Source organism: Pseudomonas sp. 8O, from assembly GCF_902506495.1.
Taxonomy (GTDB): Bacteria; Pseudomonadota; Gammaproteobacteria; order Pseudomonadales; family Pseudomonadaceae; genus Aquipseudomonas; species Aquipseudomonas chaetocerotis.
This window is the reverse complement of sequence record NZ_LR733264.1, coordinates 1,318,488-1,376,158: the sequence shown is the minus strand read 5'-3', so window position 1 is coordinate 1,376,158 and position 57,671 is coordinate 1,318,488. Positions and strand designations below refer to the sequence as shown.

At 62.0% G+C, this 57,671-nt stretch carries 47 protein-coding genes (2 of these 47 cut by a window edge); 17 read left to right on the top strand and 30 right to left on the bottom strand.

Annotated elements, in window-relative coordinates:
- Window positions 1-2,292, bottom strand: the 5' portion of a protein-coding gene (gene ppsA, locus GV002_RS09065; protein ID WP_160017987.1) for a phosphoenolpyruvate synthase. 81 nt of this gene lie to the left of the window's left edge; 2,292 of the gene's 2,373 nt are visible here — the first part of the coding sequence; the start codon lies at window positions 2,290-2,292; the stop codon falls past the left edge of the window.
- Between ppsA and GV002_RS24290 the strand changes: the two genes are divergently transcribed.
- Together GV002_RS24290 and GV002_RS09060 are read left to right on the top strand one after the other, a co-directional pair.
- The gene (locus GV002_RS24290; protein WP_226945369.1) at window positions 2,239-2,436 is read left to right on the top strand and encodes a hypothetical protein; all 198 of its coding nucleotides are present in this window, start codon (window positions 2,239-2,241) and stop codon (window positions 2,434-2,436) included. The two genes, ppsA and GV002_RS24290, sit on opposite strands and share 54 nt — an antisense overlap.
- A gap of 36 nt (window positions 2,437-2,472) precedes the next feature.
- Window positions 2,473-3,291 carry a pyruvate, water dikinase regulatory protein gene (locus tag GV002_RS09060; RefSeq protein ID WP_017676811.1) on the top strand — a complete coding sequence of 273 codons (819 nt, stop codon included), beginning with the start codon at window positions 2,473-2,475 and terminating at the stop codon, window positions 3,289-3,291.
- A 66-nt stretch (window positions 3,292-3,357) separates the two neighbouring features.
- Here the strand turns inward: GV002_RS09060 and prpF are convergent, their stop codons facing one another.
- The 5 genes from prpF to GV002_RS09035 form a co-directional block, all read right to left on the bottom strand.
- The gene (gene prpF, locus GV002_RS09055) at window positions 3,358-4,557 is read right to left on the bottom strand and encodes a 2-methylaconitate cis-trans isomerase PrpF (protein ID WP_160017986.1); all 1,200 of its coding nucleotides are present in this window, start codon (window positions 4,555-4,557) and stop codon (window positions 3,358-3,360) included.
- Window positions 4,558-4,767: 210 nt separating this feature from the next.
- A complete protein-coding gene (gene acnD / locus GV002_RS09050) occupies window positions 4,768-7,377 on the bottom strand; it encodes a Fe/S-dependent 2-methylisocitrate dehydratase AcnD (RefSeq protein WP_178094676.1) in 2,610 nt (869 codons plus the stop codon).
- A gap of 14 nt (window positions 7,378-7,391) precedes the next feature.
- Window positions 7,392-8,552: a bifunctional 2-methylcitrate synthase/citrate synthase gene (gene prpC / locus GV002_RS09045; protein ID WP_160017984.1), complete on the bottom strand. Its 1,161-nt coding sequence runs from the start codon at window positions 8,550-8,552 to the stop codon at window positions 7,392-7,394.
- Between the two features lie 104 nt (window positions 8,553-8,656).
- Window positions 8,657-9,544, bottom strand: coding sequence for a methylisocitrate lyase (gene prpB / locus GV002_RS09040; protein ID WP_160017983.1), 888 nt, complete (start codon window positions 9,542-9,544; stop codon window positions 8,657-8,659).
- Window positions 9,541-10,278: a GntR family transcriptional regulator gene (locus tag GV002_RS09035; protein ID WP_160017982.1), complete on the bottom strand. Its 738-nt coding sequence runs from the start codon at window positions 10,276-10,278 to the stop codon at window positions 9,541-9,543. The genes prpB and GV002_RS09035 overlap by 4 nt, the downstream gene beginning before the upstream one ends.
- 305 nt (window positions 10,279-10,583) lie before the next feature.
- Here GV002_RS09035 and GV002_RS09030 point away from each other — a divergent pair, with 305 nt between their 5' ends.
- Genes GV002_RS09030 through GV002_RS09020 form a run of 3 tightly spaced genes read left to right on the top strand, consistent with a single transcriptional unit; the run spans window position 10,584 to window position 13,643 of the window.
- On the top strand, window positions 10,584-11,120 hold the full coding sequence (locus GV002_RS09030) for an ATP-dependent zinc protease (protein WP_160018911.1): 537 nt from the start codon (window positions 10,584-10,586) through the stop codon (window positions 11,118-11,120).
- A gap of 5 nt (window positions 11,121-11,125) precedes the next feature.
- Window positions 11,126-12,652 carry an inactive transglutaminase family protein gene (locus GV002_RS09025; RefSeq protein WP_160017981.1) on the top strand — a complete coding sequence of 509 codons (1,527 nt, stop codon included), beginning with the start codon at window positions 11,126-11,128 and terminating at the stop codon, window positions 12,650-12,652.
- A gap of 4 nt (window positions 12,653-12,656) precedes the next feature.
- Entirely contained in the window at window positions 12,657-13,643 is a 987-nt protein-coding gene (locus GV002_RS09020; RefSeq protein ID WP_160017980.1) for an alpha-L-glutamate ligase-like protein, read from the top strand.
- 90 nt (window positions 13,644-13,733) lie between these two features.
- Here GV002_RS09020 and GV002_RS09015 read toward each other — a convergent pair whose 3' ends face one another.
- Window positions 13,734-16,457 carry a helix-turn-helix transcriptional regulator gene (locus tag GV002_RS09015; protein ID WP_160017979.1) on the bottom strand — a complete coding sequence of 908 codons (2,724 nt, stop codon included), beginning with the start codon at window positions 16,455-16,457 and terminating at the stop codon, window positions 13,734-13,736.
- Window positions 16,454-19,168, bottom strand: a complete 2,715-nt coding sequence (locus GV002_RS09010) for a LuxR C-terminal-related transcriptional regulator (RefSeq protein ID WP_256667052.1) — start codon at window positions 19,166-19,168, stop codon at window positions 16,454-16,456. The genes GV002_RS09015 and GV002_RS09010 overlap by 4 nt, the downstream gene beginning before the upstream one ends.
- A 164-nt stretch (window positions 19,169-19,332) precedes the next feature.
- Here GV002_RS09010 and pabB point away from each other — a divergent pair, with 164 nt between their 5' ends.
- Window positions 19,333-20,691: an aminodeoxychorismate synthase component I gene (pabB, locus tag GV002_RS09005; protein WP_160017978.1), complete on the top strand. Its 1,359-nt coding sequence runs from the start codon at window positions 19,333-19,335 to the stop codon at window positions 20,689-20,691.
- Between the two features lie 52 nt (window positions 20,692-20,743).
- Here pabB and thrH read toward each other — a convergent pair whose 3' ends face one another.
- Window positions 20,744-21,361 (bottom strand): bifunctional phosphoserine phosphatase/homoserine phosphotransferase ThrH, encoded by a 618-nt coding sequence (gene thrH, locus GV002_RS09000; protein WP_160017977.1) that lies wholly within the window; start codon window positions 21,359-21,361, stop codon window positions 20,744-20,746.
- A gap of 175 nt (window positions 21,362-21,536) precedes the next feature.
- On the opposite strand from thrH, the gene GV002_RS08995 reads away from it, so the two are divergent.
- Complete coding sequence (locus GV002_RS08995; protein ID WP_160017976.1) at window positions 21,537-22,157, top strand: phosphoadenosine phosphosulfate reductase family protein; 621 nt, start codon at window positions 21,537-21,539, stop codon at window positions 22,155-22,157.
- 62 nt (window positions 22,158-22,219) lie between these two features.
- Here GV002_RS08995 and cysB read toward each other — a convergent pair whose 3' ends face one another.
- The 5 genes from cysB to GV002_RS08970 form a co-directional block, all read right to left on the bottom strand.
- Window positions 22,220-23,194 carry an HTH-type transcriptional regulator CysB gene (gene cysB, locus GV002_RS08990; RefSeq protein WP_017676798.1) on the bottom strand — a complete coding sequence of 325 codons (975 nt, stop codon included), beginning with the start codon at window positions 23,192-23,194 and terminating at the stop codon, window positions 22,220-22,222.
- Between the two features lie 102 nt (window positions 23,195-23,296).
- Entirely contained in the window at window positions 23,297-23,797 is a 501-nt protein-coding gene (locus GV002_RS08985; RefSeq protein WP_160017975.1) for a universal stress protein, read from the bottom strand.
- A 129-nt stretch (window positions 23,798-23,926) separates the two neighbouring features.
- Window positions 23,927-24,832 (bottom strand): 5'-nucleotidase, encoded by a 906-nt coding sequence (locus tag GV002_RS08980; protein ID WP_099524315.1) that lies wholly within the window; start codon window positions 24,830-24,832, stop codon window positions 23,927-23,929.
- Window positions 24,833-24,834: 2 nt separating this feature from the next.
- The gene (locus tag GV002_RS08975) at window positions 24,835-25,791 is read right to left on the bottom strand and encodes a putative 2-dehydropantoate 2-reductase (protein ID WP_160017974.1); all 957 of its coding nucleotides are present in this window, start codon (window positions 25,789-25,791) and stop codon (window positions 24,835-24,837) included.
- Window positions 25,791-26,177: a thioredoxin gene (locus GV002_RS08970; RefSeq protein WP_160017973.1), complete on the bottom strand. Its 387-nt coding sequence runs from the start codon at window positions 26,175-26,177 to the stop codon at window positions 25,791-25,793. The genes GV002_RS08975 and GV002_RS08970 overlap by 1 nt, the downstream gene beginning before the upstream one ends.
- Between GV002_RS08970 and GV002_RS08965 the strand changes: the two genes are divergently transcribed.
- Window positions 26,176-26,589, top strand: coding sequence for a PilZ domain-containing protein (locus tag GV002_RS08965; RefSeq protein WP_160017972.1), 414 nt, complete (start codon window positions 26,176-26,178; stop codon window positions 26,587-26,589). The genes GV002_RS08970 and GV002_RS08965 overlap by 2 nt on opposite strands.
- Window positions 26,590-26,793: 204 nt before the next feature.
- Window positions 26,794-27,870 carry a 3-deoxy-7-phosphoheptulonate synthase gene (locus GV002_RS08960; RefSeq protein ID WP_072423888.1) on the top strand — a complete coding sequence of 359 codons (1,077 nt, stop codon included), beginning with the start codon at window positions 26,794-26,796 and terminating at the stop codon, window positions 27,868-27,870.
- Between the two features lie 97 nt (window positions 27,871-27,967).
- On the opposite strand, the gene GV002_RS08955 is transcribed toward GV002_RS08960, so the two are convergent.
- Together GV002_RS08955 and GV002_RS08950 are read right to left on the bottom strand one after the other, a co-directional pair.
- A complete protein-coding gene (locus GV002_RS08955; protein ID WP_100547829.1) occupies window positions 27,968-28,240 on the bottom strand; it encodes a GNAT family N-acetyltransferase in 273 nt (90 codons plus the stop codon).
- A 145-nt stretch (window positions 28,241-28,385) separates the two neighbouring features.
- The gene (locus tag GV002_RS08950; protein WP_160017971.1) at window positions 28,386-29,759 is read right to left on the bottom strand and encodes a GntP family permease; all 1,374 of its coding nucleotides are present in this window, start codon (window positions 29,757-29,759) and stop codon (window positions 28,386-28,388) included.
- A gap of 269 nt (window positions 29,760-30,028) precedes the next feature.
- Here GV002_RS08950 and oprI point away from each other — a divergent pair, with 269 nt between their 5' ends.
- The gene (gene oprI, locus GV002_RS08945) at window positions 30,029-30,280 is read left to right on the top strand and encodes an outer membrane lipoprotei OprI (RefSeq protein ID WP_037003984.1); all 252 of its coding nucleotides are present in this window, start codon (window positions 30,029-30,031) and stop codon (window positions 30,278-30,280) included.
- 151 nt (window positions 30,281-30,431) lie between these two features.
- Here oprI and GV002_RS08940 read toward each other — a convergent pair whose 3' ends face one another.
- The 3 genes from GV002_RS08940 to GV002_RS08930 all read right to left on the bottom strand — a co-directional run bounded on the left by GV002_RS08940 (window position 30,432) and on the right by GV002_RS08930 (window position 32,436).
- Complete coding sequence (locus GV002_RS08940; protein ID WP_160017970.1) at window positions 30,432-31,388, bottom strand: L,D-transpeptidase family protein; 957 nt, start codon at window positions 31,386-31,388, stop codon at window positions 30,432-30,434.
- A 71-nt stretch (window positions 31,389-31,459) separates the two neighbouring features.
- On the bottom strand, window positions 31,460-31,741 hold the full coding sequence (locus GV002_RS08935; RefSeq protein WP_160017969.1) for a hypothetical protein: 282 nt from the start codon (window positions 31,739-31,741) through the stop codon (window positions 31,460-31,462).
- An 89-nt stretch (window positions 31,742-31,830) separates the two neighbouring features.
- The gene (locus tag GV002_RS08930) at window positions 31,831-32,436 is read right to left on the bottom strand and encodes an arylesterase (RefSeq protein WP_160017968.1); all 606 of its coding nucleotides are present in this window, start codon (window positions 32,434-32,436) and stop codon (window positions 31,831-31,833) included.
- Window positions 32,437-32,447: 11 nt separating this feature from the next.
- Between GV002_RS08930 and GV002_RS08925 the strand changes: the two genes are divergently transcribed.
- Genes GV002_RS08925 through greB form a run of 3 tightly spaced genes read left to right on the top strand, consistent with a single transcriptional unit; the run spans window position 32,448 to window position 36,187 of the window.
- Window positions 32,448-33,131 carry an ABC transporter ATP-binding protein gene (locus GV002_RS08925; protein WP_017676786.1) on the top strand — a complete coding sequence of 228 codons (684 nt, stop codon included), beginning with the start codon at window positions 32,448-32,450 and terminating at the stop codon, window positions 33,129-33,131.
- Window positions 33,131-35,635: an ABC transporter permease gene (locus GV002_RS08920; protein ID WP_160017967.1), complete on the top strand. Its 2,505-nt coding sequence runs from the start codon at window positions 33,131-33,133 to the stop codon at window positions 35,633-35,635. Before GV002_RS08925 ends, GV002_RS08920 begins: the two co-directional genes overlap by 1 nt.
- Window positions 35,636-35,689: 54 nt before the next feature.
- Window positions 35,690-36,187 carry a transcription elongation factor GreB gene (gene greB / locus GV002_RS08915; protein WP_160017966.1) on the top strand — a complete coding sequence of 166 codons (498 nt, stop codon included), beginning with the start codon at window positions 35,690-35,692 and terminating at the stop codon, window positions 36,185-36,187.
- A 110-nt stretch (window positions 36,188-36,297) separates the two neighbouring features.
- Here the strand turns inward: greB and GV002_RS08910 are convergent, their stop codons facing one another.
- Complete coding sequence (locus GV002_RS08910; protein WP_021488972.1) at window positions 36,298-36,606, bottom strand: hypothetical protein; 309 nt, start codon at window positions 36,604-36,606, stop codon at window positions 36,298-36,300.
- Window positions 36,607-37,118: 512 nt separating this feature from the next.
- On the opposite strand from GV002_RS08910, the gene GV002_RS08905 reads away from it, so the two are divergent.
- Window positions 37,119-38,072 carry a triacylglycerol lipase gene (locus GV002_RS08905; protein WP_160017965.1) on the top strand — a complete coding sequence of 318 codons (954 nt, stop codon included), beginning with the start codon at window positions 37,119-37,121 and terminating at the stop codon, window positions 38,070-38,072.
- 147 nt (window positions 38,073-38,219) lie between these two features.
- Window positions 38,220-39,245, top strand: coding sequence for a lipase secretion chaperone (locus tag GV002_RS08900; protein ID WP_160017964.1), 1,026 nt, complete (start codon window positions 38,220-38,222; stop codon window positions 39,243-39,245).
- Window positions 39,246-39,247: 2 nt separating this feature from the next.
- On the opposite strand, the gene GV002_RS08895 is transcribed toward GV002_RS08900, so the two are convergent.
- The 4 genes from GV002_RS08895 to GV002_RS08880 all read right to left on the bottom strand — a co-directional run bounded on the left by GV002_RS08895 (window position 39,248) and on the right by GV002_RS08880 (window position 43,964).
- Window positions 39,248-40,267: a LacI family DNA-binding transcriptional regulator gene (locus GV002_RS08895; RefSeq protein ID WP_160017963.1), complete on the bottom strand. Its 1,020-nt coding sequence runs from the start codon at window positions 40,265-40,267 to the stop codon at window positions 39,248-39,250.
- Window positions 40,268-40,444: 177 nt separating this feature from the next.
- Window positions 40,445-41,458 (bottom strand): TRAP transporter substrate-binding protein, encoded by a 1,014-nt coding sequence (locus tag GV002_RS08890; protein ID WP_160017962.1) that lies wholly within the window; start codon window positions 41,456-41,458, stop codon window positions 40,445-40,447.
- A 57-nt stretch (window positions 41,459-41,515) separates the two neighbouring features.
- A complete protein-coding gene (locus GV002_RS08885; protein WP_160017961.1) occupies window positions 41,516-42,793 on the bottom strand; it encodes a TRAP transporter large permease in 1,278 nt (425 codons plus the stop codon).
- A gap of 49 nt (window positions 42,794-42,842) precedes the next feature.
- Window positions 42,843-43,964: a gluconokinase, GntK/IdnK-type gene (locus GV002_RS08880; protein WP_160017960.1), complete on the bottom strand. Its 1,122-nt coding sequence runs from the start codon at window positions 43,962-43,964 to the stop codon at window positions 42,843-42,845.
- 334 nt (window positions 43,965-44,298) lie between these two features.
- Between GV002_RS08880 and GV002_RS08875 the strand changes: the two genes are divergently transcribed.
- Window positions 44,299-46,230 carry a sigma-54-dependent Fis family transcriptional regulator gene (locus tag GV002_RS08875; protein ID WP_160017959.1) on the top strand — a complete coding sequence of 644 codons (1,932 nt, stop codon included), beginning with the start codon at window positions 44,299-44,301 and terminating at the stop codon, window positions 46,228-46,230.
- 216 nt (window positions 46,231-46,446) lie between these two features.
- Here GV002_RS08875 and aldA read toward each other — a convergent pair whose 3' ends face one another.
- Together aldA and GV002_RS08865 are read right to left on the bottom strand one after the other, a co-directional pair.
- Window positions 46,447-47,880 carry an aldehyde dehydrogenase gene (aldA, locus tag GV002_RS08870; protein WP_160017958.1) on the bottom strand — a complete coding sequence of 478 codons (1,434 nt, stop codon included), beginning with the start codon at window positions 47,878-47,880 and terminating at the stop codon, window positions 46,447-46,449.
- Between the two features lie 64 nt (window positions 47,881-47,944).
- Window positions 47,945-50,122, bottom strand: a complete 2,178-nt coding sequence (locus GV002_RS08865) for a PQQ-dependent dehydrogenase, methanol/ethanol family (protein ID WP_160017957.1) — start codon at window positions 50,120-50,122, stop codon at window positions 47,945-47,947.
- A 610-nt stretch (window positions 50,123-50,732) separates the two neighbouring features.
- Here GV002_RS08865 and GV002_RS08860 point away from each other — a divergent pair.
- The gene (locus GV002_RS08860; protein ID WP_160017956.1) at window positions 50,733-52,805 is read left to right on the top strand and encodes a TonB-dependent receptor family protein; all 2,073 of its coding nucleotides are present in this window, start codon (window positions 50,733-50,735) and stop codon (window positions 52,803-52,805) included.
- Window positions 52,806-52,964: 159 nt separating this feature from the next.
- On the opposite strand, the gene sucD is transcribed toward GV002_RS08860, so the two are convergent.
- From sucD to odhB, 4 genes are all read right to left on the bottom strand, one after another.
- Window positions 52,965-53,852, bottom strand: coding sequence for a succinate--CoA ligase subunit alpha (gene sucD, locus GV002_RS08855; protein ID WP_059392427.1), 888 nt, complete (start codon window positions 53,850-53,852; stop codon window positions 52,965-52,967).
- Complete coding sequence (gene sucC / locus GV002_RS08850; RefSeq protein ID WP_037051889.1) at window positions 53,852-55,018, bottom strand: ADP-forming succinate--CoA ligase subunit beta; 1,167 nt, start codon at window positions 55,016-55,018, stop codon at window positions 53,852-53,854. Before sucC ends, sucD begins: the two co-directional genes overlap by 1 nt.
- Window positions 55,019-55,260: 242 nt before the next feature.
- Window positions 55,261-56,697 (bottom strand): dihydrolipoyl dehydrogenase, encoded by a 1,437-nt coding sequence (gene lpdA, locus GV002_RS08845; RefSeq protein WP_160017955.1) that lies wholly within the window; start codon window positions 56,695-56,697, stop codon window positions 55,261-55,263.
- 66 nt (window positions 56,698-56,763) lie between these two features.
- Window positions 56,764-57,671: the 3' portion of a 2-oxoglutarate dehydrogenase complex dihydrolipoyllysine-residue succinyltransferase gene (gene odhB / locus GV002_RS08840; protein WP_160017954.1), read on the bottom strand. 313 nt of this gene lie beyond the right edge of the window; the window shows 908 of its 1,221 coding nt (coding positions 314-1,221); the start codon falls outside the window, past its right edge; it ends in the stop codon at window positions 56,764-56,766.

The window sequence follows — 57,671 nt, the reverse complement described above, 5'->3', positions numbered from 1 at the left end:
CTCCATCAGCCACTTGGCCAGATCCGGGTGGTCCGACGGACCCTGGCCGCAGATACCGATGTACTTGCCAGCCTTGTTGCAGGCGGAGATGGCATTGGCCAGCAGCTTCTTCACCGCAGGGTTACGCTCGTCGAACAGGTGAGCGACGATACCGGAGTCACGATCCAGGCCCAGGGTCAACTGGGTCAGGTCGTTGGAGCCGATGGAGAAGCCATCGAAGAACTCGAGGAACTCCTCAGCCAGGATGGCGTTGGACGGCAGCTCGCACATCATGATGACTTTAAGGCCATCCTGACCGCGGGCCAGACCATTGCTGGCCAGCAACTCGACCACTTGCGATGCCTCGCCCAGGGTGCGCACGAACGGCACCATGATCTCGACGTTGGTCAGCCCCATCTCGTTGCGCACCTTCTTCAGTGCGCGGCATTCCAGTTCGAAGCAGTCGCGGAAGGATTCGCTGATATAGCGCGACGCACCACGGAAGCCCAGCATCGGGTTCTCTTCTTCCGGCTCGTATAGCTTGCCGCCGATCAGGTTGGCGTATTCGTTGGACTTGAAGTCCGACAGGCGCACGATGACTTTCTTCGGCCAGAAGGCTGCGGCCAGGGTGCTGATGCCCTCGACCAGCTTCTCGACGTAGAAATCGACCGGATCACCGTAACCGGCGATGCGCTTCTCAACGCTGTCCTTGATCTCCGGCGGCAGGCTGGAGAAGTTCAGCAACGCTTTCGGGTGCACGCCGATCATGCGGTTGATGATGAATTCCAGGCGGGCCAGGCCTACGCCTTCGTTCGGCAGTTGAGCGAAATCGAAAGCGCGATCCGGGTTGCCGACGTTCATCATGATCTTGAACGGCAGATCCGGCATGGCGTCGACCGAGTTCTTGCGAATGTCGAAGCCCAGTTCGCCCTCGAAGATGAAACCGGTATCGCCTTCGGCGCAGGATACGGTAACGCCCTGGCCATCCTTCAGCACCTGGGTGGCGTTGCCGCAACCGACCACGGCCGGAATGCCCAGCTCACGAGCGATGATCGCCGCGTGACAGGTGCGGCCGCCGCGGTTGGTGACGATGGCGCTGGCGCGCTTCATCACCGGCTCCCAGTCCGGGTCGGTCATGTCGGAGACCAGCACATCGCCCGGCTGCACCTTGTCCATTTCGGATACGTCATGAATCACGCGTACCTTGCCGGCGCCGATGCGCTGACCGATGGCGCGGCCTTCGACCAGCACGGTGCCTTTCTCTTTCAGCAGGTAGCGCTCCATCACGGTGGCGCTGGCGCGGCTTTTGACGGTTTCCGGGCGAGCCTGCACGATGTACAGCTTGCCGTCGTCACCGTCCTTGGCCCATTCGATGTCCATCGGACGACCGTAATGTTTCTCGATGATCAGCGCCTGCTTGGCCAACTCGCTGACCTCGGCGTCGGTGATGCAGAAACGCGCACGCTCGGCGCGGTCGACTTCTACGGTTTTCACCGAGCGACCCGCCTTGGCTTCGTCGCCGTAGATCATCTTGATCGCCTTGCTGCCCAGGTTGCGGCGCAGGATCGCCGGACGGCCGGCTTCCAGAGTTGGCTTGTGCACGTAGAACTCGTCAGGGTTCACCGCGCCCTGAACGACGGTCTCACCGAGACCGTAAGCGCCGGTGATGAACACGACGTCACGGAAGCCGGACTCGGTGTCCAGGGTGAACATCACACCGGCGGTACCGGTTTCCGAACGCACCATGCGCTGCACGCCGGCAGACAGGGCGACCAGCTTGTGGTCGAAGCCCTGATGCACGCGGTAAGCGATGGCACGGTCGTTGAACAGGGAAGCGAAGACTTCCTTGGCAGCGCGAATCACGTTGTCCACGCCGCGGATATTGAGGAAGGTTTCCTGCTGGCCGGCAAAGGAAGCGTCCGGCAGGTCTTCGGCGGTGGCGGAGGAACGCACCGCCACGGCCATGTTGTCGTTGCCGCCGCTCATGATGGCGAAGGCTTCGCGGATCTGCTTGTCCAGCTCGGCCGGGAACTCGGCGTCCATTACCCACTGGCGAATCTGCGCGCCGGTCTTGGCCAGGGCGTTGACGTCATCGACATCGAGCGCGTCAAGCGCTGCGTGGATCTGCGCATTCAGGCCGCTTTGCTCGAGAAAATCGCGGTAGGCCTGAGCCGTAGTGGCGAAACCACCGGGAACCGAGACACCGGCGCCGGCCAGGTTACTGATCATCTCGCCGAGGGATGCGTTCTTGCCCCCCACATGCTCAACATCATGATTGCCGAGCTTATCGAGGGAAACTACGTACTCTACCAAGGTGATCTCTCCACTAACTGTATTGGAAAAGCTCAGTGGGCTGCGCAATGTCGAACGACCGAGGTCGCGCGATTGTGGCCTTGCCCTTGTATAAGTAACAATGCCGAACCCGGTGGGCCCGGCGCAAAACGCGGCCTATCATAGCCAAGAATCGAACTCAGCTTAAGGCCTTTGGCGCAAATGAAACGAACCGCTTTCTTCATCTCCGACGGCACCGGCATCACGGCCGAAACCTTGGGCCAGAGCCTGCTCGCACAGTTCGAGAACATTCAGTTCACCAAACTGACCCGCCCTTATATCGACAGCATCGAAAAAGCGCGCGCCATGGTACAACAAATCGATGCAGCCGCTGAAAGGGACGGCGCCCGTCCGATCATCTTCGACACCATCGTCAACCGCGATATTCGTGCGATCCTCGATACCGCCAATGGTTTCATGATCGACATTTTCTCGACCTTCCTGTCGCCACTGGAGCAGGAGCTGAGCTCGCACTCCTCCTACTCGGTCGGCAAGTCGCACTCCATCGGCCAGCACTCCAACTACATGGAGCGTATCGAGGCGGTCAACTTCGCCCTCGACAACGATGATGGCGCTCGCACCCATTATTACGACAAGGCCGACCTGATACTGGTCGGCGTATCGCGCTGCGGCAAGACGCCTACTTGCCTGTACATGGCCATGCAATACGGCATCCGCGCCGCCAACTACCCGCTGACCGAGGACGATATGGAGCGCCTGCAGCTCCCCGACTCGCTGAAAAAGTACCGCGACAAGCTGTTCGGCCTGACCATCGACCCGGATCGTCTTACCGCCATCCGCCACGAGCGCAAGCCCAACAGCCGCTACGCCAGCTTCGCCCAGTGCGAGTTCGAAGTCCGCGAGGTGGAAGGCCTGTTCCGCCGCGAAAACATTGCCTTCATCAATTCCACGCATTTCTCGGTCGAGGAAATTTCGGCCAAGATCCTGGTGGAAAAAGGTGTTGAACGCCGCCTTAAGTAAATCTCTCAACCATCTGTTTTAAAAGAGAAAAGACTCGAAACTTCGAGCCTTTTCTAGCTTAGGGATTCAGAAACTTTCACCCGGGATCCGCACCCAGCCTTCCATCAGGATGCGCGCGCTGCGGCTCATCACGGCCTTGGTCACTGTCCATTGGCCGTCGGCCCGTTTGGCCTGAGCACCCACGCGCAAGGTGCCGGATGGATGGCCGAAACGCACTGCCTCACGCTCGCCGCCACCAGCGGCCAGGTTGACCAGCGTGCCCGGAATCGCCGCCGCCGTGCCGATGGCCACGGCGCAGGTGCCCATCATCGCGTGGTGGAGCTTGCCCATCGACAGCGCGCGTACCAGCAGGTCGACTTCGCTGGCCTTCACCTCCTTGCCGCTGGAGGTGCGGTAATCCCTGGGCGGGCTGACGAAGGCGATCTTCGGGGTGTGTTGACGTGTTGCAGCCTCCTCGGCTGTTTTGATCAGCCCCATGCGCAGCGCACCGGCAACGCGGATATGCTCGAAACGCGCCAGTTGCGCCGGGTCGCCATTGATGGCCTCGCGCAGTTCGGTGCCCTGATAGCCGATGTCTTCGGCATTGACGAAGATCGTCGGGATGCCGGCGGTGATCATCGTCGCCTTCAAAGTGCCCCCCTCTACAACATCAGCCGGCACTTCGAGGTCATCGACCAGGTTGCCGGTGGGGAACATCGAACCTCCCTCCTCGCCATCGTCGGACGGATCGAGGAACTCCAGCACGATCTCCGCAGCTGGAAAGGTCACGCCATCGAGTTCGAAGTCGCCGGTTTCCTGCACCTGCCCGTTGCTGATCGGCACATGGGCGATGATGGTTTTCCGGATATTGGCCTGCCAGATGCGCACGATGCAGATGCCGTTGTCGGGAATCCGCGCAGGATCGACCAGGCCGGCATGGATGGCGAAAGCACCGGCGGCGGTAGACAGGTTGCCGCAGTTGCCACTCCAGTCGACAAAGGCCTTGTCGATGGATACCTGGCCATAGAGGTAGTCGACGTCATGTTCGGGCTGACTGCTCTCGGACAGGATCACGCATTTGGAGGTGCTCGACGTGGCACCGCCCATGCCGTCGATCTGCGCCGAGTACGGATCGGGGCTGCCGATCACGCGCATGAACAGCTTGTCGCGCGCCGCGCCCGGCACCTGACAGCGCTCAGGCAGATCCTGCAGGCGGAAGAACACGCCCTTGCTGGTGCCACCACGCATGTAGGTGGCAGGGATTTTTACTTGCGGCAGATAAGCCATAGCTACAGTCCTGAAAAAGTAGCCCGGATGCAATCCGGGATCGAATCATTTAACCTTGCCCCGGATTACATCCGGGCTACGCGCTTGTCTCCCCTCTCCCGCTTGCGGGAGAGGGGCCGGGGGAGAGGGTCTATCAGACAATACCGAGCCGCCTGCACCACCCTCTCCCCAGCCCTCTCCCATGAATGGGAGAGGGAGTAGACCACGCCATCAAGCCACCGCGCCTTCGAGGAAGTCCTTGGCGAAGCGCTGCAGCACACCGCCGGCCTTGTACACGCTGACGTCGGCCGCAGTGTCCAGGCGGCAGGTCACCGGTACGCGCAGCACCTCGCCATTGCGGCGATTGACCACCAGGGTCAGGTTGCAGCGCGGCGAAATCTCGCCCTCGACGTCATAGGTTTCGGTGCCATCCAGGCCTAGGGTCAGGCGCGTGGTGCCTGGCTTGAACTCCACCGGCAACACGCCCATGCCCACGAGATTGGTGCGGTGGATGCGCTCGAAGCCTTCGGCGACGATCACTTCCACGCCTGCCAGGCGCACGCCCTTGGCTGCCCAGTCGCGCGACGAACCCTGGCCGTAGTCGGCGCCGGCGACGATTATCAAGTTCTGCTTGCGGTTCATGTAGGTCTCGATGGCCTCCCACATGCGCATCACCTGGCCCTCGGGCTCGACACGGGCCAGCGAACCCTTCTTCACTTGCCCGTCGACCACGGCCATTTCGTTGACCAGTTGCGGGTTGGCGAAGGTGGCGCGCTGTGCGGTCAAATGGTCGCCCCGGTGAGTCGCGTAAGAGTTGAAGTCCTCTTCCGGCAGGCCCATTTTCGCCAGGTACTCACCGGCGGCCGAGTCCGCGAGGATGGCGTTGGACGGCGACAGGTGATCGGTGGTGATGTTGTCCGGCAGGATCGCCAGCGGGTGCATGCCCTTGAGCGTACGCTCGCCGGCCAGCGCGCCTTCCCAGTACGGCGGACGGCGGATGTAGGTGGACATCGGCCGCCAGTCGTACAGAGGGCTTTCCGCTTCCTGCACACTGCCCAGATCGAACATGGGGATATAGATCTGTTTGAACTGCTCGGGCTTGACCGACGCAGCGACTATGGCGTCGATCTCCTCGTCGCTCGGCCACAGATCCTTGAGCGTGACCGGATTGCCGGCAGTGTCGGTGCCCAACACATCCTGCTCGATATCGAAGCGCACGGTGCCGGCAATTGCATAGGCCACCACCAGCGGCGGCGAAGCCAGGAAGGCCTGCTTGGCGTAAGGATGGATGCGCCCGTCGAAGTTGCGGTTGCCTGAGAGCACAGCGGTGGCGTACAGGTCGCGGTCGATGATTTCCTTCTGGATCACAGGATCGAGCGCGCCGGACATGCCGTTACAGGTGGTGCAGGCGTAGGCGACGATGCCGAAGCCGAGCTGCTCCAGCTCCTGCAACAGGCCAGCCTCTTCCAGGTACAGCTTGGCGACCTTCGAACCAGGAGCGAAGGAGGTCTTGACCCAAGGCTTGCGCACCAGGCCCAGCGCGTTGGCCTTCTTGGCCACCAGGCCGGCGGCAATGACGTTGCGCGGGTTGGAGGTGTTGGTGCAACTGGTGATGGCGGCGATGATCACCGCGCCATCGGGCATCAGGCCCTGGGCTTCCTCGCCTTTACCGGCCTGCAACTTGGCCTCGTCGGCGATGCCGCGCTCGGCCAGCGCCGAAGTGGGCAGGCGACGGTGCGGGTTGGACGGGCCGGCCATGTTGCGCACGACGCTGCCCAGGTCGAAGCGCAGCACACGCTCGTACTCGGCGGTTTTCAGCGCGTCGCTCCACAGCCCCAGAGTCTTGGCGTAGCTTTCAACCAGCGCCACCTGCTCCGGCTCGCGACCGGTGAGCTTGAGGTAGTCGATGGTCTGGCCGTCGATGTAGAACATCGAGGCGGTAGCACCGTATTCCGGGCACATGTTGGAGATGGTCGCGCGATCGCCGATGGACAGGCTGTCCGCCCCTTCGCCGAAGAACTCGACCCAGGCGCCCACGACCCTTTCCTTGCGCAGGAACTCGGTGATCGCCAGGACGATGTCGGTGGCGGTGATGCCGGGTTGGCGCTTGCCGGTCAGCTCGACGCCGACGATATCGGGCAGGCGCATCATCGACGGATGGCCGAGCATCACGGTCTCGGCTTCCAGGCCGCCGACACCGATGGCGATCACGCCAAGCGCGTCCACGTGCGGCGTGTGCGAGTCGGTGCCAACACAAGTGTCGGGGAACGCCACGCCACCGCGTGCCTGGATCACCGGGCTCATTTTCTCCAGGTTGATCTGGTGCATGATGCCGTTGCCAGCCGGGATCACATCGACGTTCTTGAACGCGGTCTTGGTCCAGTCTATGAAGTGGAAGCGGTCCTCGTTGCGACGATCCTCGATGGCGCGGTTCTTCTCGAAGGCGTCCGGGTCGAAGCCCGGCGCCTCGACGGCCAGGGAGTGGTCGACGATCAACTGAGTCGGCACCACCGGATTGACCTTGGCCGGGTCACCGCCCTGCTCGGCGATGGCATCACGCAAGCCGGCCAGGTCGACCAGCGCGGTCTGACCAAGGATGTCATGGCAAACCACGCGCGCCGGGTACCAGGGGAAGTCCAGGTCGCGCTTGCGGTAGACCAATTGCTCCAGCGCGGCGCTCAGGTCCTGCGGCTCGCAGCGACGCACCAGCTGCTCTGCCAGTACGCGTGAGGTGTAGGGAAGCTTGTCCCATGCGCCGGCCTGGATCGCCTCGACCGCCTCACGGGCATCGAAGTAATCCAGAGCGGTACCAGGCAGACGCTTGCGGTATTGGCTATTCAGGGTGTCATTCATGATTATTCACGGTCCTTGAGCGGCACGAACTTCAGGTCTTCGGGGCCTGTGTAGTTGGCGCTCGGGCGGATGATCTTGCCGTCGATGCGTTGCTCGATGACGTGAGCGGACCAGCCAGCAGTGCGGGCGATGACGAACAGCGGAGTGAACATGGCGGTGGGCACGCCCATCATGTGGTAGCTCACGGCGCTGAACCAATCGAGGTTGGGGAACATCTTCTTGATGTCCCACATCACGCTCTCCAGGCGCTCGGCGATGTCATACATCTTGGTGTTGCCCTGCTCTTCGGACAGCTCGCGGGCTACTTCCTTGATCACCTTGTTGCGCGGGTCGCTGACGGTGTAGACCGGGTGACCGAAGCCGATCACCACCTCCTTGCGCCCTACCCGCTCGCGAATGTCGGCCTCGGCCTCGTCCGGGCTGTCGTAGCGCTTCTGCACTTCGAAGGCCACCTCGTTGGCGCCACCGTGTTTCGGCCCGCGCAACGCACCGATGGCACCGGCGATGCAGGAAAACAGGTCGGAGCCGGTGCCGGCGATCACCCGCGAGGTGAAAGTGGAGGCATTGAATTCGTGCTCGGCATACAGGTTCAGCGAGGTGTGCATGGCGCGTACCCAGGACTCACGCGGCTTCTCGCCATGCAGCAGGTGCAGGAAGTGACCACCGATGGAGTCGTCGTCGGTTTCGACGTCGATGCGCTTGCCGTTGTGGCTGTAGTGGTACCAGTACAGCAAGGCAGAGCCCAGGGAGGCCATGAGTTTGTCGGCGATATCGCGGGCACCCGGATGGTTATGATCGTCCTTCTCCGGCGCCAGGCAGCCAAGTACGGATACGGCAGTGCGCATTACGTCCATCGGGTGCGCCGAAGGCGGCAGAGTCTCCAGAGCGGCTTTCACCCCGGCCGGCAGGCCGCGCAGGGCCTTGAGTTTTGCCTTGTAGCCGGCCAGTTCGGCGACGTTGGGCAGCTTGCCATGCACCAGCAGGTGAGCGATTTCCTCGAACTCGCAGCGGCTGGCGAAGTCGAGCACGTCATAGCCACGGTAGTGCAGGTCATTGCCGGTGCGGCCAACAGTGCACAGGGCGGTGTTGCCGGCGGCGGTACCGCTCAGGGCGACGGATTTCTTCGGCTTGAAGCCGGGGGTGGTGGTTTCGGTGGTGCTCATCGCTATCTCCTCGACTCTTTTTGTTCTGCTGTGCTCTGGGTAGGGTGGCCCGGAGGCAGTCAGGCAACCTGCCAACCGCCCCGGATTGCATCCTGGCTACGGCCTTACTTCTTGCTGGCGGCGAACAGCGCATCGAGCTTCTGCTCGAAGGCGTGATAGCCGATGCGGTCGTAGAGTTCGGCACGAGTCTGCATCAGCTCGATCACATCCTTCTGGTGGCCGTTCTGGCGGATCGAGGTGTAGACACTTTCCGCCGCCTTGTTCGCCGCGCGAAAGGCCGACAGCGGGTAGAGCTGGATGGCCACGCCGACCGAGGCCAGCTCATCACGGGTGAACAGCGGCGTGGCACCGAATTCGGTGATGTTGGCCAGCACCGGCACGTTCAGCTCCTTGACGAAACGCGCGTAGGTCGGCAGGTCGTAGGCAGCCTCGGCGAAGATGCCATCGGCTCCAGCTTCGACATAGCGCTTGCAGCGTTCAATGGCGGCATCGACGCCCTCGGCCTGGATGGCGTCGGTGCGGGCGATGAGGAAGAAGTCCGGGTCGGTCTTGGCATCGGCGGCGGCCTTCACGCGGTCGACCATCTCCTCGCAGGAGACGATCTCCTTGCCCGGACGATGGCCGCAGCGCTTGGCGCCGACCTGATCTTCGATGTGCGCGGCAGCGGCGCCGGCCTTGATCAGGTTCTTGATGGTGCGCTCGATATTGAAGGCGCTGGGGCCGAAGCCGGTGTCGATGTCCACCAGCAGCGGCAGGTCACAGACATCGGTGATGCGGCGCACGTCGGTGAGCACATCATCCAGGGTGTTGATGCCCAGGTCCGGCAGGCCGAGCGAGCCAGCCGCCACGCCGCCACCGGAGAGATAGATGGCGCGGAAACCGGCGCGCTTGGCCAGCAGGGCATGATTGGCATTGATCGCACCGATCACCTGCAGAGGACTTTCTTCGGCGAGGGCCTGGCGGAAACGCTGGCCGGCGGAAAGCTGGGTCATGAATCACCTCGGGTCTTGGATGAAGTGGCGAGCGCTTCCTGTCCGCTTTGGGAACCGTAGTGGCGCTCGATATTGCGCTTGGAGGCGCCGATGTGGCGGCGCATCAGCAATTCGGCCAGTTCGCCGTCACGGCCTTCGATGGCATCGAGAATGCGGTGATGCTCGGCGAAGGCCTGGTGCGGCCGATTGGGCGTAGTGGAGAACTGCAGGCGGTACATGCGCACCAGCTGGTACAGCTCGTCGCACAGCAGCTTGGCCAGGGTACGGTTACCGCTGCCCTGGATGATTCGGTAGTGGAAGTCGAAGTCGCCTTCCTGCTGGTAATAGCCGACACCGGCCTTGAAGGCGGCGTCCTGCTCGTGCAGCTCCAGCACCCGGCGCAGTTCATCGATCTCATGCTGGGTCATGCGCTCGGCGGCCAGGCGGCAAGCCATGCCTTCGAGCGACTCGCGAATCTCGTACAGCTCGACCAACTCGGCATGACTGAGCGACACCACGCGCGCGCCCACATGCGGCACTCGCACCAGCAGCTTCTGCCCTTCCAGACGGTGAATGGCTTCGCGTAGCGGGCCACGACTGATGCCATAGGTGCGCGCCAGCTCGGGCTCGGAGATCTTGCTGCCCGGAGCGATCTCACCCTTGACGATGGCCGCCTGGATAAGGCGAAAGACATGTTCGGAAAGCGTTTCCGAATCCACCTGCGACACTGTGGATACATCCGATTCGAGCAGCACGATTGTCGACACCAATGGCTTTTACTGAGGCTAAAACTACGCTCTAAAGCTGAATACGTCAAAGCAGACCAAAGTATTGTCGACAATGTATCGGGATTACCCAGCCAAGCAAGCCGCAACTCTACTTTCAGAAAGCTACATAAGCGTCTGTCAGCACGGAAAATCCCCATGTTAGAATCCGCTCGTTCACGCCCAGCCATCGCCTTTTGCCATGCCTGCTAGACTTCACGGCAAATAGTTGTATGGCAGGATGCCGCCAAATGCGGCCCTTCATCCCGCCCTTGGCAATACCTTCTCAAGGACACATGAGACTGAAATCCTTCTCTTTGCTGATCTGCCTGCTGACCTTGTCCTGCCCGACTCTGGCCATGGGCAAGTCAATCTATGGTCTGAACGAATATATCCACTTAGAAGAACTGGACCTGCAGGTAGCCGCCAAACTCGATACCGGTGCCAAAACTGCGTCCTTGAGCGCCCGCGATATCAAACGTTTCAAGCGTGACGGAGAAACCTGGGTGCGTTTCGTGCTGGCCATAGACGATGCCCACGAGCGCACCATAGAGCGTCCGCTGGCGCGTATCAGCAAGATCAAACGCCGTGCTGGCGACTTCGACCCCGATGAAGGCAAGACCTACACGGCACGCCCGGTAATCGACCTTGAACTGTGCATGGGCAAGACCCTGCGCACGATCGAAGTGAACTTGACCGACCGAAGCGCATTCCAATACCCGCTTCTGATCGGCTCCGAAGCGCTCAAGCACTTTGAAGCCATGGTCGATCCAAGCCTTAAATATGCAGCCGGCAAACCCGACTGCACCAATGACGCAACCCCTGGCGAGTAATTCCCATGCGCTCTCTGAACCTGCATCTGAAAGTCCTGATCACCCTCCTGGTGGCCCTGGGCGTTCTGATTACGGCATACCAAATCTTCATTCTCGGCATTCCGGTGACCGAGGACGAGACCGACGACCTGTGGAACATCGATGCCAAGGTCGAATTCCAGGCGACGCCGCGTGAGCCGGTGAAGCTGCAGATGTTCGTGCCGCCACTGAACCAGGATTACGTAAGCCTCAACGAGAGCTTCATCTCCAACAATTACGGCGTCAGTGTCAACCGTGTCGACGGCAACCGCCGTGTCACCTGGTCGGCACGCCGTGCCAATGGCAAACAGACCCTCTACTATCGCCTGGTACTGACCAAGCGTTACAGCGGCGAGCAGGCACCTGCAAAAGGCCCGATCTTCCGTGACAGCATCCCGGTCGAAGGCCCTGAGAAGATCGCAGCTGAAGCCCTGCTGGCACCGATTCGCCAGCACTCGGCGGATGTCGAGACCTTCATCAGCGAAACCATCAAGCGCGCCAACAACGTCAACGACGACAACGTGAAGCTGCTGCTCGGTGGTGATGCCTCCACCGCCAACAAGGCCAAGGTCGTCGATCTACTGTTGTCCATTGCCCACGTGCCGATGGAGCGCGTACACACCATTCGCCTGCAGGCCGAGGTTGCTCAGTCACCGGAGTTGTGGCTGCGTAGTTTCAATGGCCAGAAATGGCTGTACTTCAACCCGGAATCCGGTGAACAAGGCCTGCCGGAAGACCGCCTGGTCTGGTGGATCGGCGATAGCGATCTGGTCAGCCTCGAAGGCGGCCGACAGGCGCAAGTCAGCTTCAGCCTGAACAACAGCGAGATGAACGCCATCCGCCTGGCCAAACTGACCGACGAGAACACCGACGCCAGCTTCCTTGAGTACTCGCTGTACGGCCTGCCGCTGCAGACCCAGCAGACGTTCATGATCATGGTGATGATCCCGATCGGCGTGCTGGTCATCCTGATCCTGCGCAACCTCGGCGGCCTGCAGACCCTGGGTACCTTTACCCCGGTGCTGATCGCCCTCGCCTTCCGCGAAACCCAACTGGGCTTCGGTATCTTCCTGTTCACCGTGATCACCGCGCTCGGGCTGTCGCTACGCTCCTATCTGGAACATCTGAAGCTGCAGATGCTGCCGCGCCTGTCGGTCGTGCTGACCTTCGTCGTGGTACTGATCGCCACCATCAGCCTGTTCAGCCACAAGTTGGGCCTGGAGCGCGGCCTGTCGGTAGCACTGTTCCCGATGGTGATTCTGACCATGACCATCGAGCGTCTGTCGATCACCTGGGAAGAGCGTGGCGGCAGTCATGCGTTCAAGGTCGCCATCGGCACCCTGTTCGCCGCCACCATCGCGCACCTGCTGATGAGTGTGCCGGAGCTGGTGTACTTCGTGTTCACCTTCCCGGCGATCCTGCTGATCCTGGTGGGTTTCATGCTGGCGATGGGTCGTTACCGCGGCTACCGCCTGACCGAACTGTTCCGTTTCAAAGCCTTCCTCAAGGACTAAGACCATGTTCGGCCTGATCAAGACGTGGAAGGCCCTTGAAGCCAAAGGCATCATGGGCATCAACCGACGCAATGCGGACTACGTGCTGAAGTACAACAAACGGCACCTGTACCCCATCGTCGACGACAAGATCATCACCAAGGAGCGGGCCATCGAGGCCGGCATCGATGTGCCCGAGATGTACGGCATCATCGAAACCGAGAAGGGAATCGACAAGCTCGACGAGATCATCGCCGGGCGCACCGATTTCGTCATCAAGCCGGCGCAGGGCGCCGGTGGCGACGGCATCCTGGTGATCGCCGACCGCTTCGAGGATCGCTTCAAGACGGTATCCGGCAAGATCGTCAGCCACGAGGAGCTGGAGCAGCAGATTTCCAGCATCCTCTCCGGCCTGTACTCGCTCGGCGGTCACCGTGACCGCGCGCTGATCGAGTACCGCGTCACCCCGGACACCATCTTCAAGAGCATCAGCTACGAAGGCGTGCCGGACATCCGCATCATCGTGCTGATGGGCTACCCGGTGATGGCCATGCTGCGCCTGCCGACGCGTCAGTCCAACGGCAAGGCCAACCTGCACCAGGGCGCCATCGGCGTGGGTGTAGACCTGGCCACCGGCGTTACCCTGCGCGGCACCTGGCTGAACAACAAGATCAGCAAGCACCCGGACACCACCAACGCGGTGGACGGCGTGCAACTGCCGAACTGGGACGGCTTCATGAAGCTCGCTGCCGGTTGCTACGAGTTGTGTGGCCTGGGTTACATCGGCGTGGACATGGTGCTGGACCAGGACAAGGGGCCGCTGATTCTCGAGCTCAATGCCCGCCCCGGCCTGAACATCCAGATTGCCAACGATTGTGGCCTGACCCACCGAGCACATGCCGTGGAAGCCCGCCTGGAAGAACTGAAAGCCAAGGGCATTCAGGAAAGCGCCGAAGAGCGTGTGCGCTTCTCCCAGGAGCTGTTTGGTCACATCGTCAGCAAGGAAGTCTGACCCGCGAACGTCGTAAGGTGCCGCGGCACCTTACGACTCGCTCAATGCAGCGTCGCCAGTTCGCCTTCCCTCCCTCACCTGCACGTCTTCTCATGCCTCGCTCAGCAGTCCCAGGCTCTTGCCTTTGAGCACTGCTTGCGTACGGCTGCGTACACCCAACCTGGAAAACAGGTTATGCAGATGCCATTTGATAGTGGCCTCGGACAAGTGCACCGCCTCGGCGATATCGCGATTCGACAGACCCGCTGCCACGAGCCGTAATATCTCCCGCTCGCGATGGCTGACTCCCTGATTTTCCTCGAGGCTTTCAGGATCGATAGCCAACCTGCGGCACTGCTCGCGAAGCATTTCGGCAACGCCCTGCCAGACAGACGCGCGCTTGGGCTCGGCGCGGCTCCAGGCATTCCAGAGCGGCAGCAGCCACAGTGCGTCATCCTGAAACAAGCGGCGATAGCCGCATTGCCAGGCCTCTTCGAGTGTCGCCTGCAAAAGCGCGAAGGCTTTCTCGCTGTTACCTTTGCTCCAGTAAGCCACCGACAGTAGCAAGCTCAGGTGCAGGCGCCGATCACGCTGGTGGTCCGCTCCCTGCTTGGTCAGGCACGTCTCCAGGCTGGCCTGGGCTCTTTCCACCCATTGCTCGCTCAGCGCCAGGCGCGCCTGGCTCAGCGCTAGCGCCGTATGTGCATCGCCATAGCGTTCGATGGGCAGTACAGCGAGATGGCGTTCCAACTGCAGATAGATACGCTGCGCCTCGTTCGGCCTGCGCAGCCACAGCAGGAACTGCACCTTGCAACCCATGGCGATGGCAAATACCCGCTCGTAGCCCGGGCCCTGCAAACCACTCAACCACTCGTCGAGCTCTTCCAGCCCCCGCTCACCGGCACCGGCAAAGAAGCGCGCACGCGCCATGACCAGCTTGCCGCGGCTGATCAACTCCACTGGCGTGGCAACATCACGCCAGGTGGTGGCCAGCGGCAGCTCGGCGAGAATCGCAGCGTGCCGATCCTGTTCGTAAAGCAGATCGGCATAGGCCAGCCCGAGCGGACCGCCAACCCGGCTGCGCCGCCCAAACACATGCTCGACCCTTGCCCGTGCGGCCTCGGCCATGGCGCGACCACGCTCCAGCTCGCCGTACTCCTTGCAGATCAGCGCCTCGATCAAGCTGGCCATCACGTGCAAGTACTCACTTTCGCACTGACGCAGGTTCTCCCGCGCCACGGTAATCGCCTTGGCCGCCTCACCGAACTCACCGAGCAAGGCGAACGCCGCTGCCTGCACGCAAGCCAGGCTGGCGCGAAATACCGGCTGATTCTTGGGCACCAGCGCCAGCCAATGACTGGCGACCTTGAGGCAGGCGTCGAGTTTGTCCTGATAAAGCAACACCAGCGCCTTGAGCACCTGAGCGGCAGCCAGCAGCTCGATCAGGCCGAAGTGGATGCCCTTGCCACGCCCTTGCGTCAGGCGTGCGCTGACCTCCTCGATCAACGCCTCGGACTCGGCAAATTTCTGTTCGAAGGCCAGCTGCCAGGCATAGAAAATCTGGAACACCGGCTGCTCGTTGATCACCAGCGGTGGAATGTCCTTGAGAATGGCGAGGATGCCGTAGACCCGGTTACCGGCGATCAGACGCGCGCCCTGGCGCTCCAACAGCTCGGCGGCGAAAGCGTAATCGCGAGCGCGCAGGGCGTATTTGATCGACTTGTCGGCCAGATCATGGTTCTCGCACCAGCGCGCAGCGGCGTGCAACAGATGAACCGGGTCGCCGCGCCTGGCCAGGCGTCCCTGAAGGAAGTCGGCAAACAGGTGGTGATAACGGAACCATTCGCCCTGCTCGTCCAGCGCGATCACGAACAATTGCTCGGCCTGCAGCCGGCGTAGCATGTCGCGACCGTCCTGGCGCCCAGTCAGCGCGTTGCACAACTCGGCGTTGAATTCGTCGAGGACCGAGGTCTGGTCGAGAAACAGCTGCACGGTTTCCGGCAGGCTGGCCACCACATCCTCGGCCAGATAATCGGCGATGTTGCGTTCGGTCCCTGACAGGCCAGCGAGAAAGGCCGCGCGATTATGCTGGCGCGGCAAGGCCAGCGCCGCCAGGTGCAACGCGGTGATCCAGCCTTCCGTGCGCGTATACAGCTGGTTGAGTTCGCTTTCCTCAAGCGCAAGACCTTTGATGGTGCGCAGATACGCAGCCGTTTCCGCGCGCGTCAGACGCAGATCCTCGGCCTTGAGCCAGAACGCCCAGGCGCCGAGCAATGGCGGCTCTTCGAGAAAACGCGGTTGATAACGCGTGCTGACCACCAGGCGCACTTGCTTGGGCATGCGTTCGATCAGATAGCGCGCGCCCTGACCAAGGGATGGATGGCGGATGCGGTGAAAGTCGTCGAGCATCAGATAGAGCGTTTCCGACAGGCCTTTCAGATCATCGAGCAGCGCATCTATCACCGCCTCCAACGGCCAACTGATCTCGCCCTGCAGCAGCGCCGCAGCGTTACCGCCGAAACCGGGACAGACTGCGGCAACCGCCGCAACCAGGTACTGCAGAAACCTCGCCGGTTCGCTGTCGCTTTCATCGCACGACAGCCAGGCGACCCGCGTCCCCTGCCCCTGCAAACGACTGCGCAGCTGGCTGAGGACGGTGCTCTTGCCGAAGCCGGCGGGTGCGCTGAGGACGATCAGGCGCTGCTCGCTGGCGTCCAGCAAACGCTCGAGCAAGGCCACCCGCTCCAGCTGCGGCGCGCCCTCGGCATGGGCGGGATACAGCTTGGTAAGCAGCAGCGGCGCAGCGGCTTGGCAGGACAAGTTCTGGCTGTTCATGATTCGAGCAGGCTCAGTTCGCGGGCACGGCGGATGGCTTGAGTACGATTACGCACCTTGAGCTTTTCGTAGATGTTGTGCAGGTGCCATTTGACGGTACCCAGGGCCAGCGCCAACTGCTGGCCGATTTCATCATTGGACATGCCCTTGGCGGCCAGACAGACCACCTCGCGCTCGCGCTCGGTCAGCCCCTCCTCCAGAACAACCATGGTGTGAGGCGACTCCTGACCGGGCCAGGCGCTCAACAGACTACGGATGAAAGCCTGCAGCGCCGGCTGGCGTTCGACGGACTCCAACTGCTGCAGCAACTGGCGTATGGCCTCACCTTCCTCGATGAACAGGCTGCGCGCCTCTTCTCGCTCGGCGCTGATCAGGCACTGCACCAGCAGACTCTGCGCGCGCTCCCGATAGCCCAGGCGCTGGTAGCTCAGCGCAGCGAGCAGATCCAGACGCAGCTGATGCAGCCCATGCCGGCCATCCTGCAACTGGCCGCGCAACTGGGTGATCTCATGCAGCGCTTCGCTGAAATAGCCACGCGCCTGCTGCAGACGAACACGGGTCAGGCCGAGCACCCACGGCACCGGATTGAAACTGCACTGCGTGTAGTACCCAGCCAGCTTGCTCCAATCCACCGATTTAAGACGCTGTTCTGCGCGCTTGCTACGGTCGGCCACCGGCTCCTGCAGAATCAGCGCAATCTCCTCGCCCACGGCCTGCACATAGAAGCGCCAGGAACGGTTGCGCGCCGCCAGGTTCTGCATCAGCACCAGGGTCGCGATCGCTTCTTTAGGCGCGTCCTGCTGACGCTGAACCCGCGCCAGGCAAAGCATGGCCTGGGCATACAGGTCGATCGGGTTGATCACATCGACCGTGGCCAAGGCCCAGCGCAGTCGATCCTGCAGACCGTCCAGACGGCCCTGGTGATAGGCGATCAGTGACTCACTGATGGTTGGTAGAACCAGGGCCCGGGACTTCTCACCGAACCAGGGCATCATTCGCGCACGCAACTGCTCGAACAGCAACTGCGCCTGCTTTACCCGCCCCTGCTCCAGACACAGGAGAACGTCCACATTGGCCAACTGCATGTCCAGATAACGGCCTTCGAGGAAATGGTTGCGCTGCTGCGCCAGCGCCAGCAACTTGCGCGCATGCTCGGCCTTGCCAAGCATGACGCTGGCCAAGGCGCCAACGGTGAGGATCGCCACTTCGAGAAACGCAGTGTGCTGTCCCAGCTGCGCCTCGATGCGTTGCGCCAGATCGACGCAGGTAGCCAGGTCATCCTTCTGCAAGGCGATCACCGCCTTGATCGCCAGAGTTGCCAGCACCTTGTCACTCAACGGCCCGCTCGTGCGCGACTCGGACCAGCGCTCCAGTAGCTCATCGAGCATGCCATTGGCCTCGTTCAGGCCCAGCTCGGCCGCGCGGGTCCAGACATCGGCAAGCACTAACACCGGAAAGCGCGCGGCAATTTCGTCCGGCACATGCTGTCGCCATTTGTAGATCAGGTTGAGCTGTCCGCGATTGATCAGCTCCAGACCGCAGCCGTCGAGCAGCGCGGCCAGCATCTCGGCGTCCTCGGCAAGGCAGGCGTGCTCGATGGCCAGGTTCTGCATGTGGTGGGTGGTGAACCACAGGCTGGCATTGAAATGCAGCTGCTTGAAACGCTCTGGGTCGCGGTCCTTGAGACGGCTACGGAGAAACTCGGCGAACAGATTATGGAAGCGATACCACTGGCGCTCGCGATCCATGGGCAGGAGAAACAGTTGCATGGCCTCCAGCTCTTCCAGCAATTGCTGGCCATCCTGGCGCGCGGTCAAAGCATTGACCAGCTCGCCACTGAGCTGCTGCGCCACCCCCAGCGCCAACAGCTGTTCCTGGCGCTCGCCAGGCAACTGCTCGAACACCGAGCGCAGCAAGTAATCGCCTACCACATTCTTGTCTGCGCCCAACTCGGCCAGGTGCTCAGCTGGTTGCGGGTGGTTGCGCAGCCACAGGCTGGCCAGATGCACCCCAACCACCCAGCCCTCGGTATGACGGTAAAGCGCGCCGAACGTCTCTGGATCGAGCCGCAGGCCGCTGCGCTCCAGATAACCGCGCGTCTCTTCAGGATTGAGTCTGAGCTCATCACTGCCCAGTTCCAGCAACAATCCCTTTGCCCGTAACGTGGCAAGACTCAGGGCGGGCTGCGAACGGCTGCCGATGGCCAGGGTGAAACTCGGTGGCGCCATCTTGACCAGGCGATTGAGTGCGGCGAGCAATTCGCCATCCTGAATCAGATGCAGGTCGTCGAGCACCAGCAGCAGCGGTTCCGAGCGCTGCGACAGATCCACCAGCAGGCTTTCCATCACGGCCTCGACTGGTACGCGCATGGTATTGCGCAGGTAGCCCAGGGCGTAATCACCCAGGCCGGGCAGTGCGCGACCCGATGCTTCGATCAGTTGCTGGAAGAAACGGACCGGCTCATCATCAGCAGAGCCCAACGATAGCCATGCAACGGCGCTGCCGGCCTGACGACGCTGTTCGACCAGCCTCGCCAACGCGGTGGTCTTGCCAAAGCCAGCAGGAGCACAAAACAGCACGAGGCGGGCATGTGGGTGGGCCGAAAGCGCGGCTTCCACCTGGGGTCTTGCCAGATAGTCCGCAGATGCCTGGGGCGGCGACAGCTTTGAACGCAACAGGCTTCCAGCGGCAGGGCCGATCACTACATCCATGGCCTGGATTCCTTCATTCATTATTGTTTTGGTACGGCAGTTCAACATCCTGGCACGACTCCATACTAATCAGCCGAGCGTACCGGAGCAAACCTGGCCGAAGCTCTAGGATGAATATCAGCGGCGGACTACAATCGCTCCTTCACCCCATTCGACTGCCACGCATGCCCAGCTGCTCTCTGCACCCTCTTCCCTACCGCACCGACCCCAGCGACTACTTCCAGCGCATTCGCCAGGCCCCCGGTGCCGTACTGCTGGATGCTGGACGACCGAGTGCCAAGCGTGGACGCTATGATCTTATGAGCGCCTGGCCATTGGCAGAACTGGCGCCCATGCCCGACGAATCGGCCAACGACTTTCTGCAACGCCTGCGAGGTGCATTACAGAGCCTTGGGCCCGCCGAGGCACCAGCGCAGCAGGAGCTGCCATTCGTCGGTGGTTTGATCGGCTACCTGTCTTATGACTTCGGCCGCCGCCTGGAAGTGCTGCCCGAGCAGAGCGTCGATGATCTCGATCTCGAGGATGCCCGTTTCGGTCTCTACGCCTGGGCGCTGATCAGCGATCACCAACTCGGTACCAGCGGCCTGCTGTTTCACCCGGCGCTGCCGGAGGCAGAGCGTCAGCGCCTGCAGACGCTGTTCGAAGCACCGCATAGCGAGGAACTCACGCCCTTCCGACTGACCCAGCCGTTCCAGGCCGCTATCGATCAGCACCGCTATCGCCAGGCGATCGAGCGCATCCAGGGCTACATCCTCGCTGGCGATTGCTATCAGGTGAACTTCGCCCAGCGCTTTCAGGCGCCCTGCGCGGGCGATCCCTGGGCCGCCTACCTGGCACTGCGCCAGGCCTGCCCCACACCTTTCTCAGGATTCCAGAGCCTGGGCGATGGCGACGCCATTCTCAGCCTGTCGCCCGAGCGCTTTCTCAAGGTCAGCAACGGTCAGGTGGAAACTCGTCCGATCAAGGGCACTCGGCGCCGCGGCCATGACGCCGATGACGACCAGCTACAGGCGCAGGAGCTGTTGGCGAGCCGCAAGGATCGCGCCGAGAACCTGATGATCGTCGACCTGCTGCGCAACGATCTTGGCCGCAGCTGCCGCATCGGTTCAGTGAAAGTACCGGAGTTGTTCGCCCTGGAGAGCTATCCCAACGTGCATCATCTGGTCAGTTGCGTCACCGCCGAGCTGGCGCCCGGCAAGGATGCACTGGACCTGATCGCCTGCAGTTTCCCTGGTGGCTCCATCACCGGCGCACCGAAGATCCGCGCCATGCAGATCATCGATGAGCTGGAGCCGACACGGCGCGGGCTCTATTGCGGCTCCTTGCTGTATCTCGATGTACGCGGCGAAATGGACAGTTCCATCGCCATTCGCAGCCTGCTGGTCAAGGACGGCAAGGTCAGTTGCTGGGGTGGCGGCGGTATAGTCGCCGACTCCAACTGGCAAGCCGAGTATCAGGAGTCCATCACCAAGGTGAAGGTGCTGCTGGAAACGCTGGAGCGCCTGCCAGCCAGGGCAGAATAAGCACCGCAAACGAAAAACGCCGCGAAATCGCGGCGTTTTTCATGCATCGGTGTTACAGACTCAGCTTGCGATTCGACGCCTTGAGGAACTCTTGCTTGAGGGCTTCGAAGGTGTGCACGGCCGGGAATTGCGGAAACTCGCGAATCACGTTTTCCGGCGCATGGAACAGGATGCCGGCATGGGCCTCGCTGAGCATGGTGGTGTCGTTGTACGAGTCGCCAGCGGCGATAACGCGGTAGTACAGGCTCTTGAAGGCGATGACCGACTGACGCTTGGGATCTTTCTGACGCAGTTGGTAGCTGACCACGCGACCGTTCTCGTCAGTGATCAGGCGGTGGCATAGCAAAGTCGGGAAACCGAGCTGACGCATCAGCGGCTGGGAGAACTCGTAGAAGGTGTCGGAGAGAATCACCACCTGGAAACGTTCACGCAGCCAGTCAACGAACTCCACGGCGCCATCGAGCGGCTTCAGGGTAGCGATCACGTCCTGGATGTCCTTCAGCTTGAGGCCGTGCTCATCGAGAATGCGCAGGCGTTGCTGCATCAGCACGTCGTAATCAGGGATGTCGCGGGTGGTCGCCTTGAGCGACTCGATGCCGGTTTTTTCCGCAAAGGCGATCCAGATTTCCGGAACCAGAACACCTTCCAGGTCGAGACACGCGATTTCCACAGGCCACTCCTCGGTTGAGCCAAAAAGGAGCCGGCACTCTAGCCGCTGGGCCTGAGCTGCGCAATGCGCCCTTCTTATAACCATAAGAAAGGGTAATAACAGTCTTAGTTATTTAGCCGCATAACCAGCCTTTGCTACCATCGCGCCTTCACGCACATGACCTGGAGTCCTCAGCATGGAACTCGACCTGGACGCGCTCAACGCCGAATTCGGCAACCAGCCTGAAAAACTGGTGCAGTGGGCCATCGGACTGGGCAAACCCGCCATCTGCACCACCAACTTCCGCCCGTTCGAAGCGGTGATCCTGCACATGGTCAGCCAGGTCAAACCGGATATCCCGGTGGTCTGGATGGACAGCGGCTACAACACCGAAGCCACCTATCGCTTCGCCGATGAAGTGGCGCGCAAGCTCAATCTCAACCTGATCACCTACCTGCCCAAGCGCTCGCGCGCGCACCGCGAGGCCATCGACGGCCCGGTTCCAGGCCTGGATGATCCGCGCCACGCCGCGTTCACCGAGGAAGTGAAGCTCGAGCCCTTCGCCCGTGCCCTGCGCGAGACCGCTCCGAGCGTCTGGTTCACTGCCCTGCGTGCCACCGACACCGCCGTGCGCGCGCAAATGGACCCGATCAGCATCAACCCGGACGGCCTGATCAAGGTCGCCCCGCTGCTGCACTGGTCCTCGAAGGACCTGTATCAGTACCTGGTCGCCCACGACCTGCCGAACGAGTTTGATTACTTCGACCCGACCAAGGGTGAAGACAATCGCGAGTGCGGCCTGCACCTGAGCCACTGATCGCTCCCGTGCAGAAACGAAAATGGCGCCCCTTGGGCGCCATTTTTCGTTCCAGTTTTGCTTCAGTGCATCGGTAACTCGACGCCCGCGAACAGCTCTTCGAGTTCGGATTTGTTGTGGCACTGCACCGCCTTGGCGAGCATCTCGCGGGTCAGGTGAGGGGCGAAACGCTCGATGAAATCGCACATGAAGCCACGCAGGAAGGTGCCACGACGAAAACCGATCTTGGTCACGCTGGGCTCGAACAGGTCATCGGCGTCGAGCACCACCAGATCCGGATCGAGCTTGGCGTCGACCGCCATCTTGGCCACGATGCCGACACCCAGGTTCAGGCGCACGTAGGTCTTGATCACGTCGGCGTCGGCGGCGGTGAACACCACCTTGGGCGTCAGACCGCGATGACTGAAGGCTTCGTCCAGTTTCGAACGCCCGGTGAAACCGAATACGTAAGTGACGATGGGATGCTCGGCCAGGGCTTCGAGGGTCAGCTTCGGCAGCTTGGTCAAGGGATGCCCTTGCGGCACCACCACGCAGCGATTCCAGCGGTAGCAGGGCATCATGATCAGGTCGTTGAACAGCTCAAGACCTTCGGTGGCGATGGCGAAGTCGACACTGCCATCGGCAGCCATCTCGGCGATCTGCGTCGGCGTGCCCTGGTGCATGTGCAAGGCGACATCCGGGTACTGCTTGATGAAGGCGCTGATCACCGGCGGCAGAGCGTATCGAGCCTGAGTGTGGGTGGTGGCGATGGACAGCGTGCCCTTCTTCTCGTTGGAAAACTCCTGGGCAATCTGCTTGATGCTTTCGACCTTGCGCAGAATTTCGCCGGCCGTGGTGATGATGCGCTCCCCCGCTGGGGTCACGCGGGTCAGGTGCTTGCCGCTGCGGGCGAAGACTTCCACGCCCAGCTCATCCTCGAGCAAGCGAATCTGCTTGCTGATCCCTGGCTGCGAGGTATACAGGCTCTGAGCGGTAGCCGATACGTTGAGGTCGTGGTGCGCAACTTCCCAGATGTAGCGCAATTGCTGAAGCTTCATAAATTTCCCTCAGAGCAGTAAGGCAGGCCAACAACTGCCAATGCCGTATATAACCATATTATTGGTTTAATCGAACATCCTAGAACGTTTTATTAGCCCTCTTTACAGATCCCCGTGTCCACGGTGTTGCAGCATGGGCACCAGATACACCGGCACCTCCGACAACTGCACGATGCGTGCTGCAGTGCGTCCAAGCGGCACGGCCAATTCCGCGCCGTGGCTATGACTGCCTACGACCAACAGATCCACCCCAAGTTTCTGCGCTTCCTCAAGAATCACCGCAGGCGGATCCCCCTGAAGCACACGCACCGCACGAATCAACTGGAGATCCTGCTGACCATCACCCAGCTCGTCGCGAAACCCTTCCAGCACGCGCTGCTCGATACTGGCCATGACGGTATTGAGTCCATTACGACGCAGCTCCCCAAGGGTGTCCTCGTCCAGGTAGGTCTGCAGCACGGATTCAGCGAACAACCCCATGGGTTCTACCGCGTGCACCACATACAAATCGGCCTTGAAACTGCGACTCATGGCGAGAGCGTGCTGCAGCACGTAGGAGGCATAAAGCCCCAGATCGGTGGCATAGAGTATCGAGCGGATCACGCGGCCTCCTCGACTGCTGGCGCAGGCCCTTGATTGAGCTTAGCAGCGCATCAGACAAAGCAAGATCGGAAGCGTTATTTAGGACGAATGGCTATATGCAGACGTTTGGACGCCTGCACAGGCTCAGGCTCAGGGCAGCAACTCGTTGCTGACGCCATGGGGCACGTGACCGGTCGCCACCACCTGACGGGCTTTTTCGCAGTGCCCGGTCTGGTCATCGAAGAACACATCGGCAGCGAAGGCTTCGAGCACCGCCGACTTGTCCAGCCCGCCGAGGAAGAAGGATTCATCCAGGCGGATATTCCATTCGCGCAGGGTACGAATCACACGCTCATGCGCTGGCGCCGAACGTGCAGTGACCAACGCAGTACGGATCGGGCAGTCTGCTTCGGGGAACTCCTGCTGCAGGCTATGCAATGCGGCCAGAAAAGGCTTGAAAGGCCCGCCAGGCAAGGCTTGCCGAGCAGCTTCGCGCTCATGATCCTGGAAAGCATTGAGGCCGCCACTTTGGTAGACGCGCTCGGAATCGTCGGAGAACAGTACGGCATCACCATCGAAGGCGATACGTAGTTCGTTGCTGTTCGCTCGCCGCGCGCCACCGGAAAGCAGCGTGGCTGCACCAAAACCGGCCTTCAGTGCGTTGCGCACATCGTCGGCGTGAGTAGACAGAAACAGATGACAGCCAAAGGCCGCCAGATAAGGGTCGGGACTACGACCGCCGACGAAGGCAGCGCGGGATATGCCGAGCCCGTAGTGCTGGATCGAGTTGAACGCGCGCAGCCCGGTATCGGCGCTGTTGCGCGACACCAGGATGACTTCCACGCGTTGCTCGCTGAGCCGCGTGTTCAGTCCAAGCAACTTCTCTACCAGCGGAAAGGCATCGCCCGGCATCAGCACTTCATCTTCATGCTCGATCTGATAGCGGCGATAGGCTTCCACCCCTTCGCTTTCATAGATCTGGTGGCTTTCGCTCAGATCGAACAGCGCTCGCGAAGAGATCGCCAGCACAAGTTTGTCACCTAGCCCCTTACCCATGCTTAAGCCTCCTGGCGAGCCTGAATGAAACGAAGCGCCTGATACAGGGCGCGCACCTTGGGCATTGCGAAACCCACTGCGTCCGCAGCCGCCAGCGGAGCCTCGTAAATGGCATGTAGTTCGGCCGGTCGCCCTTGGGCAAAGTCGTGGTACATGCTCGGCAAGTAATCCGGCATGCGCTGCGTGGCGGCCAGCAATTTGTCCGCATAGCTGTCCGGCATGGCGTAACCCAGCGCCTGAGCGGCCTGCACCACCTCCTGCATCATGTCAGCGATCAGCGCGCGGCTGTCGGGATTACCCATCAGGCTCCGCGTATCGGCATCAAGCAGCACCGACAGGCCGTTATAAGGAATGTTCCACACCAGCTTCTGCCAGCGCGTCTGTGCCAGATCGCGCATTGCCGCCGAATCCAGGCCGGTGCTGCGCAGCAGGCTCGCGCCCTCCTCGGCCAGCGCCAGCCGTGCCTCATCGTCGACCAAAGGCCCGGAGTGATAGGCCAGGTTGATCGCCCCCAGTGCCTGATGCTCGATCACGCCCGGCGCACTGCGGTGAACGCAGATGTAGCAGAGCCCGCCCAACAGATGTAGATCGGCGCTCAACAGCGGACGCAATTCGTCCTCCACCGCCAGGCCATTCTGCAACAGCACCACCTTGGTGCCTGGCGCTGCTGCCTTGGCAATCAGCGGCGCCAGCTCGGCATTGGCCGTGGTCTTGGCACCGACCAGCAGCCAGTCGCACGGCGGCATCTCGTCGACATGCTGGTAGGCCTGTACCGGCGCCAGGCTCAGTGCACCATGTACCGCGCTGTTCAACTGCAGACCTCGTTCGACCACCGCGCTGTACTCGCTGCGCAGCAAAAAGTGCACGTCGTGACCAGCGCGAGCCAGCAGCATTCCGTAGAAACCGCCAATGGCACCGGTGCCGATGATGCCGATACGCGGCGCAGGGTATTGAGACATCAGGGAAGCTCCTCAGCCGGGCGAAGCAGGGCCTCGCCCATGGCGGTAACCAGATCGGAATGGGTAATAGGTGCGTGCAATGCGCCAAAGAAATGACCGTCCTTGACCAGAAACAGCGCGGGCAAGTGGAATACCTCGTAGCGCGCCACCAACCCCGCGTTATACCCGGCATCGACCCAGCACAGGCGCTTGATGGGTAGCTGGATCCGCGGCAAGGCCTGACGTGCCCAACGGCAGCTGGCACAGCCCGTGCTTGTGAACACCAGCAGTGAGGCACCGGGAAGATCGAGCAGGCGGCGGTCGGCATCCAGATCGGTCAATTCCAATTGCGTCGCTATACTGAATTTACTGATATCAGTTTGCCTGCATTCAAGGTCGGTGTTCATGCGTAAGTTTCTGCGTCATCCAAGCGATATGCCGGTGGAACTGGTACTGCGAAAACAGGCCTGCATTCCCCGGCAGCGGCTGAACAATATCAGCCTGGGTGGGGTCGCATGCAACTCGTCACGCGGCTTTCGCCGTGGCACCTCGGTTGAACTGCGCATCCCGCTACTGGGCGAACAGGCGCGCTACCCCGGCGTAGTGGCCTGGTGCCGGCGCCAGGATACCGATTACCTGGTAGGCATCGCCTTTCTCGATGAAGACACCCTGTTCCGCGCGCGCATGGTCGAGCAGGTCTGCCAGATCCAGCATTACCGACAACAGCTGGAACAGGCGTCAGGCCACCCCATGGCCATCGAACAATGCGCTCAGGACTGGATCGCCAAGCATGCCGCCGAGTTTCCCTATCTCGCCTGAATACGGCGCAGCCCCCGGCAACGAGAGCAATAACCCACCTCATACTGCAACTCTATGAGGCTTATTGAACTTAACGCCCATTGTCGCGCCGCCCCGTACGCGCTAAGGTTCGGCTCCCCCTGCACCAACTAGCTGTGCACCGCCATAGGGGATCGCTGGCGGCCGGCACCCGTGACCTGACGACCTGACCCGATGAATAGCACGATGGCTGATTTACCGATCGACGACCTCAACGTCGCCTCCAATGAAACCCTGATCACCCCCGATCAGCTCAAACGCGAAATCCCCCTGACAGATGCAGCACTGAAGACCGTGGCCCATGGCCGTCAGGTGGTACGCGACATTCTCGACGGCAAGGATCATCGCCTGTTCGTGGTCGTCGGCCCCTGCTCCATCCACGATATCAAGGCCGCTCACGAGTATGCCGAGCGCCTCAAGGTGCTGGCTGCCGAGCTGTCCGACAGCCTGTTCCTGGTCATGCGCGTGTACTTCGAGAAGCCGCGTACCACGGTCGGCTGGAAAGGTCTGATCAACGACCCGTACCTGGACGATTCGTTCAAGATCCAGGACGGTCTGCACATCGGCCGCAAGCTGCTGCGCGACCTCGCGGAAATGGGCCTGCCCACCGCTACCGAGGCGCTCGACCCGATCTCCCCGCAGTACCTGCAGGACCTGATCAGCTGGTCGGCCATCGGCGCACGTACCACCGAATCCCAGACCCACCGGGAAATGGCCTCGGGCTTGTCCTCGGCAGTTGGCTTCAAGAACGGTACCGATGGCGGTCTGACCGTGGCCATCAACGCCCTGCAGTCGGTTTCCAGCCCGCACCGCTTCCTCGGCATCAACCAGGAAGGCGGCGTGTCCATCGTCACCACCAAGGGCAACGCCTACGGCCACGTGGTACTGCGCGGCGGCAATGGCAAACCCAACTACGATTCGGTCAGCGTTGCCATTTGTGAGCAGGAACTGACGAAAGCCGGCATTCGCCCGAACATCATGGTCGACTGCAGCCACGCCAACTCCAACAAGGACCCGGCACTGCAGCCGCTGGTTCTGGAGAACGTGGCCAACCAGATTCTCGAAGGCAACAACTCCATCGTTGGCCTGATGGTCGAGAGTCACCTGGGCTGGGGCAGCCAGTCGATTCCGAAGAATCTGTGCGACCTCAAATACGGTGTATCCATCACCGATGCCTGCATCGACTGGGATACCACCGAGAAGAGCCTGCGCAGCATGCACGCCAAGCTCAAGGACGTACTGCCCAAGCGCCCTCGCGGCTGAGGACGCAACAGCAATGAAAACGCCGGGCATCGCCCGGCGTTTTTGTATCCGCATTCACACGTAGGGTGGGCTTCAGCCCACCACGCCGAACCGATTTCTACTGATGGCGCGAGCGTCGCTCCATATAGCGCTCGACATACGAGCAGGACGGAATCACCGTGTAGCCCTTGCCTTCGGCATACTGCAGGGCATGCTCGGTCAACGCCGCGGCGATGCCACGACCACGCAGGCCGTTGGGTACAAAGGTGCGATAGATGTCCAGCGTCTGCTTGCCCAGATCCATATAGGCCAGATAGGCACGATCACCATCGACGGTCGTCACGAACTGGTGACTCGCCTGGTCATGGTGAATGGACAACCCCTCGCTCATTTTCACTCCTCTAGCCGCAAACCGTTAGCGGCGCGTCAATTTTTACTTCATACCGGTGCTTTGGCAAAAGCGCAAATTCCGGCGCCACTTCCGACCACGCAATTAGCCAAGCTTATCAGCCGCCGGGCTGCCCAGCCACGAGCAATCAGAAGCTCAAGACTGCGATGCAGAGCAAGGCCGCAATCACGGGGACCAGTACCGTGATGACGAAGATGTCCTTGTACGCCTGCTTGTGAGTCAGCCCCATGATCATCAGCATCGCGATCACCGCCCCGCAGTGTGGCAGCGAATCCAGCCCACCAGCGGTGATGTTGGCGATACGGTGCAGCACCTCAGGGTCCACCCCCATCTCCAGATAACGCGGTGCCAGGGTCTGCATGAAAATCTGCAGGCCACCAGACGAAGAACCGACGATCCCGGAGACCACGCTGACCGATGCGAACACCGACAACAACGGCGGCAGATCCACCCCCAGTATCCATTGGGCGAACTGAGCGAAACCTGCGGTCTGAGTAACCACACCACCAAAACCGATCACCGCAGCAGTGTTCAGCAGCGGCATGATCGCATCGTCAGCCCCCTGCCCCAGTAAGCCGACGGTATTACGGCGCAACGCCGAAAACATCAGCACAGCCACCCCGGTAGCGATCACCAAGGCCAGACTGGGCCAGAGAATCGGCTGCGACTGACTGAAAGCCAACAGCCCACCCAGTGCCCCTTCGCCCGGCACAGCTGCTCCAGATAGAGCGAGCAGGCGCGGCAGAAGAATGATCCCCAACACCACGATGATCGGCACCAACGCGATACCCCAGTGTGGCCCGCTTCCGGGCGCACCGGCCAACTGCTGCATGCGCTCGTCCTGCGCGTTAGGCTCGAACCCCTCGCCTCGTTCGCGCGCCAGGCGCCATTCGCGCTGCAGATAAGCCATGCCCAGACCAATCATTACCAGCGAGGCGAACAGGCCAATCCAGGCACCTGCGAACAGGTCGGTGCCCAGTGCACTGGCTGCGATCACGTTGTGAATCGAAGGTGAGCCAGGCAAGGCCGTCATGGTGAAGGTTCCCGCCCCCAGTGCAGTGGCGGCGCAGAACAATCGCTTGGGCAGATTGGCCTCGCGCATCAGGGTAATGCCCAGCGGATACATGGTGAAGATCACCACGAATACCACCACCCCTCCATAGGTGAGAACCGCACACACCAGCATCGCCACCCAGAGCGTTCGTTGCGTACCCAGACCGCGGGTAATGGCCTGAGCAATACTACTGGCCGCCTGGCTGGCAGCCATGACCTTGCCGAAGATCGCACCACAGAGAAACAGCACGAAGAACTTGCCAGCAAAGGTGAATGCACCCAATGGGCCGAATGGAAAGTGCTCGAGCAGTGCACCTGATACGGCTACGCCATTGGTGAGGGCCACCAGAATCGAACACAGCAATGCAGCGATGAATATGTTCACCCCGCGCAACGCCATGAAGATAAGTAGCGCCAAGCCCAGCAAAAGCCCCAAATTCCCAAGCATCTGCATCCCCTCTTTTATTGTTTTAGTTTCAAAGCCGGGATAGTTATAACAGCTCGTACAACCGCTACACTGTATCGAATGCGTAACTGACTATTTTTTAGCCAGCCCACGCAAATTCTATCCTTCAGCGCCCTGCCCAAAGAAAAAAAATGCAACTCTTGCCCTGGCTCCGTTTACTTACTAAAAGTAATAGGTAGTATGTACGCCGGCTAATTTCCCGCAGTTGGGGAATTGCTCTTTATGGAAAACTCCACCTCAAGGGGAACACGATGAACAACGTTCTGAAATTCTCTGCTCTGGCTCTGGCCGCAGTTCTGGCTACCGGTTGCAGCAGCATGTCCAAAGAAACCGAAGCTCGTCTGACTGCTACCGAAGACGCAGCTGCTCGTGCTCAAGCCCGTGCTGACGAAGCCTACCGCAAGGCCGATGAAGCTATGGCTGCTGCTCAGAAAGCTCAGCAGACTGCTGACGAAGCTAACGAGCGCGCTCTGCGTATGCTGGAAAAAGCCAGCCGCAAGTAATTGCGACTCGTTTTTTCGAAAGCCGCCCCAGGCAACTGGTGCGGCTTTTTTATTGCCTGCTCGCGCCCTGGCACTCTCGGAACGTCTCGATTGCCAGGCAATAAAAAACCCGCGTACACGAATGCAGGCGGGTTTTTGCAACGTCGCTGGATCAGAACGGGTTATCGCTGCTCGCGACTACGTGCTCGGTCTGCGCAGCGATCGGCACCGGCATACCGTCCTCGGCAGCAACCACCTCACGGACCATCTCCCAGTCGAGGCGCAGGCCGCTGAGTTCGTCACGTTTGAGCAACGCATTGATCACCGCCGTGTGCTTGTCGACAACAGAGGGATCACCCTCGTCATCCAGTGGCGCATGCGCTTCCAGATAAACCTTGCCGCTGCTCACACCAAACTTGTAAGGCTCGTTGATGATGCGTACCGGCGTGCCGACCGGCACCATACCCGCCAAGTCCAGCACGTTGTGATTGAGCATGCGGAAGCAACCGTGGCTGACGCGCATGCCGATACCGAACTTCTTGTTCGAGCCATGGATCAGGTAGCCAGGGAACGACAGCGTCATCTTGTAAGGGCCCAACGGATTATCCGGGCCAGGCGGTACTACGGTGGGCAGGATATCGCCTTCGGCCGCATGCTCCTCACGAATAGACTGAGGCGGATACCAGGCCGGGTTCGGCGTTTTCACGGTGACGCGGCCAGTGCCCAGCGGCGACCCCCAGCCCTCACGACCGATGCCCAGCGGGAAGGTGTGCACCACATTCTGACCTTTCGGGAAGTAATACAGACGATATTCGGCCAGGTTGATGACGATGCCCTCACGCGGCCCAGGTGGCAGCACGTAACGGGTCGGCAGGATGACCTCGCTGCCCTCGCCCGGCAACCAGGGGTCGACACCCGGGTTGGCGGCGACCATTTCCAGATAGCCAAGATCATTTGCCGCTCCCAGATCGGCGAAGGTGTCCTCGTACTTGGCCTTGATCACCTGTACCTGGCCCACCACATCCTCGCCTGGCGGCGGCAGTGGAAGTTCGAGTGCCTGTACCGCAGCACTGGAGCACAGTGCGACCAGAGTCAGGCAGCGGTTGACCGCAGAGAAGCGCGACAACATCCGGGATGTCCCTTGAAGAGTTGAGTGATATTGCGGCGATTGTACACCGCCATTCGCAAGCCGGGCAGACGTCAGCCATCCGCCCAATTCGAGCACAAACCCTGGCGCTGCGCCTCGAATGCCACCAGGCAAGCGGGACACAGGCGGCGGTCACGCAGCCAGACCTTTTCCAGCGTCCGCCAGCGCGGCTGCGCCGGCAACAAGCCACCGCAAAGCGTGCGATCAGCATGCCCACCCAGGCGCAGCTGGCGAGCCACCAGGTGCACGCGCACCTCGCGACAGGCGAACAGATCCAGCTGCTCATCCGGCTCGATCAGTTGGTAGGCATAAAGGGACCACGCGGGACGCGGCATCTGGGGCTCCGTGACAGGTCGGCCACATTAGCCGAAAGGCTTGAGGCGTAAAAGCCTGTGCCTACTCTGTTTTCTCTCGAAACAGACACTTACAGCAGAGGCTTGAGCGTCGGCCAGACATTATCCAGCAACAGCGCCTGCGCGGACTCGGTCGGGTGAATGCCATCGGCCTGCATCATCCCCGGCACGCCACCGACCCCCTCGAGAAAGAACGGCACCAGCGGCACCTTCTTCTGCTCCGCCAAATCGGCGAAAACCTGGGCGAAAGACGTGGTGTAACGCGTGCCATAGTTGGGCGGCAAACGCATACCGAGAAGCAGTACATTGGCACCGGCGGACTGCGATTTATCGATCATCGACGCAAGATTCTGTTGCAATTGCGCAGGGGGCTGGCCACGCAGACCATCGTTGCCTCCCAACTCGATGATGACCAGCTCCGGTTTGTGCTCTGCAAGTAGCGCAGAAAGCCGCGCGGCGCCCCCTGCACTGGTATCGCCGCTAATCGAAGCATTGACCACCGCGTGCTCGAAACCCTCTTCATCAAGGCGTTTTTCCAGCAAAGCGACCCATCCCTGGCGGCTATCCAGGCCAAAAGCCGCGCTGATACTATCGCCGACCACAAGCAGGGTGCCTGCAACCGCTCCCTGAGCCCAGAGCGTCAGGGCCAAGGCACCACTCAACCACCATGCACGCATTTGGAATCTCCATGACTTCGAGCATTCTCGCTGCGCGGAACCTTAGCAAAGTGGTCAGCAGCGCGGAAGGCGAGCTGACCATCCTCCATGATCTCGATCTCGAACTGAGCAAAGGCGACAGCCTGGCCATCGTCGGTGCGTCAGGTTCTGGCAAATCCACCCTGCTCGGATTGCTCGCCGGTCTGGACCTGCCCAGTGGCGGTGCCGTATTGCTGGCCGGCAAGAACCTCAGTGAGCTCGATGAAGACCAGCGCGCGCGCCTGCGCGCCGAGCATGTGGGTTTCGTCTTCCAGTCGTTCCAGTTGCTCGACAGCCTCAACGCGCTGGAGAACGTGATGTTGCCGCTGGAGCTGGAAGGTCATGCCGATGCCCGCCAGCGTGCTCGTACGCTGCTCGAACGCGTCGGCCTGGGTCAACGTCTGACGCACTACCCGCGCCAGCTCTCCGGTGGTGAGCAACAGCGTGTGGCCATTGCCCGCGCCTTTGCTGCAGAACCGGACGTGCTGTTCGCCGATGAGCCTACCGGCAACCTCGACAGCCACACCGGAGAGCGCATCAGCGACCTGCTCTTTCAGCTCAACCAGGAACGCGGTACCACCTTGGTGCTGGTCACCCACGACGAGCGCCTGGCGCACCGCTGCCAGCGCCTGATCCGCCTGGAAGCCGGACACCTGATCGACCGCGTGGAGCCCTGATGAAACGTGTGCCCTTCACTCGTCTGTTTTCGCTCGCTGCCCGCCAACTGCTGCGCGATGCCCGCGCCGGCGAGCTACGGGTGCTGTTCTTCGCCTTGCTGGTCGCGGTGGCCGCCAGCAGCGCCATCGGCTATTTCAGCGCGCGTCTGAATGACGCAATGCTGCTGCGTGCCAGCGAGTTTCTCGCCGCTGACCTGCGCCTGAGCGGCAGCTCGCCAGCCAGCCAGCAACAGATAGACGCGGGGCTCAAGCTGGGCCTCGATCACGCACAAGCGGTAGAGTTCTCCAGCGTGGTCGCTGCCCAGGAAGGCATTCAGCTGGCCAGCGTCAAGGCAGCCAATAGCCTTTATCCGCTGCGCGGCGAACTGAGAAGCGCTGCTGAACCCTACGCACCAGAGGAAGTGGGTTCCGGCCCGCGCCCCGGAGAAGTCTGGGCAGAAGCGCGCCTGATGGTCGCGCTGAATCTGAAGATTGGCGATGAACTGGAAATAGGCGCCAAAACCCTGCGCCTGAGCCGTGTGCTGACCTATGACCCCGACACCGCTGGCGATTTCTACAGCCTGACGCCGCGCGTGCTGATGCATCTGGACGATCTTGCCGCGACTGAAGTGGTACAACCCGGCAGCCGTGTGCGCTTTCGGGAACTCTGGCGCGGCGATGCCAATGCCCTGGCGGCCTACCGTCAGGCAGTCGAAGCCGGCCTGGAACCCAATCAGCGCCTGGACGACGCGCGCGATGGCAATCGCCAGGTCGGCGGCGCCCTCGGCCGTGCCGAACGTTATCTGAACCTGGCCAGCCTGGCAGCCGTGTTGCTCGCTGGTGTCGCGGTAGCACTCTCGGCGGCTCGCTTCGCGGCGAGGCGCTTCGATGCCAGCGCGCTGCTGCGCTGCCTCGGGCTGTCACGGCGTGAAACGTTGGCATTGTTCGGCCTGCAGCTGGCGTTGCTCGGGCTGATCGCGTGCCTGATCGGCGCACTGCTCGGCTGGGCCGGCCAGCACGTTCTCTTCCATTTGCTGCGCGGGCTGATCCCGGATGATCTGCCGCCGGCCGATCTGTGGCCCGCATTGGCCGGCATGGCCACCGGCCTGGTGGCGCTGGCCGGTTTCGCCCTGCCGCCGCTGGCCGCGCTCGGCCGCGTTCCACCGCTGCGCGTGCTACGCCGCGATATGCTGCCGGTGCCAGCCAGCTCTTGGCTGGTCTACGGCGCAGCGCTGATCGCGCTGGGTTTGATCATGTGGCGCCTGAGCCTGGATCTGCGTCTGACGCTGGCGCTGCTGGGTGGCGGACTACTCGCCGCATTGCTGCTCGGCGGTCTGTTGCTGCTCGGTTTGCAGAGCCTGCGCCGCCTGTTGCAGCGCGCCGCCCTGCCCTGGCGTCTGGGCCTGGGCCAGCTGCTGCGCCACCCGTTGGCTGCAGCCGGGCAAGCGCTGGCGTTCGGTCTGATCCTGCTGGCCATGGCGCTGATCGCCCTGCTGCGTGGCGAATTGCTCGATACCTGGCAGGACCAGTTGCCGGAGGACGCGCCCAATCACTTCGCCCTCAATGTGCTGCCTGCCGAACGCGATGCATTCGCCGCACGCCTGGCCGAGCTGTCGCCGCATCCAGCCCCGCTGTACCCCGTGGTGCCGGGCCGACTGATCATGATCAACGGTGAGCCGGTGCGCCAACTGGTGACCAAGGAAAGCCGCGGCGAGCGCGCCATCCAGCGCGACCTGAGCCTGACCTGGGCCGAGGCTCTGCCATCTGACAACCTGCTTACCGCAGGCAATTGGTGGGGCGCTGCGCACGCCAGCGAACTGCCTGGCGTTTCCGTCGAATCCGAACTGGCTGAAAGCCTGCAACTGAAGCTCGGCGACCGGCTGCGCTTCAATGTCGGCGGCATCGAACGCGAAGCTCAGGTCACCAGCCTGCGCCAGGTGGACTGGGACAGTTTCCAGCCCAACTTCTACATGATCTTCGAGCCGCAGACCCTGCAGGACCTGCCTGCCACCTATCTGACCAGCTTCTATCTACCGCCCGGCCAGGACGCGGAGCTGGTAGCCCTTAGCCGCGCCTTCCCCAGCGTGACGCTGCTGCAGGTCGACGCCCTGCTGGCGCAACTGCGCAGCATCCTCGCCCAGGTCACCCTGGCCATCGAGTACGTACTGCTGTTCGTGCTTGCTGCCGGCATCACCGTGCTGCTCGCTGGGCTGCAGGCGACACTGGACGAGCGCATCCGCCAGGGAGCGCTACTGCGCGCCTTGGGCGCCGAACGCAAGCTGCTGATCAGCGCTCGCCGCGCCGAGTTCGGCCTGCTCGGCGCTGCCGCTGGCCTGCTGGCCGCGCTGGGCTGCGAGCTGGTGAGCTTTCTGCTCTATCGCTACGCATTCGACATGAGCTGGCAACCTCACCCATGGTTGCTCCTGCTGCCGCTGACCGGCGCGCTGCTGATCGGCCTGGCCGGCGTGCTCGGCACTCGCCGTGCGCTGAATGCCAGCCCGTTGAGCGTATTGCGCGAAGGCTGAGAAGCTAGAGAGGGGTTTGCTAGACTGGCGCCCCTTCCATCTTGTAGAGACACCATGAGCCGCTATCGTCCCCCTCGCCCTGCCGGCACGCCACTGATCACACCCGAAGGCGAAGCGCGCCTGCGCGCCGAGCTTCACGAGCTGTGGCATGTGCGCAGGCCACAGGTGACGCAATCGGTCAGCGAAGCCGCGGCCCAGGGTGATCGCTCGGAGAATGCCGAATACACCTACGGCAAGAAGATGCTGCGTGAGATCGACAGCCGCGTGCGCTTTCTCACCAAGCGCCTGGAGAAGCTCAAGGTCGTCAGCGACAAACCATCCGATCCGAACAAGGTGTACTTCGGCGCCTGGGTCACCATCGAAGACGAGGACGGCGAGCAGTCGCGCTACCGCATCGTCGGCCCCGACGAGCTGGACCTGAAGCAGGGCCTGATCAGCATCGACTCGCCACTGGCCCGCGCCCTGGTCGGCAAGGCGCTGGACGCCGAAGTGCGGGTGCACAGCCCCAGTGGTGAGAAGACCTGCTATATCGTCGAGATCGAGTATCCCTGAGACCTGGCGCGTAGGGTGCGCCGTGCGCACCGCTGGTAAGCGGGCATTCGCTGCACACCAGCGACCACGGGTGTTGTTGGTGCGCCCGGCCTAGGCGGCCCCGCGACACCCTAGCGCCGGGTGATCAGCCCCTGACGCGCCACTCGCACCAGCTCACCGACGGTTTGTGCCACGTCCTCGGCGCTGGGTGCCTGGATCACCGCCAGATCGAAACTGTCCCGCGCGAAGCGACTCAGCGACTCGCCGTTCTGCACGAACTGGATGCGAAAGGCACGCGACCCGGCCCAGCGCTTGGGCCAGCCTTCGAGATAGCGCAACAAGGTGGGTTGATGGCTACCGCCCAGCAGTACGCGCGGATTGCGCAGCAGCAGACCCGATGTGATGGGCGCCAGGCGAATAAGGGGTTGGGGACAGATCATGGTCGAGTCTCCGCCTCGAGAATCCCGCTGGGCAGCGGTGAGAGGCGACACCGAACCAGCGCTTTAGCGGAATTTCAGGCGTTGATGACAACCCCCTGTGGCGCCCCGCAAGTAGCTGTTTAAATCGGCGCAGGGCGCATCCTAGAGAAGCCCACGGCAAACTGTCAAGGCGCACCCAACTTCAACCCCAACCTTCGATTGGGCGACACTCGATCCGCGTATTTCCATCCGCTCAAAAAACCCGTTCCCGGCCCTGGACGCCCTGCCTGGCCAGATCGATTGCGGCCCTCGGCGCGACCTGACGTTTCGGCACGTAACAGAAAGTACGCAGCGATATCGAGGCCAAGTCGCCCGAAAATCCTGGAAAGAGCCTGTATAGAGGGTTCGCTGGAAACTGCAGGACGATGGCATGTTTCCTGCCATCGTTCTTGCGCCGTACGCGCCACGGAATGGACGTGATCTGTGTTGCAGGAAGCAGCTGACTGCCTCAACAAACCCCATCGAGAGCGCCCATGAAGAACAAGAAAACCCTGCTCGCCCTCTGCCTCGGTACCGGCCTGCTCGCCAGCGGTCAGACCCAGGCATTCTGGTTCGGTTCATCCGGCTACACCCAGACCAAGTACCCCATCGTCCTCGGCCACGGCATGCTCGGCTTCGACAGTATCCTTGGTGTCGACTACTGGTATGGCATCCCGGCGGCACTGCGCCGTGACGGCGCCAGCGTCTACGTCACCGAAGTCAGCCAGCTGGACACCTCCGAAGCGCGCGGCGAACAATTGCTGCAGCAGGTCGAGGACATCGTCGCCATCAGCGGCAAGGGTAAGGTCAACCTGATCGGCCACAGTCATGGCGGCCCGACCACCCGCTATGTCGCCGCCGTACGCCCGGATCTGGTGGCCTCAGTCACCAGCGTCGGCGCACCACACAAGGGTTCGGCCACCGCCGACTTCCTCAAAGGCATCAGCGACGGCCCGGCCGGCCCGGTCGCCACCCCGCTGCTGGTGGGCATCGTCAACGGCCTGGGGACGCTGATCAACTTCCTCTCCGGCAGTTCCAGCACCACCCCGCAGAATGCGCTGGGCTCGCTGGAGTCGCTCAACAGCGAGGGCGCAGCACGCTTTAATGCCAAGTTCCCACAAGGCATACCCACCAGCGCCTGCGGTGAAGGCGCCTACAGCGTAGGCGGCGTGCGCTACTACTCCTGGAGCGGCACCAGCCCGCTGACCAACCTGCTCGACCCGAGCGACCTGCTGATGGGCACCTCCTCGCTGACCTTCGGCAATGAAGCCAACGACGGTCTGGTTGGCCGATGCAGCTCGCGCATGGGCCAGGTGATTCGTGACAACTACCGGATGAACCATCTCGATGAGGTCAACCAGACACTTGGTCTGACCAGCCTGTTCGAGACCGATCCGGTTACCGTCTACCGCCAGCATGCCAACCGCCTGAAGAACGCAGGACTCTAGACTGCCACGCCTCGTAGGGTGCGCCGTGCGCACCGAAATGCCAGCGTTACCGACAATCCGGTGCGCACGGCGCACCCTACAGGTATTGCTCTAAGCCCTAGTTCGGATCAGGAGCGATCCCGATCCGACGCCCTACTGGAACCTGCCGTGAAGAAAACCCTGTTCGTCCTGCCGCTACTGATCGCCGCCGGCCTGGCGCTGATGCTTTACCTGCAACCCGGACACCAGCCGACCCCATTCACGCCTCCCGCCGCCACGGCTACGCAGCCTGTAGCGGAGCCGGCTACAGAGGCCGCAACGCCGACTATCAACGAGACGCGGAAGAAGGCCACCACGCTGGCCCTGCCCAGCTCCTTCGTCGGCACCGAAGTCGACGGCAGCTTTCGCGTGGACGCCGGCGGCAATCTGATCATCAGCGAAGACATCCGCCGCATCTTCGATTACTTCCTCGCCAGCATCGGCGAGGAAAGCCTGGATGCCAGCGTGTCGCGCCTGCGCAACTACATCGACAGCAGCTTGCAGGAACCTGCACGAGCCCACGCGCAGACGCTGCTGGACCAATACCTGAGCTATAAGCGTGAGTTGGTGCTGCTGGAGCGCGACCTGCCGCAAATGGCCAATCTGGATGCCATGCGCCAGCGTGAGAGCGCTGTGCAGGCGCTGCGCGCGCGTCTGTTCGATAGCGAGACCCACCAGGCCTTCTTCGCCCGCGAGGAAGGCTACAACCGCTTCACCCTGGAGCGCCTGGCCATCCAGCACGACAGCAGAATGAGCGCAGAAGAGAAAGGTGCTGCCGTCGACCGCCTGCGTGCATCCTTGCCCAAAGAACTGCAGGACGCCGTAGTGCCGCAACTGCAACAGGAACTGCGGCAGCACACCGCCCGCCTGCTGGCCGAAGGCGCCAGCACGGCGCAGATCCGCCAGATGCGTCAGCAACTGGTAGGCGCCGAAGCCACCACGCGCCTGGAGGCGCTGGATAGCCAACGACAGAGTTGGCAGAAGCGTCTGGATGACTACATCACTGCCAAGGCGAAGATTGAGGCCAATGAGGGGCTCAGCAGCGGCGACAAGCGCACGGCGATCGAGACGCTGGCTGCAGAGCGCTTCGATGAACGTGAGCGCCTGCGTCTGGAGGCCACCGAGCAACTGGCGGCGGCCAACAGGAAACAGTAGCCTCAGGCGCTGTCGCGCATCACCAGCTCGAAGCCGACGTCGATGCAGTGCTGCTCCGGCGTTTCGCCACGCATCAACGCCAGCAACATGTTCGCCGCCAGCTCACCGACACGACCACGGGTGGTACGCACGGTGCTCAAGGCCGGATGCATCCAGGCAGCGGCCGGCAAATCGTTGAAGCCGGCGATGGCCAGGCTTCCCGGCACATCCAGGCCCAGCTGACGCGCGCGGAACAGCGCCCCCATGGCCAGGTCGTCGTTGTTGAAGAACACCGCATCGATCTGCGGCTGCTGCGCCAGCAGACGGTCGAGCAACTCGGCGCCCAAGCCAATGGATGACAACTCTGGCGTCAGCAATTCCAGCGCCGGGTCATGTCGATTGAGGTAGCGCATCACCTGACGATAGCCTTCTGCACGCTGCAAGGTGCGTGGGTCAAGCTGCGCTGCGGCAAAGGCGATATGGCGGTAACCACGCTGCACCAGGGCACGGGTCATCGCAGCGCCGGCTTCGACCTGAGAGAAGCCGACGCAGTAATCCTCCGGCTCCTCGCTCAGCTCCATCAACGTCACCAATGGGCAACTGCTGGCGCCGAGGATTTCGCGCGCCGCGTCGCTGCGCTCGAACCCCGTAAGCAGCAGGCCAGCTGGCTGGTGCGCCAGATAGGAACGCAACAGACGCTCATCCTCCTCGACCCGGTAGTGACTGACACCGATCATCATTTCGAAGCCGGCCGGCATCAGCACCCGCTGGATGGCCTCCACGGTATCGACGAACACCGAGTTCGACAGCGACGGGATCACCACAGCCACCAGGTTCGAGCGTGAACTGGCCAATGCCCGCGCTGCCGGGTTGGGCACGTAACCCAGCGCCTGGGCGGCGCGCATCACCTGCTCGCGCAACGCATCAGACACCCGCCCCGGCTGCGACAGCGCGCGCGAGGCGGACATCAACGAACAGCCTGCGGCCTTGGCCACGTCGGACAAGGTGACACGTTCTGCGGACCGGCGACGGCGTTGACTCATAGCGCCTCCATTGACTTCAGCGGTCGATTCTACCAGCCCCGCCGGGGAATAAAGCGCAGGACACGCCGCCCGGGGTAACGCCACCATGCAAGGAGCGTTACCACCTGCGTGCCCCGCGAAACTGCGAACCTGCCCAGGATCAGCGGCGCACTGGCCGAGCCGATCCTGGGCAAGCCCTTATAGGGCGGCCTTCTCGACTTCAGCCTGCACCTGATCGAACAGTTGCTGACCGACGGTCTCGACGACCTTCTGGATCGCCGGCGCGGCCTGCTCACGCATGCGCTGCACTTCGGTCGGCTCCACTTCGTTGATCTGCATGCCCTTGTCTTTCAGCTCGGCCAGGGCACGGGCTGCTTCCTCGCGGGTGTCCTTACGCTCGAAGTCACGCGCCTTCTTGGCCGCCTCCAGCAGGATGTTCTGCTCGGCCTGCGACAGACCATCCCACCAGCGCTTGGACACGGTGACGATCCACGGGCTGTACACGTGGTTGGTCACGGTCAGGTACTTCTGCACCTCGTAGAACTTCGAGGAAAGAATGGTGTTGAAGGGGTTTTCCTGGCCGTCGACGGCCTTGGTCTCCAGCGCGGTGAACAGCTCAGAGAATGGCAACGGCACGGCATTGGCGCCCATCAGCTTGAAGGTCTCGAGGAATACCGGATTGGGCATCACGCGCAGTTTGACGCCGGAAAAGTCCTCCAACTTGCTGATCGGCCGCGTGTTGTTGGTCAGGTTGCGGAAGCCGTTCTCCCAGTACACCAAACCGACCAGACCTTTCTCCTCCAACTTGTCCATCACCTGGCGGCCAACCGGGCCGTCGAGCACGGCATCGGCCTGCTCGGCACTGCTGAACAGAAATGGCGTGTCCCACACTGCCATTTCCTTGGTGATGCCCACCAGGGTTGCGGTGGAGCCGACCATCATTTCCTGCGCGCCGCCAATCAGCGCACTCTGCATCTGATCGTCCGAGCCCAGGCTGGCGGCACCGAAGGTGCGCACCTTGAGTTTGCCGTCGGAGGCCTTGGCGACCTCCTCGGCGAACAGCTTGGCCGCACGGCCCTGATTGCTGTTCTCGTTGAGGCCGTAACCGAAGCGGATCATGCGTGAGCGCACGTCATCGGCATGGGCGGTGAAACTGGCGAGCGGGCTGCACAGCATGGCAGCGGTGAGGATGGCGAGCAGTGGACGTTTCATCGGGTCTACCTCTTATTGTTGTGAATGATGTCGGCGCGCCAACGCCGTCAGGTCAACTCAGCGCAGCCAGGCCAGCGGCACGGTGACGATGGACGGAAACGCCACCAGCATCGCGACGATGATCAGGTAAATCAGGAAGAACGGCATGACACCGCGTACCAGCACTTCCATGCGCAACTTGCCGATACCGCCGACGACGTTAAGCACGGTGCCGACTGGCGGGGTTATCAGGCCAATGGAGCCGATCAGCACGAACATCACGCCAAAGTACACCGGATCGACACCAGCCTTGATCGCGATGGGAGCCAGTACCGGCGCCAGAATCAGGATGGTCGGCGTCAGGTCGAGCACCATGCCTACTGCGATCATCAGCAGCATAATCGCCAGCACCAGCAGTCGCGGGTGTTCGGCCAGCGGCCCGAGCATGGCACCAATCTCGTCCGGCAACTGCGCCAGGGTGATCATGTAGGCCGATACCGTGGCAGCGGCGCATAGGAACATCACCGACGCCGTGGTGCGGCTGGCGCGGGTCAGGGTTTCCATCAGATCGTTCCAGCTCAGTTCGCGGTAGAGCAAGGTGGAAACGGCCAGGGCGTAGACCGCAGCGACCACCGCCGCTTCGGTAGGGGTGAAGATACCGAAGCGCAGACCACCGACGATGATCACCGGCAACATCAGCGCCGCCGCACCGTCGATCAGCACCCGGCGGCGCTCTGCAGCGCTGGCCTTGGGCGGCGTTGGCTCGGTGAAACCACGGGCGATCAGGGTCCAGGCAATGATCAGACCTGCGCCCATGATCAGCCCCGGCACCAGCCCCGCCATGAACAGCTGGCTGATAGACGTGTTGGTGACCACGCCGTAAATCACGAACGGCATCGACGGCGGAATGATCGGCGCGATGATGCCGCCGGCAGCCACCAGGCCCGCCGAGGAATGCACCGGATAACCGCGCTGGCGCATCATCGGTAACAGCAAGGTAGCCAGTGCAGCGGTGTCGGCCAATGCCGAGCCGGACATGCTGGCCAGCAGCACGGCGGCCGCAATGGCAACGTAGCCGAGGCCTCCGCGCAGATGGCCAAAGTAGGCCTGAGCCATGGCGATGATGCGCCGGGAAATGCCGCCGGCGTTCATCAGCTCACCGGCCAGGATGAAGAACGGCACTGCCAGCAGCGGGAAGCTGTCAGCGCCGGCGAGCAGGTTCTGCGCCAGCAACTGCACGTCCCAGAAATCCAGGTACCACATCAGCACAGCGGCGGTCAGGATCAGGGCGAAGGCGATGGGCATGCCGAATGCCATGAACCCCAGCAGGGAAGAAAGAAATACCGCGACAGTCATCGACAGGTCCTCGGTGGGCAGTGCCCGTCTTGTTGGAATGGAGCCAGCATCATTCGACGTGCGCCTGGGTCAATGTCGCCTGCGGCGCACGCCGCCAGAGGTTGACCAACTGCACCACCGCCAGAATCGCCAGCACCAGCATGCTCGCCAGCACCGGCAGCATCGCCAGCACCACCGGATAACCAACCACGGTACTGACGTTGCCCCAGCCGAACTGCACCTGATTCCAGGCGCCCAAGGCCGAGAGCAGGCTCGCGCCTGCCACGAGAATCCAGCTCAGCGAATCCACCAGTCGCTGCGCTAGCAGCGGGAAGCGGTCGCGAATCATGCGGAAGGTCATCAGCTCGCCACGGCGCATACCAGAGGCCACACCGACGAAGACCAGCCAGACGAACGCCAACCGCGAAAGCTCCTCGGCACCCGGCCAGCCCGTACCGAAGGCGTAGCGCAGCACCACGTTGGTGAACACCGCCACCACCATGAAGGCCATCAGCACCGCCATCAAACCATCGGTCAGGCGATCGAACACGCGTGCGATGCGACCTTCATAGATCGGCTCGGCGCCTAGCTGGGCCGCTTGGTTAGCGCTATCAATTTCGCTATCGAGAATATCCTGGTCATGGCTCGAGACGACCTCCACGGTTTCGCGACGAACCCAGGCCTGAATATCGGCCACCAACGCTTGCCGCGACTGCTGCGCATCGACGACTCGTACGTGCGGCTCACCTGCCGGGCTTTCGAGGGTGGCGAACTGACTGTCGACCAGCGAAGTCGGCATGAAGTGCCCAGGCCGAGCGCCGACACGTTGTACGGCGGTGGCGTGATCGATATCCAGGTGCACGAACTGCAAGCCCGGAACCGCCTGACGCAGGCGCTCGCGGTAAGCATGCTTGAGCGCCGAGCAAGCCAGCACGAAGCATTCACCTGCAGCCTGCACAGCCAGCATCTGTTCGCACAGCGCGTCCAGCCAGTGGCGACGGTCTTCGTCGCTCAGCGGGATGCCCGCGCGCATGCGCGCTACGTTTTCGGGAGGATGGAAATGATCGGCTTCGATATGGCGCCAACCGAGTGCGGTGGCGACCGCCTGGCTGATCTCGCTCTTGCCGGAGCCACTGACCCCCATGACCACCAGGGTGGTACGGGCAGGCAATGCGCAAGACTGCTGTTGCATGGGAACTCCATGGGCACCATCGAGGTGGCGCCGCTCATTGTTTGATCCGGATGTTAGCGCTATCCAAATCGTTCGACAACCCTCTTCTTTCAACATTTTCGAGGCACTGCCAGTCGACTTGGATACAGCTTGCACACACTTTCACGGCCCTTGAACCACCCACAAAGCTCGGCAAAACCGCTATTGAAGACATGGTCGCGGCTCGACCTATTGGTTCCCAACCTGTGTCAATGCAGCTAGAGTTGTATGCGTTCAGGGCTCATCCGCGCACCACAGGACGAACCGCCAAAACAACAAGAGGCTACGAGCCAACGCACTATTGTCAGGAGTGCCCATGAGCATCCATGCATCTGGGGTATGCCCCAGTGATCTCATCGCTTTCGTGGCCGATCATTTTCCAGAGCGAAGTGTCCATCCCGACGAGCAGATCGCCCGCTCCTGGTACCGCAGCGTGATGCAACATCGCCTCGATCCTTACGGCCTTGGCGAGAAACACGTACTGACCGCAGATGAATTGCGTGAACACCAGCATGCGCATCAGGACTACCTGAGCATCGCCGGCCAGGGCGTCACCGGGCTCGCCAGACGCGTGGTTCCAGCCGGGTTCGCGGTACTGCTCAGCGATGAGCACGGGGTCACCCTCGACACTCGCCTACCCCTACAGTACGACGCCTACACCCAGGCCGGGCTGATCGTCGGCGCCTGTTGGGACGAATCCACGGTCGGTACCAATGGCATTGGCACCGCACTGGCCTCGCGCCAGGCGATGACCATCCATCACCAGGAGCACTTCCTGATTTCCAATTTCCGCCTGAGCTGCTCGGTCGCGCCCATCTACGATGCGCAGAACGTGCTGCGCGGCTGCCTCAACGCCACCTGTCTGAACAGCGAGGGCCCCAAGGAAACGCAATATCTCACCCTGCAATTGGTGGTTATGTATGCGCGAATGATCGAGAACGCCAGTTTCCGCCAGCGCTATCGCGACCGCATGACGCTGTCGGTGAAATCCCATGACGACATCAGCGATCTGGCCAACGAACAATTGCTGGCCCTCGACGAACAAGGACGAGTCATAGGTGCCAACCATGCAGCCTTCGTCAGCTATCAGCATGAGCGGCGGATCGACCTGCTCGGCAGCCGTATCGACCAGTTGCTAACGGCAGGCGTCGACGAGCTGGTGAGCCTGAGCAACGGCGGCGCACGCAGCCTCAACCTGCGCACCCTGCAAGACGACGCGCCGGTCGGCGTCAGCCTGCGCATCCCGGCCGTACAGCCTCAGACACGCGCACGCAGCGCAATTGCCAACAACGGCGAACACCCAGACCTGCAACGCCTGAGCGGTAACGATGCACGCCTGCAGGACGGCGTGCGGCGCCTGCGCAAGGTGCTAGACAAGGACATCCCGATCCTCATCACTGGGGAGACCGGCACCGGCAAGGAAGCCTTCGCTCGCGCCATCCACCAGGCCAGCGCACGTGCCCGTGGCCCGTACGTGGCACTGAACTGCGCGGCGATTCCCGAAAGCCTGATCGAGAGCGAGCTGTTCGGCTATCGCGGCGGCAGCTTCACCGGCGCTAACAAGAAGGGCATGAAGGGCAAGCTGGAACTGGCCAACAGCGGCACCTTGTTTCTCGACGAGATCGGCGATATGCCGGCGCACCTGCAGACCCGTCTGCTGCGCGTGCTGGCCGAGCGCGAGATCTTCCCGCTTGGCGCCGAAACCCCGGTGCCGCTGGATGTGCAGGTGATCTCCGCCACGCACCAGGATCTGGCGCAGATGATCGCCAGCAAGATATTTCGCGAGGATCTGTTCTACCGCCTCAGCGGTATGCCCCTGGCCCTGCCGGCGTTACGCGAGCGCAGTGATCGTGATGCCCTGATCGACAACCTGCTGAGCAGCCACGGCCCGTTTCGTCTGAGCCACGCCGCGCGCCAGCGTCTGCTCGACTATCCCTGGCCCGGCAACATCCGTCAGTTGTCCAACTGCCTGCGTTATGCAGCAGCGCTGGCTGAGGATGATCGCATCGACGTGGACTGCCTGCCGGCAGAACTGCAGCAGTCTGCCCTGCTCAGCGCAACTGCGCGGGTGGTCGAAGGGAACCTCGCTAGCCGATTGGAGAATGACGAAGCGCGCCATTTGCAGACTGCTCTGCGCGAGCACCGCTGGAATATCAGCGCGGTAGCCGAGGCATTCGGCGTGGCCCGCTCGACCCTGTATCGCAAGATGAAGAAGTACGGCATCGTACAGCCCAACGAGTTGTTCTGATCGTGCTGTTGGTGGGCTAAAGCCCAACCTGCGGAGCTGCGACCAGAAATGGAGTTGCAGATGACCGCGCGGGGCTTCAGCCGCGATTTTCACCGCTGCAGCGCATCCCGCAGAATTCTGGCCATGCATCCTGCCAACGGAGCTTGCCCACCCTCGCTGAACACGCAAAAAAGAGCGGGCCAGCACTCACGCACTGGCCACCCCAAACGTCGCGCCTTATTCCTGTGCGTAGATCACATGGGTGTGGGTGTACTCGTACAACCCGTGCTTGCCATCCGCGCCACCGATCCCGGACTTTCGCGTACCGGCGTGGAAGCCCTGCATCGCCTCGAAGTTCTCGCGGTTGATGTAGGTCTCGCCGAAGTCCAGCTCGCGGCTAGCCTTGAGCGCGGCGCTGAGATTGCGGGTGTAGATCGACGAGGTCAGCCCGTACTCGCTGTCGTTGGCCCGCAAGATAGCTTCGTCCAGATCATCGACGATCTGGATCGGCAGGACCGGGCCGAAGATTTCCTTGCGCATGATCTCCATGTCGCTGGCGCAGCCGGCCAGCACGGTCGGTTGGTAGTGAAAGCCCTGGCCCAGATCAGCCACCGCGCCGCCGGTGATCACCTGGGCGCCCTGCCCGACCGCCGTGCGCACCATCTGCGCCACCTTGTCCAGGCCGGCCTGGTTGATCAGCGGGCCCATATCCAGGTCGGCATGGGCAGACGGATCACCATAACGAGTGACGGCCATCGCCGAGGCGATCTTGTCGATGAACTGGTCGGCCACCTTGCGCTCGACGTAGACGCGCTCGGCACAGTTGCACACCTGTCCGCTGTTGATCACCCGTGAGGCCTTGATGGCGTTCACCGCCAGGTCAAGGTCGGCATCGGCCAGAACGATGGCCGGCGCCTTGCCGCCCAACTCAAGGTTGAGTTTGGTGATGTGCGGCGCGGCAGCGGCCATGATCCGCGAGCCGGTACCGACGCTGCCGGTGAAGCTGATCAGGTCGACTCCGGCATGGCTGGTCAGGGCGCTGCCGGCACCTGCGCCAGTGCCGCCGACAACGTTGAACACACCGGTCGGCAGGCCCACTTCAGCCACCAGTTTGGCGAACTCGAAGCAGTTGATCGGGGTTTCCTCGCTAGGCTTGATGACGATGGTGTTGCCGGTCAGCAGCGCCGGCGCCATCTTGCGCGCGATGAGGAAGAACGGGAAGTTCCATGGCAGGATGCCGGCCACCACGCCCAGTGGCTTGCGCAGCAGGAAGATGTGTTCGCCAATACGGTCGCTGGTCAGCACTTCGCCCTCGAGACGACGTGCCCATTCGGCCATGTAATCCAGATAGTCGGCGGTGAAGTTGACCTCCACCTCGGCCAGCGCCGGCACCTTACCGCCTTCGCGGGTGATGATCTGGGCCAGACGCGGTGCGTTGGCACGTACCTTCTCTGCGACGCGGCGCAGATAGCCGGCACGTTCGATAGCCGGTTTGGCGGCCCAGCCCTTCTGCGCTTTGCGTGCCGCAGCGATGGCGCGCTCGACTTGCTCGTTGCTGGCCTCGGGGATACGCGCCAGTAGTTCGCCGTTGGCCGGATTGCGCACTTCGATCAGCTTGTCGCTGCCAACGAAGGTATTGTCGATGTAATTCTGGTATGTGGTTTCGCTCATGGTCGCTCTCGCTGCATGGAGTTGGCGGACGAGCGCACGCCAGGAAGACGCGCGCCCGCATGGGTCAGTTGGCGCTGAATTTCTTCCAGGCGTCGCCTTCTTCCTGAAGGTCGTGAGCACGCTTGATCAGGTACTGATGGATCTGATCGACCTGCTTGGCATCGAAGGCCTCGGCGAACGACGGCATGCCGTCCGGCACGCGGCCGCCGTAGAGGATGCCAAGGAACATCTGATGCTTCTCCGGCGCCATCTTTCGCAGATCCGGCAGCACGCCGCCGCTCACCGCATGGATGCCGTGGCATTGCGAGCAGTAGCCGTCATACAGCTTGGCGCCCGCCTCGACGGTGGCAGCATCGGCGGTCAGCGCTGGTGGCTTCGGCGCATCGGCAGGCGGTGCAGGCTCCTGCAACTTGGCTGTGCCACCGAGCTTGTATGTCAGCACCTGGGCGAAAGGCTGCACGCCGGCCCGTAGCGACAGGGCACCAGCGAAAGTGGAGAACGCCCCGCCCCAGCCGGCCATGAAGGTGACGTACTGTTCACCGTCCACCGAATAGGTGATCGGCGCAGCCATCACGCCACTGGCAGCCGGCTGCTCCCAGAGCTTCTTGCCATCCTCGGCGGCGTAGGCGATCACGCGGCCATCGGCGCTGCCCTCGAACACCAGGTTGCCGGCAGTGCTCAGCGTGCCGCCGTTGAAGATCGTGATATAGGGCACTTCCCAGGCCGCCTGCTGCTTCACCGGATCCCAGGCGATCAGCTTGCCTGACCAGGTCTTGGCCATCTCCAGCAGCCCATCCGGGCCTTCCGGCATCATGCCGGTGCGCAGGCCGAGCTGGTACATGCTCTTGAACGGGTTGCGCGCAGGCGCCTCCGGGATGTGCTCGTAGTAGGCGGACATGATGTGCGCCGGAATGTAGACCAGGCCGGTCTTGGGGTTGAACGACATCGGGTGCCAGTCGTGCGCGCCCCAGAACGCCGGGGTCACCAGCTTGCGCTTGCCGTCCTTCCAGTAGGCGGCGGCCTCGTCGTCGACGATGGGCCGACCGGTCTTCATGTCGATGCCCTTGGCCCAGTTCACCGGCACGATGTTTTCGGCCGACAGCAGCTCGCCGGTGGCACGGTCGATGACGTAGAAGAAGCCGTTCTTCGGCGCCTGCATCAGCACCTTGCGTTCCCTGCCATCGATCTGCAGCTCGGCGAGGATCATGTGCTGGGTTGCGGTGAAGTCCCAGGCATCGCCCGGCGTGGTCTGGTAGTGCCAGGCGTACTCGCCGGTATCGGCATTGATGGCGACGATGGAGGACAGGAACAGGTTGTCGCCCTTGGCCTCACTTCGCCATTTTGGATCCCACAGCGAACCATTGCCGACGCCGATGTAGAGCAGATTCAGCTCCGGATCGAAAGCGAAGGAATCCCAGGCGGTACCACCCCCACCCTGCTCGGCGAAGGCATCGCCATGCCAGGTTTTGGCGGCGATCTCCATGGCCTTGTCTTCCGGCGGCAGCTTGGGATCTCCCGGCACGGTATAGAAACGCCAGGCCTGCTTGCCGCTCTCGGCGTCATAAGCAGTGACATAGCCACGCACGCCAAACTCGGCACCACCATTGCCGATGATCACCTTGCCGTTCACCACACGAGGCGCGCCGGTGATGGTGTAGCTGCGCTTGTGATCGGCGCGGGTATCGACCGACCAGACGCGCTCGCCCGTCTTGGCGTCGATGGCCTCAAGGCGGCCGTCGAGCACACCGACGTAAACCTTTCCCTTCCATACTGCCACGCCACGGTTGACCGCATCGCAGCAGGCTTCACCGGCACGGCTGCGGTCGGATTTCGGGTCGTACTTCCACAACAGCTTGCCGTTACGCGCATCCAGTGCGTAGACCACCGAGAACGGCCCGGTGGTGTACATCACGCCATCGACCACGATAGGCGTGGCTTCCACACCACGGTCGATGTCCAGCTTGTAGCTCCAGGCCAGGCCGAGCTTGTCGACGTTCTGCTGGTTGATCTGCTCCAGCGGGCTGTAGCGTTGCTCATCATAGGTACGCCCATGGCTCATCCAGTTACCGGGCTCCTGGTCGGCAGCGATGATGCGCTCGCCGTCAACATCGGCGGCCTGCACCGCCTGACAGAAGCCGGTCAACAGCAAGGCTGCGACCAGGGCAGTACGCGGGAGGCACAAGGTGGGTTGCCTGTCGAACGTCGAGCGGGCGATAGGCAGGTCGAGGCCAATCGAACTCATGGTTTTTCTCCAGTTCTTGTTGTGACCGCGAACTCGATATCGCGGCTTGCAAGCGCTGGAGCAATGGCTGTGCCAGGCCCGTGAGAATGGCTGAAGCCTTTGTTTGCCGGGGTCTTGCGCCTTTGACGGAGACAACGGACGCAGCACTGGCGCGCAACAGGTGTAGCGTCGAACGCGACAGCTGTCGCAGCGACGCTACAGCGGCAGGCCACAGAGCAGTGGCAAAATGCGTGGAAACAAATTCGCCTCGCTCACGACCGTATCTCGGGGGCTCGCCTGCTACCCTTCGAGGCTCTTTTGCACGTCCGAAGCCACGCAGGCCTCGCGGCGCCGGCATGCAACCAAAGCACCACGACCAATGTCGCAGCCGCTGCGAACCTTCTGGCCATGGTCATTGGACGGTGTTTTCGGGACAACTCAAGCCTTGCGCTCACGCGGCTCGCCAATCATTCATCAAACCTGGCACGACCCATGGATATCACTTGATTCAGCGGCCTGCGATGGCCTAGCCCTGCCGACGCCACGTAGCGCTGGCAACGTTTGCGCCGCGGTGAACATCAACCGCACCTGCAACGGTACGTAAAAGAAGAACCTGAAAAAGGATCGCTACATGCGCCTCAAGTTGACCTGCATCGCCCTGCTCCCAGGACTGACACTGGCCGAGCAGACGCCCTACGAGATCGACGAACTGGTGATCACCGGCAGCCGCTACCAGGCCAGCGGCTGGCAACTGCCCTTCTCGGTCAACCGCATTGATGCCGAACAGGCCACTCTGGGTAAACCAGGCGTCAATCTTTCCGAGGCGCTCGGCAGTGTGCCGGGGCTGGTGGTGCAGAACCGGCAGAACTACGCGCAGGACCTGCAGATATCCTCACGCGGCTTCGGCGCCCGCTCGGCCTTCGGCATTCGCGGCATCAAGCTGCTGGCCGATGGTGTGCCGCTGTCCAACCCGGACGGCCAGGGCCAGGCAGCGACCTTTGACCTCGACACCCTGGAGCGCATCGAGGTCCTGCGCGGGCCATTCGCCAGCGTCTACGGCAGCAACTCCGGTGGAGTCATCCAGCTGTTCTCGCGCGATGGCGAAGGTACCCCCAAGGTCGCGCTCGATACTTCCCAGGCCGCTTACGGCACCAACCGTACCCGCGTTTCAGCCGAAGGCGGCAACGACAAAGCTGGTTTCATCATCAACCGCTCGCATTTCGAGACCGACGGTTACCGCGACCACAGCGGCGCCATCCTCGACAAGACCTTCGCCAAGCTGACTCTGTACCCGGATGACCTCAGCAAGCTCAGCCTGAGCTTCAGCGAACTGGATCAGAACGACACCCAGGACCCGCAGGGTCTGACCTGGGATCAGGTACAGGCTGATCGGCGATCTGCCGCGCCCAGCGCACTGCAGTTCGATACGCGCAAGACTGTCGATCATCGCCAATTCGCCCTCAACTACGAGCGCAGCTTCGCCGCTGGCACCTGGCAGAGCACGCTCTACAGCGGCACACGGCGGGTGATTCAGTACCAGTCGATTCCTGTCTTTGTGCAGGCACCGGCGTCTCAGTCAGGCGGCGTGATCGACTTCGAGCGGCGCTTCCACGGCATCGGCAATCGCTGGATCCAGTCGTTCAATCTCGGCAGCAGCCTGTTGACCGTCACCACCGGCCTGGACTACGACTATTCGCGCGATGACCGCCAGGGCTACGAGAACTTCGTCGGCGCCACCCTGGGGGTGAAAGGTAATCTGCGCCGCGACGAGCGCAACGAGGTCACCAGTCTGTCGCCCTACGTCCAGGCAGCCTGGCAACTGGGCAAACTCGACCTACAGGCTGGTCTACGCCACAGCCAGGTGGAGTTCGACGTGGATGACCGCTTCCTGAGCAATGGCGACGACAGCGGCTCGGTCACCTACCGCGAGCTGACGCCAACCTTGGGCGCCAGTTATGCCCTGCTGCCGGCTCTGAATATCTATGCCAGCTGGGGCAAGGGGCTGGAGACGCCGACGCTGAACGAGCTGTCCTATTCCGGCCCCGGCAACAGCTTCGGCTTCGAGCTGAAACCGGCCACCAGCGAACAAATTGAAGTCGGCCTCAAGGCCCGCCTCGCACAAGCGACCAGCCTGCAGCTGGCGTTGTTCCAGATCGACACCGACGACGAACTGGTGGTGGAGTCCGCCAACGGTGGCCGTAGTCGCTTCCAGAACGCCGCACAGACCCGCCGCCGGGGCGTCGAGCTGGCACTGGAAAGCCGCTTGAGCGACACCTTGCGTGCCAACCTCGCCTACACCCAGATCGATGCCACTTACAGCAAGGATTTCACCAGCAACGGCCGGCTGATCGAAGACGGTAACCATCTGCCCGGCATTCCCGCACGTACGCTGTATGGCGAACTGGCCTGGCAACCGGTCGAGGGCTTCAGCACCGCCATCGAAGGTCTGTACCGCAGCAAGCTCTATGTCGAGGACAGCAATACCGCCAAGGCGGCGCCCAGCCATGCGTTGTTCAACTGGCAGGCACGCTTCGAGCAGAAGGCCGGTGCGCTGACCTTCAACCAGGTGCTGCGCATCGACAACCTGCTGGATCGGGAATACATCGGGTCGGTGATAGTCGGTGACGGCAACGGCCGCTACTACGAACCTGGTCCCGAGCGCGCCTGGTATGTTGGCGCGGGCGTGCAGTACCAGTTCGACTAAAAGCTGGCGGCGCATATGTGCATCCAATGCCCGGCCTGAAGCCCCCTGCCCCGCTTGCGGGATAAGGCGTCAGAAGATGCGTATCGCCAGATACGCACGCGTTCAAAAACAAAAAAGGCCACCCGAGGGTGGCCTTTTTTGCGAGCAGTCAGCGAAGGCTTAGGCCTTCTTGACTTCCCAACCGGTCAGCTCGGCCAGGGCCTTGCCGATGTCCGCCAGGGAACGCACGGTTTTCACGCCAGCGTCTTGCAGTGCAGCGAATTTCTCGTCTGCAGTGCCCTTGCCGCCGGAGATGATGGCGCCAGCATGGCCCATGCGCTTGCCGGGAGGAGCGGTCACACCAGCGATGTAGGAAACTACAGGCTTGGTGACGTTGGCCTTGATGTAGGCAGCCGCTTCTTCTTCAGCCGAACCGCCGATCTCACCGATCATGACGATCGCTTCGGTCTTCGGATCTTCCTGGAACAACTTCAGGATATCGATGAAGTTGGAGCCCGGGATGGGGTCACCGCCGATGCCCACGCAGGTGGACTGACCGAAACCGGCGTCGGTGGTCTGCTTAACGGCTTCATAGGTCAGGGTGCCGGAACGCGACACGATGCCTACCTTGCCTGGCAGGTGGATGTGACCCGGCATGATGCCGATCTTGCACTCGCCGGGAGTGATCACGCCCGGGCAGTTCGGGCCGATCAGAGTAATGCCCAGCTCGTCGCAGATGACCTTGGCATCCAGCATATCCAGGGTAGGAATGCCTTCGGTGATGCAGACGATCAGCTTGATGCCGCCGAATGCAGCTTCCAGGATCGAGTCTTTGCAGAACGGAGCCGGAACGTAGATGACCGAAGCGTCAGCGCCGGTGGCTTCGACAGCTTCTTTGACAGTGTTGAACACTGGCAGGCCCAGGTGGGTAGTGCCACCTTTGCCCGGAGTCACGCCGCCAACCATCTTGGTGCCGTAGGCGATGGCTTGTTCGGAGTGGAAAGTACCCTGCGAGCCGGTGAAGCCCTGGCAGATGACTTTGGTGTCTTTATTGATCAGGACGCTCATTACTTGCCCTCCGCAGCTTTGACGACTTGCTGAGCAGCGTCGGTCAGGCTGGTTGCCGCGATGATGTTCAGGCCGCTTTCAGCCAGGACCTTGGCGCCCAGCTCAGCGTTGTTACCTTCCAGGCGGACGACCACCGGGATTTTCACGCCGACTTCTTTCACCGCGCCGATGATGCCTTCGGCAATCATGTCGCAACGAACGATGCCACCGAAGATGTTCACCAGAACGGCAGCGACGTTGCTGTCGGACAGGATGATCTTGAAGGCTTCGGTCACGCGCTCTTTGGTTGCGCCGCCACCTACGTCGAGGAAGTTGGCTGGCTTGCCGCCGTGCAGGTTGACGATGTCCATGGTACCCATGGCCAGGCCGGCACCGTTGACCATGCAGCCGATGTTGCCTTCCAGGGCCACGTAGTTCAGCTCGAAGCTGGCAGCGTGGGCTTCACGAGGATCGTCTTGCGACGGGTCGTGGAAGGTCTTCAGCTTAGGCTGACGGTACATGGCGTTAGCGTCGATGTTGATCTTCGCGTCCAGGCAGTGCAGGTCACCGTCGGCCTTGATGACCAGCGGGTTGACTTCCAGCAGAGCCAGATCGTGATCTTTGAACAGCTTGGCCAGACCTACGAAGATCTTGGCGAACTGAGCGACTTGCTTGCCTTCCAGACCCAGCTGGAAAGCCAGCTCGCGGCCCTGGTACGGCTGAGCGCCGACCAGCGGATCAACGGTGGCTTTGAGGATTTTCTCAGGGGTTTCGTGGGCCACTTTCTCGATGTCCACGCCACCTTCGGTGGAAGCCATGAACACGATGCGACGGCTGGAGCGGTCCACTACAGCGCCCAGGTACAGCTCCTTGGCGATGTCGGTGCAGGATTCGACCAGGATTTTGCTGACCGGCTGACCATTGGCGTCAGTCTGGTAAGTCACCAGACGCTTGCCCAGCCAGTTGGCGGCGAAGGCCTTGGCGTCTTCTTTGCTCTTGACCAGCTTTACGCCACCGGCTTTACCGCGGCCACCAGCGTGGACCTGAGCCTTGACAACCCACTCGCTGCCGCCGATTTTTTCGCAGGCTTCTGCGGCTTCTTCCGGGGTGTCTACCGCGAAGCCCTTGGATACGGGCAGGCCGTATTCAGCGAACAGCTGCTTACCCTGATACTCGTGAAGATTCATGCTTGTCTACCGTCTTCGTTTAGGTATTGCGCATTCGGCGCTGTACTTGTGATACCGCGCCACCTGTGACTGCCGAAGCAGTCCGCCGGGCTTTGCCGCTGCGAGTCGAACTCGACGCGAGCCACCCGACGTGGTTCTGCTTGCAAACACCACCGTAGCGATGAGGCGATTACACGACGCCCCGCCTGCCACGGCGGCTTACAACAACTACTGCAGTGACCGGCCACTGCCGGCCATTTCGCTTAACGCTTCTTGCGGTTGGCGATGTGAATCGCGCCACCGTTGACCGCCAGGGCCGCTTCGTGGAGCGCCTCGGACAGGGTCGGGTGGGAGAAGACCATCATGCCCAAGTCTTCGGCACTGGTGCCGAATTCCATGCCGATCGCGCCTTGCTGTACCAGCTCGGCAGCGCTTGGGCCGATCACGTGAACGCCCAGTACGCGGTCGGTGTTGGCGTCAGCGATGACCTTGACGAAGCCACCGGTGTCGTTGGCCGCCATGGCGCGACCGCTGGCAGCGAACGGGAAGGTGCCGACGTTGACGGCAACACCTTCGGCCTTCAGCTGCTGCTCGGTCTTGCCGACCCATGCAATTTCCGGGTGGGTGTAGATCACGGACGGGATCAGGTCATAGTTCATCTGTGCCTTATGGCCAGCGATACGCTCGGCAACCATCACGCCCTCTTCCGAGGCCTTGTGCGCGAGCATGGCACCACGCACCACGTCACCGATGGCGTATACGCCCGGAACGCTGGTTTCGCACTGGTCGTTGACGAAGATGAAGCCGCGCTCGTCCAGGTCCACACCGCTGTCGGAAGCCAGCAGATCGGTGGTCACCGGACGACGACCTACAGCAACGATAAGCTTGTCGAAAGTTATCTTCTGCTCGCCATTGGCGTCAGTGAAGCTGACGACGACCTGCTTCTTCTTGACTTCCGAACCGGTTACGCGAGCGCCCAGGCGGATATCCAGGCCCTGCTTGGTCAGGGTCTTCTGGGCTTCCTTGGCAACCTGCTCGTCGGCAGCGGCGAGGAACTTGTCCATGGCTTCCAGGACGGTGACTTCGGCACCCAGGCGAGCCCATACCGAGCCCAGCTCCAGACCGATCACGCCAGCGCCGATGACGCCCAGCTTCTTCGGTACGCTCTGGAATTCCAGGGCACCGGTGGAGTCGACGATGACATCCTGATCAACCGGGGCCGGCGGGATCTCGACCGGCTTGGAGCCAGAGGCGATGATCACGTGAGCAGCTTCGACCACCTGGGTCTTGCCGTCGGTGCCGGTGACTTCGACCTGCTTGCCGGCCAGCAGCTTGCCGTGGCCTTCGAGCAGGGTCACGCCATTGGCCTTGAACAGGCCGGCAACACCGCCGGTGAGGTTCTTGATGATGGTGTTCTTGCGCGCCACCATGGCCGGGACGTCGATGGTCACGCCCTTGGCTTCGATACCATGAACGGCAAAACCGTCTTTCGCTTCGTGGTACTTCCAGGAGCTGTCCAGCAGCGCCTTGGAAGGAATGCAACCGACGTTCAGGCAGGTGCCGCCGAGCGCGACCTTGCCGTCGCTGCCCTGATACTTCTCGATGCAGGCAGTCTTCAGGCCGAGTTGCGCTGCTTTGATGGCGGCTACATAGCCACCAGGGCCGGCACCGATGACTACCACGTCGAATTTCTGGGTCATAACGTATTCCTTCTCGAATAAACCGGACGGCCCTGAGAACAGGGCCGCCGTGGAGGAGACTGGCTTTTAGATTTCCAGCAGCAGGCGAGCCGGGTCTTCAAGCAAGTTCTTGATGGTCACCAGGAAGGTCACGGCTTCCTTACCATCAATCAGGCGGTGGTCGTAAGACAGCGCCAGATACATCATCGGGCGGATCACCACCTGACCATTGATCGCCATCGGGCGCTGGATGATGTTGTGCATACCCAGGATGGCTGCCTGCGGCGGGTTAACGATCGGCGTCGACATCATCGAACCGAAGGTACCACCGTTGGTGATGGTGAAGGTGCCGCCGGTCATTTCTTCGATCGACAGCTTGCCGTCTTTGGCTTTCTTGCCGAAGGTGGCGATGCCGCTCTCGATTTCAGCCAGGCTCATCTGCTCGGCGTTGCGCAGTACCGGAACGACCAGGCCGCGGTCGCTGGACACGGCAACACCGATGTCGGCATAGCCGTGGTAAACGATGTCGTTGCCGTCGATCGAGGCGTTGACTGCCGGGAAGCGCTTCAGCGCTTCGGTGGCGGCCTTGACGAAGAACGACATGAAGCCCAGGCGCACGCCATTGTGGGACTTCTCGAACAGGTCCTTGTACTTCGAACGCAGGGCCATGACTTCAGTCATGTCGACTTCGTTGAAGGTGGTCAGCATGGCCATGGAGGACTGAGCCTCGACCAGGCGCTCGGCAATCTTGGCGCGCAGGCGGGTCATCGGCACACGCTTCTCGGTGCGGTCGCCAGCGGCGACGACAGCAGCAGCGGCCGGAGCAGCGGCAGGCTTGGCAGCCGCCGGGGCGTTCTTCTTGGCTTCGACGGCAGCGACCACGTCTTCCTTGGTCACTCGGCCACCTTTGCCGGTGCCGGCGATGCTGTTGGGGTCGATGCCGTTCTCTTCGGCCAGCTTGCGCGCGGCCGGCGAGAGGATGGCGTCGTCGCCAG

Bases quoted from the DNA above. Each gene is read 5' to 3' on its own strand.
- GV002_RS08865 (WP_160017957.1), bottom strand. From the start codon at position 50,122: ATGAGTTCGATTGGCCTCGACCTGCCTATCGCCCGCTCGACGTTCGAC.
- GV002_RS08875 (WP_160017959.1), top strand. From the start codon at position 44,299: ATGAGCATCCATGCATCTGGGGTATGCCCCAGTGATCTCATCGCTTTC.
- GV002_RS08970 (WP_160017973.1), bottom strand. From the start codon at position 26,177: ATGAACACCGACCTTGAATGCAGGCAAACTGATATCAGTAAATTCAGT.
- GV002_RS09020 (WP_160017980.1), top strand. From the start codon at position 12,657: ATGTTCGGCCTGATCAAGACGTGGAAGGCCCTTGAAGCCAAAGGCATC.
- oprI (WP_037003984.1), top strand. From the start codon at position 30,029: ATGAACAACGTTCTGAAATTCTCTGCTCTGGCTCTGGCCGCAGTTCTG.
- prpC (WP_160017984.1), bottom strand. From the start codon at position 8,552: ATGAGCACCACCGAAACCACCACCCCCGGCTTCAAGCCGAAGAAATCC.
- GV002_RS08910 (WP_021488972.1), bottom strand. From the start codon at position 36,606: ATGATCTGTCCCCAACCCCTTATTCGCCTGGCGCCCATCACATCGGGT.
- GV002_RS08950 (WP_160017971.1), bottom strand. From the start codon at position 29,759: ATGCTTGGGAATTTGGGGCTTTTGCTGGGCTTGGCGCTACTTATCTTC.
- GV002_RS09060 (WP_017676811.1), top strand. From the start codon at position 2,473: ATGAAACGAACCGCTTTCTTCATCTCCGACGGCACCGGCATCACGGCC.
- GV002_RS09030 (WP_160018911.1), top strand. From the start codon at position 10,584: ATGAGACTGAAATCCTTCTCTTTGCTGATCTGCCTGCTGACCTTGTCC.
- GV002_RS09010 (WP_256667052.1), bottom strand. From the start codon at position 19,168: ATGGATGTAGTGATCGGCCCTGCCGCTGGAAGCCTGTTGCGTTCAAAG.
- GV002_RS08980 (WP_099524315.1), bottom strand. From the start codon at position 24,832: ATGGGTAAGGGGCTAGGTGACAAACTTGTGCTGGCGATCTCTTCGCGA.
- GV002_RS24290 (WP_226945369.1), top strand. From the start codon at position 2,239: ATGCTCAACATCATGATTGCCGAGCTTATCGAGGGAAACTACGTACTC.
- cysB (WP_017676798.1), bottom strand. From the start codon at position 23,194: ATGAAGCTTCAGCAATTGCGCTACATCTGGGAAGTTGCGCACCACGAC.
- GV002_RS08965 (WP_160017972.1), top strand. From the start codon at position 26,176: ATGCGTAAGTTTCTGCGTCATCCAAGCGATATGCCGGTGGAACTGGTA.
- GV002_RS08905 (WP_160017965.1), top strand. From the start codon at position 37,119: ATGAAGAACAAGAAAACCCTGCTCGCCCTCTGCCTCGGTACCGGCCTG.
- GV002_RS08995 (WP_160017976.1), top strand. From the start codon at position 21,537: ATGGAACTCGACCTGGACGCGCTCAACGCCGAATTCGGCAACCAGCCT.
- sucD (WP_059392427.1), bottom strand. From the start codon at position 53,852: ATGAGCGTCCTGATCAATAAAGACACCAAAGTCATCTGCCAGGGCTTC.
- GV002_RS09015 (WP_160017979.1), bottom strand. From the start codon at position 16,457: ATGAACAGCCAGAACTTGTCCTGCCAAGCCGCTGCGCCGCTGCTGCTT.
- lpdA (WP_160017955.1), bottom strand. From the start codon at position 56,697: ATGACCCAGAAATTCGACGTGGTAGTCATCGGTGCCGGCCCTGGTGGC.
- GV002_RS08935 (WP_160017969.1), bottom strand. From the start codon at position 31,741: ATGCCGCGTCCCGCGTGGTCCCTTTATGCCTACCAACTGATCGAGCCG.
- GV002_RS09025 (WP_160017981.1), top strand. From the start codon at position 11,126: ATGCGCTCTCTGAACCTGCATCTGAAAGTCCTGATCACCCTCCTGGTG.
- GV002_RS08895 (WP_160017963.1), bottom strand. From the start codon at position 40,267: ATGAGTCAACGCCGTCGCCGGTCCGCAGAACGTGTCACCTTGTCCGAC.
- GV002_RS08955 (WP_100547829.1), bottom strand. From the start codon at position 28,240: ATGAGCGAGGGGTTGTCCATTCACCATGACCAGGCGAGTCACCAGTTC.
- GV002_RS08860 (WP_160017956.1), top strand. From the start codon at position 50,733: ATGCGCCTCAAGTTGACCTGCATCGCCCTGCTCCCAGGACTGACACTG.
- GV002_RS08880 (WP_160017960.1), bottom strand. From the start codon at position 43,964: ATGCAACAGCAGTCTTGCGCATTGCCTGCCCGTACCACCCTGGTGGTC.
- GV002_RS08925 (WP_017676786.1), top strand. From the start codon at position 32,448: ATGACTTCGAGCATTCTCGCTGCGCGGAACCTTAGCAAAGTGGTCAGC.
- pabB (WP_160017978.1), top strand. From the start codon at position 19,333: ATGCCCAGCTGCTCTCTGCACCCTCTTCCCTACCGCACCGACCCCAGC.
- sucC (WP_037051889.1), bottom strand. From the start codon at position 55,018: ATGAATCTTCACGAGTATCAGGGTAAGCAGCTGTTCGCTGAATACGGC.
- GV002_RS08930 (WP_160017968.1), bottom strand. From the start codon at position 32,436: ATGCGTGCATGGTGGTTGAGTGGTGCCTTGGCCCTGACGCTCTGGGCT.
- GV002_RS08960 (WP_072423888.1), top strand. From the start codon at position 26,794: ATGGCTGATTTACCGATCGACGACCTCAACGTCGCCTCCAATGAAACC.
- GV002_RS08940 (WP_160017970.1), bottom strand. From the start codon at position 31,388: ATGTTGTCGCGCTTCTCTGCGGTCAACCGCTGCCTGACTCTGGTCGCA.
- GV002_RS08920 (WP_160017967.1), top strand. From the start codon at position 33,131: ATGAAACGTGTGCCCTTCACTCGTCTGTTTTCGCTCGCTGCCCGCCAA.
- GV002_RS08885 (WP_160017961.1), bottom strand. From the start codon at position 42,793: ATGACTGTCGCGGTATTTCTTTCTTCCCTGCTGGGGTTCATGGCATTC.
- GV002_RS08975 (WP_160017974.1), bottom strand. From the start codon at position 25,791: ATGTCTCAATACCCTGCGCCGCGTATCGGCATCATCGGCACCGGTGCC.
- greB (WP_160017966.1), top strand. From the start codon at position 35,690: ATGAGCCGCTATCGTCCCCCTCGCCCTGCCGGCACGCCACTGATCACA.
- prpB (WP_160017983.1), bottom strand. From the start codon at position 9,544: ATGACCCAGCTTTCCGCCGGCCAGCGTTTCCGCCAGGCCCTCGCCGAA.
- GV002_RS08890 (WP_160017962.1), bottom strand. From the start codon at position 41,458: ATGAAACGTCCACTGCTCGCCATCCTCACCGCTGCCATGCTGTGCAGC.
- aldA (WP_160017958.1), bottom strand. From the start codon at position 47,880: ATGAGCGAAACCACATACCAGAATTACATCGACAATACCTTCGTTGGC.
- prpF (WP_160017986.1), bottom strand. From the start codon at position 4,557: ATGGCTTATCTGCCGCAAGTAAAAATCCCTGCCACCTACATGCGTGGT.